Annotated in this window: 58 protein-coding genes and 1 pseudogene (1 of these 59 only partly in view); 7 read left to right on the top strand and 52 right to left on the bottom strand. The window is 35.7% G+C overall.

Annotated features, from left to right (window positions below):
• Window positions 1-59: 59 nt before the first annotated feature.
• The 29 genes and pseudogenes from ACI3ES_RS05060 to ACI3ES_RS04920 all read right to left on the bottom strand — a co-directional run bounded on the left by ACI3ES_RS05060 (window position 60) and on the right by ACI3ES_RS04920 (window position 26,311).
• Window positions 60-734 carry an ABC transporter ATP-binding protein gene (locus ACI3ES_RS05060; protein ID WP_114667675.1) on the bottom strand — a complete coding sequence of 225 codons (675 nt, stop codon included), beginning with the start codon at window positions 732-734 and terminating at the stop codon, window positions 60-62.
• Between the two features lie 6 nt (window positions 735-740).
• Entirely contained in the window at window positions 741-1,805 is a 1,065-nt protein-coding gene (locus tag ACI3ES_RS05055; RefSeq protein WP_242029763.1) for an ABC transporter permease, read from the bottom strand.
• Window positions 1,802-2,329, bottom strand: a complete 528-nt coding sequence (locus ACI3ES_RS05050) for a TetR/AcrR family transcriptional regulator (RefSeq protein WP_114667677.1) — start codon at window positions 2,327-2,329, stop codon at window positions 1,802-1,804. The genes ACI3ES_RS05055 and ACI3ES_RS05050 overlap by 4 nt, the downstream gene beginning before the upstream one ends.
• Before the next feature lie 207 nt (window positions 2,330-2,536).
• Entirely contained in the window at window positions 2,537-4,018 is a 1,482-nt protein-coding gene (locus ACI3ES_RS05045) for an MFS transporter (RefSeq protein WP_114667678.1), read from the bottom strand.
• Window positions 4,019-4,060: 42 nt separating this feature from the next.
• Entirely contained in the window at window positions 4,061-4,480 is a 420-nt protein-coding gene (locus ACI3ES_RS05040; RefSeq protein ID WP_114667679.1) for a MarR family winged helix-turn-helix transcriptional regulator, read from the bottom strand.
• 56 nt (window positions 4,481-4,536) lie between these two features.
• On the bottom strand, window positions 4,537-4,860 hold the full coding sequence (locus ACI3ES_RS05035; protein WP_375792900.1) for a GNAT family N-acetyltransferase: 324 nt from the start codon (window positions 4,858-4,860) through the stop codon (window positions 4,537-4,539).
• Window positions 4,799-4,999 (bottom strand): hypothetical protein, encoded by a 201-nt coding sequence (locus ACI3ES_RS05030; RefSeq protein WP_371866814.1) that lies wholly within the window; start codon window positions 4,997-4,999, stop codon window positions 4,799-4,801. Before ACI3ES_RS05030 ends, ACI3ES_RS05035 begins: the two co-directional genes overlap by 62 nt.
• Before the next feature lie 231 nt (window positions 5,000-5,230).
• Window positions 5,231-6,046 (bottom strand): HAD family hydrolase, encoded by an 816-nt coding sequence (locus ACI3ES_RS05025; RefSeq protein ID WP_114667680.1) that lies wholly within the window; start codon window positions 6,044-6,046, stop codon window positions 5,231-5,233.
• 179 nt (window positions 6,047-6,225) lie between these two features.
• On the bottom strand, window positions 6,226-6,786 hold the full coding sequence (locus ACI3ES_RS05020) for a GNAT family N-acetyltransferase (protein ID WP_114667607.1): 561 nt from the start codon (window positions 6,784-6,786) through the stop codon (window positions 6,226-6,228).
• A 5-nt stretch (window positions 6,787-6,791) separates the two neighbouring features.
• The gene (locus ACI3ES_RS05015) at window positions 6,792-7,331 is read right to left on the bottom strand and encodes a GNAT family N-acetyltransferase (protein ID WP_114667608.1); all 540 of its coding nucleotides are present in this window, start codon (window positions 7,329-7,331) and stop codon (window positions 6,792-6,794) included.
• Between the two features lie 32 nt (window positions 7,332-7,363).
• Complete coding sequence (locus ACI3ES_RS05010) at window positions 7,364-7,768, bottom strand: hypothetical protein (protein WP_114667609.1); 405 nt, start codon at window positions 7,766-7,768, stop codon at window positions 7,364-7,366.
• A 36-nt stretch (window positions 7,769-7,804) separates the two neighbouring features.
• Complete coding sequence (locus ACI3ES_RS05005) at window positions 7,805-8,161, bottom strand: hypothetical protein (RefSeq protein WP_147272497.1); 357 nt, start codon at window positions 8,159-8,161, stop codon at window positions 7,805-7,807.
• Between the two features lie 246 nt (window positions 8,162-8,407).
• Complete coding sequence (locus ACI3ES_RS05000; RefSeq protein WP_114667611.1) at window positions 8,408-8,797, bottom strand: ester cyclase; 390 nt, start codon at window positions 8,795-8,797, stop codon at window positions 8,408-8,410.
• Window positions 8,798-8,808: 11 nt separating this feature from the next.
• Entirely contained in the window at window positions 8,809-10,053 is a 1,245-nt protein-coding gene (locus ACI3ES_RS04995) for a M20/M25/M40 family metallo-hydrolase (RefSeq protein WP_114667612.1), read from the bottom strand.
• Between the two features lie 77 nt (window positions 10,054-10,130).
• Window positions 10,131-11,828: an alpha-glucosidase gene (locus tag ACI3ES_RS04990; RefSeq protein ID WP_375792899.1), complete on the bottom strand. Its 1,698-nt coding sequence runs from the start codon at window positions 11,826-11,828 to the stop codon at window positions 10,131-10,133.
• The gene (locus tag ACI3ES_RS04985) at window positions 11,812-12,231 is read right to left on the bottom strand and encodes a PTS sugar transporter subunit IIA (protein ID WP_114667613.1); all 420 of its coding nucleotides are present in this window, start codon (window positions 12,229-12,231) and stop codon (window positions 11,812-11,814) included. Before ACI3ES_RS04985 ends, ACI3ES_RS04990 begins: the two co-directional genes overlap by 17 nt.
• Window positions 12,232-12,247: 16 nt before the next feature.
• Window positions 12,248-13,068 (bottom strand): annotated as a pseudogene (locus tag ACI3ES_RS04980) (PTS system mannose/fructose/sorbose family transporter subunit IID).
• Complete coding sequence (locus ACI3ES_RS04975) at window positions 13,058-13,867, bottom strand: PTS sugar transporter subunit IIC (protein ID WP_114667614.1); 810 nt, start codon at window positions 13,865-13,867, stop codon at window positions 13,058-13,060. The pseudogene ACI3ES_RS04980 and the gene ACI3ES_RS04975 overlap by 11 nt, the downstream one beginning before the upstream one ends.
• Before the next feature lie 9 nt (window positions 13,868-13,876).
• A complete protein-coding gene (locus ACI3ES_RS04970) occupies window positions 13,877-14,347 on the bottom strand; it encodes a PTS sugar transporter subunit IIB (protein ID WP_114667615.1) in 471 nt (156 codons plus the stop codon).
• Window positions 14,348-14,488: 141 nt separating this feature from the next.
• Window positions 14,489-15,982: an SIS domain-containing protein gene (locus ACI3ES_RS04965; protein ID WP_114667616.1), complete on the bottom strand. Its 1,494-nt coding sequence runs from the start codon at window positions 15,980-15,982 to the stop codon at window positions 14,489-14,491.
• 93 nt (window positions 15,983-16,075) lie between these two features.
• Window positions 16,076-17,281, bottom strand: coding sequence for an MFS transporter (locus ACI3ES_RS04960; RefSeq protein ID WP_142511836.1), 1,206 nt, complete (start codon window positions 17,279-17,281; stop codon window positions 16,076-16,078).
• Between the two features lie 410 nt (window positions 17,282-17,691).
• Window positions 17,692-19,017 carry a 2-hydroxycarboxylate transporter family protein gene (locus ACI3ES_RS04955; protein WP_317211426.1) on the bottom strand — a complete coding sequence of 442 codons (1,326 nt, stop codon included), beginning with the start codon at window positions 19,015-19,017 and terminating at the stop codon, window positions 17,692-17,694.
• Window positions 19,018-19,098: 81 nt separating this feature from the next.
• Window positions 19,099-19,890, bottom strand: a complete 792-nt coding sequence (locus ACI3ES_RS04950) for an alpha/beta fold hydrolase (RefSeq protein ID WP_242029765.1) — start codon at window positions 19,888-19,890, stop codon at window positions 19,099-19,101.
• On the bottom strand, window positions 19,887-21,290 hold the full coding sequence (gene citG / locus ACI3ES_RS04945) for a triphosphoribosyl-dephospho-CoA synthase CitG (protein ID WP_114667619.1): 1,404 nt from the start codon (window positions 21,288-21,290) through the stop codon (window positions 19,887-19,889). Before citG ends, ACI3ES_RS04950 begins: the two co-directional genes overlap by 4 nt.
• Window positions 21,291-21,369: 79 nt before the next feature.
• Entirely contained in the window at window positions 21,370-22,908 is a 1,539-nt protein-coding gene (citF, locus tag ACI3ES_RS04940; protein ID WP_407632035.1) for a citrate lyase subunit alpha, read from the bottom strand.
• Window positions 22,898-23,806 (bottom strand): citrate (pro-3S)-lyase subunit beta, encoded by a 909-nt coding sequence (gene citE / locus ACI3ES_RS04935; RefSeq protein ID WP_142511835.1) that lies wholly within the window; start codon window positions 23,804-23,806, stop codon window positions 22,898-22,900. Before citE ends, citF begins: the two co-directional genes overlap by 11 nt.
• On the bottom strand, window positions 23,806-24,099 hold the full coding sequence (gene citD, locus ACI3ES_RS04930) for a citrate lyase acyl carrier protein (protein WP_114667622.1): 294 nt from the start codon (window positions 24,097-24,099) through the stop codon (window positions 23,806-23,808). The genes citE and citD overlap by 1 nt, the downstream gene beginning before the upstream one ends.
• Window positions 24,089-25,150, bottom strand: coding sequence for a [citrate (pro-3S)-lyase] ligase (citC, locus tag ACI3ES_RS04925; protein ID WP_114667626.1), 1,062 nt, complete (start codon window positions 25,148-25,150; stop codon window positions 24,089-24,091). The genes citD and citC overlap by 11 nt, the downstream gene beginning before the upstream one ends.
• Before the next feature lie 9 nt (window positions 25,151-25,159).
• Window positions 25,160-26,311 (bottom strand): NADP-dependent malic enzyme, encoded by a 1,152-nt coding sequence (locus tag ACI3ES_RS04920; RefSeq protein WP_114667623.1) that lies wholly within the window; start codon window positions 26,309-26,311, stop codon window positions 25,160-25,162.
• A 263-nt stretch (window positions 26,312-26,574) separates the two neighbouring features.
• Here ACI3ES_RS04920 and ACI3ES_RS04915 point away from each other — a divergent pair, with 263 nt between their 5' ends.
• Entirely contained in the window at window positions 26,575-27,513 is a 939-nt protein-coding gene (locus ACI3ES_RS04915) for a sugar-binding transcriptional regulator (RefSeq protein WP_114667624.1), read from the top strand.
• Between the two features lie 518 nt (window positions 27,514-28,031).
• Here the strand turns inward: ACI3ES_RS04915 and ACI3ES_RS04910 are convergent.
• From ACI3ES_RS04910 to ACI3ES_RS04865, 10 genes are all read right to left on the bottom strand, one after another.
• Entirely contained in the window at window positions 28,032-29,621 is a 1,590-nt protein-coding gene (locus ACI3ES_RS04910) for a LysM peptidoglycan-binding domain-containing protein (RefSeq protein WP_114667625.1), read from the bottom strand.
• Window positions 29,622-29,810: 189 nt separating this feature from the next.
• Window positions 29,811-32,252 (bottom strand): phosphoketolase family protein, encoded by a 2,442-nt coding sequence (locus ACI3ES_RS04905; protein ID WP_407632034.1) that lies wholly within the window; start codon window positions 32,250-32,252, stop codon window positions 29,811-29,813.
• Window positions 32,253-32,584: 332 nt separating this feature from the next.
• A complete protein-coding gene (locus ACI3ES_RS04900; protein WP_260377986.1) occupies window positions 32,585-33,262 on the bottom strand; it encodes a histidine phosphatase family protein in 678 nt (225 codons plus the stop codon).
• Between the two features lie 5 nt (window positions 33,263-33,267).
• The gene (locus ACI3ES_RS04895; RefSeq protein WP_114667585.1) at window positions 33,268-33,981 is read right to left on the bottom strand and encodes a glycerophosphodiester phosphodiesterase family protein; all 714 of its coding nucleotides are present in this window, start codon (window positions 33,979-33,981) and stop codon (window positions 33,268-33,270) included.
• A 3-nt stretch (window positions 33,982-33,984) separates the two neighbouring features.
• Window positions 33,985-35,313, bottom strand: coding sequence for an ABC transporter substrate-binding protein (locus tag ACI3ES_RS04890; protein WP_114667584.1), 1,329 nt, complete (start codon window positions 35,311-35,313; stop codon window positions 33,985-33,987).
• 49 nt (window positions 35,314-35,362) lie between these two features.
• The gene (locus ACI3ES_RS04885) at window positions 35,363-36,181 is read right to left on the bottom strand and encodes a carbohydrate ABC transporter permease (RefSeq protein WP_114667583.1); all 819 of its coding nucleotides are present in this window, start codon (window positions 36,179-36,181) and stop codon (window positions 35,363-35,365) included.
• Window positions 36,168-37,070 carry a carbohydrate ABC transporter permease gene (locus ACI3ES_RS04880; RefSeq protein WP_114667582.1) on the bottom strand — a complete coding sequence of 301 codons (903 nt, stop codon included), beginning with the start codon at window positions 37,068-37,070 and terminating at the stop codon, window positions 36,168-36,170. Before ACI3ES_RS04880 ends, ACI3ES_RS04885 begins: the two co-directional genes overlap by 14 nt.
• Before the next feature lie 33 nt (window positions 37,071-37,103).
• Window positions 37,104-38,180: an ABC transporter ATP-binding protein gene (locus ACI3ES_RS04875; RefSeq protein ID WP_114667587.1), complete on the bottom strand. Its 1,077-nt coding sequence runs from the start codon at window positions 38,178-38,180 to the stop codon at window positions 37,104-37,106.
• Window positions 38,181-38,611: 431 nt separating this feature from the next.
• Window positions 38,612-38,968, bottom strand: coding sequence for a DUF1304 domain-containing protein (locus ACI3ES_RS04870; RefSeq protein ID WP_114667581.1), 357 nt, complete (start codon window positions 38,966-38,968; stop codon window positions 38,612-38,614).
• Window positions 38,969-39,010: 42 nt separating this feature from the next.
• Window positions 39,011-39,472 carry a MarR family winged helix-turn-helix transcriptional regulator gene (locus ACI3ES_RS04865; protein ID WP_114667580.1) on the bottom strand — a complete coding sequence of 154 codons (462 nt, stop codon included), beginning with the start codon at window positions 39,470-39,472 and terminating at the stop codon, window positions 39,011-39,013.
• A gap of 149 nt (window positions 39,473-39,621) precedes the next feature.
• Between ACI3ES_RS04865 and budA the strand changes: the two genes are divergently transcribed.
• Window positions 39,622-40,329 (top strand): acetolactate decarboxylase, encoded by a 708-nt coding sequence (gene budA / locus ACI3ES_RS04860; RefSeq protein WP_114667579.1) that lies wholly within the window; start codon window positions 39,622-39,624, stop codon window positions 40,327-40,329.
• 144 nt (window positions 40,330-40,473) lie between these two features.
• Here budA and ACI3ES_RS04855 read toward each other — a convergent pair whose 3' ends face one another.
• The 6 genes from ACI3ES_RS04855 to ACI3ES_RS04830 all read right to left on the bottom strand — a co-directional run bounded on the left by ACI3ES_RS04855 (window position 40,474) and on the right by ACI3ES_RS04830 (window position 46,878).
• Window positions 40,474-41,469: a zinc-binding dehydrogenase gene (locus ACI3ES_RS04855; RefSeq protein WP_317211134.1), complete on the bottom strand. Its 996-nt coding sequence runs from the start codon at window positions 41,467-41,469 to the stop codon at window positions 40,474-40,476.
• A 27-nt stretch (window positions 41,470-41,496) separates the two neighbouring features.
• Window positions 41,497-41,688 (bottom strand): hypothetical protein, encoded by a 192-nt coding sequence (locus tag ACI3ES_RS04850; RefSeq protein WP_260377983.1) that lies wholly within the window; start codon window positions 41,686-41,688, stop codon window positions 41,497-41,499.
• A gap of 357 nt (window positions 41,689-42,045) precedes the next feature.
• Window positions 42,046-42,870, bottom strand: coding sequence for a YdcF family protein (locus tag ACI3ES_RS04845; RefSeq protein ID WP_181809875.1), 825 nt, complete (start codon window positions 42,868-42,870; stop codon window positions 42,046-42,048).
• Between the two features lie 335 nt (window positions 42,871-43,205).
• A complete protein-coding gene (locus ACI3ES_RS04840; RefSeq protein WP_142511451.1) occupies window positions 43,206-43,916 on the bottom strand; it encodes a gamma-glutamyl-gamma-aminobutyrate hydrolase family protein in 711 nt (236 codons plus the stop codon).
• A gap of 7 nt (window positions 43,917-43,923) precedes the next feature.
• A complete protein-coding gene (locus ACI3ES_RS04835) occupies window positions 43,924-45,519 on the bottom strand; it encodes a peptide ABC transporter substrate-binding protein (protein WP_142511452.1) in 1,596 nt (531 codons plus the stop codon).
• A gap of 66 nt (window positions 45,520-45,585) precedes the next feature.
• Entirely contained in the window at window positions 45,586-46,878 is a 1,293-nt protein-coding gene (locus ACI3ES_RS04830; RefSeq protein ID WP_142511453.1) for an O-acetylhomoserine aminocarboxypropyltransferase/cysteine synthase family protein, read from the bottom strand.
• Between the two features lie 644 nt (window positions 46,879-47,522).
• On the opposite strand from ACI3ES_RS04830, the gene ACI3ES_RS04825 reads away from it, so the two are divergent.
• Together ACI3ES_RS04825 and ACI3ES_RS04820 are read left to right on the top strand one after the other, a co-directional pair.
• Window positions 47,523-47,912: an MmcQ/YjbR family DNA-binding protein gene (locus ACI3ES_RS04825; protein ID WP_142511454.1), complete on the top strand. Its 390-nt coding sequence runs from the start codon at window positions 47,523-47,525 to the stop codon at window positions 47,910-47,912.
• Between the two features lie 104 nt (window positions 47,913-48,016).
• Entirely contained in the window at window positions 48,017-49,243 is a 1,227-nt protein-coding gene (locus ACI3ES_RS04820; protein ID WP_142511455.1) for an MFS transporter, read from the top strand.
• Window positions 49,244-49,378: 135 nt separating this feature from the next.
• Here ACI3ES_RS04820 and ACI3ES_RS04815 read toward each other — a convergent pair whose 3' ends face one another.
• On the bottom strand, window positions 49,379-49,921 hold the full coding sequence (locus ACI3ES_RS04815) for a TetR/AcrR family transcriptional regulator (RefSeq protein ID WP_114667571.1): 543 nt from the start codon (window positions 49,919-49,921) through the stop codon (window positions 49,379-49,381).
• Between the two features lie 144 nt (window positions 49,922-50,065).
• Here ACI3ES_RS04815 and ACI3ES_RS04810 point away from each other — a divergent pair, with 144 nt between their 5' ends.
• Window positions 50,066-51,199 (top strand): alpha/beta hydrolase, encoded by a 1,134-nt coding sequence (locus ACI3ES_RS04810; RefSeq protein ID WP_317211135.1) that lies wholly within the window; start codon window positions 50,066-50,068, stop codon window positions 51,197-51,199.
• 77 nt (window positions 51,200-51,276) lie between these two features.
• Here ACI3ES_RS04810 and ACI3ES_RS04805 read toward each other — a convergent pair whose 3' ends face one another.
• Window positions 51,277-51,753, bottom strand: a complete 477-nt coding sequence (locus ACI3ES_RS04805) for a PASTA domain-containing protein (RefSeq protein ID WP_317211136.1) — start codon at window positions 51,751-51,753, stop codon at window positions 51,277-51,279.
• Between the two features lie 47 nt (window positions 51,754-51,800).
• Window positions 51,801-52,403: a sugar O-acetyltransferase gene (locus ACI3ES_RS04800; RefSeq protein WP_114667568.1), complete on the bottom strand. Its 603-nt coding sequence runs from the start codon at window positions 52,401-52,403 to the stop codon at window positions 51,801-51,803.
• A gap of 485 nt (window positions 52,404-52,888) precedes the next feature.
• On the opposite strand from ACI3ES_RS04800, the gene rarD reads away from it, so the two are divergent.
• Entirely contained in the window at window positions 52,889-53,773 is an 885-nt protein-coding gene (gene rarD / locus ACI3ES_RS04795; protein ID WP_142511458.1) for an EamA family transporter RarD, read from the top strand.
• Window positions 53,774-53,801: 28 nt separating this feature from the next.
• Window positions 53,802-54,197, top strand: coding sequence for a hypothetical protein (locus tag ACI3ES_RS04790; RefSeq protein ID WP_114667566.1), 396 nt, complete (start codon window positions 53,802-53,804; stop codon window positions 54,195-54,197).
• Between the two features lie 316 nt (window positions 54,198-54,513).
• Here the strand turns inward: ACI3ES_RS04790 and msrA are convergent, their stop codons facing one another.
• The 4 genes from msrA to ACI3ES_RS04770 all read right to left on the bottom strand — a co-directional run.
• Entirely contained in the window at window positions 54,514-55,344 is an 831-nt protein-coding gene (gene msrA, locus ACI3ES_RS04785; RefSeq protein WP_142511459.1) for a peptide-methionine (S)-S-oxide reductase MsrA, read from the bottom strand.
• 59 nt (window positions 55,345-55,403) lie between these two features.
• Window positions 55,404-56,735, bottom strand: a complete 1,332-nt coding sequence (locus ACI3ES_RS04780; RefSeq protein WP_317211137.1) for an NAD(P)/FAD-dependent oxidoreductase — start codon at window positions 56,733-56,735, stop codon at window positions 55,404-55,406.
• A 142-nt stretch (window positions 56,736-56,877) separates the two neighbouring features.
• The gene (locus ACI3ES_RS04775) at window positions 56,878-57,663 is read right to left on the bottom strand and encodes a hypothetical protein (RefSeq protein WP_260377978.1); all 786 of its coding nucleotides are present in this window, start codon (window positions 57,661-57,663) and stop codon (window positions 56,878-56,880) included.
• Window positions 57,653-57,671, bottom strand: the end of a protein-coding gene (locus ACI3ES_RS04770) for an ABC transporter ATP-binding protein (protein ID WP_114667562.1). 614 nt of this gene lie beyond the right edge of the window; only the last 19 of its 633 coding nucleotides appear in the window; its start codon lies beyond the right edge, outside the window; the stop codon is at window positions 57,653-57,655. Before ACI3ES_RS04770 ends, ACI3ES_RS04775 begins: the two co-directional genes overlap by 11 nt.

Genomic DNA, 57,671 nt, shown 5'->3' with positions numbered 1-57,671 from the left:
AACTTGCCTACTTTCTTCATCTTTTGTATGTTCATGAATGAATCAATGTGACACAACATTTAATAAGATTTACTCAATCGACCGTCCACCAATTCATATACATGATCAGCAAATTTCTTCAAACGCACATCATGTGTCACTGTGACAATTGCTTTCTTTTGTTCATGGGCGATCGTTTGCAATAATTCACCTACTACTTCTACGCGATCAGTATCTAAAGCTGCCGTCGGCTCATCAGCTAAAATGATCTTCGGATTGGTATACAAAGCTCTGGCGATTGCCACTCTTTGTGATTGACCACCTGATAGCTCAACGGGGTATTGATTTAATAATTTTTCGATTCCGAGTTGCTTCAGTAGTTCATTAAATTCGATTTGACTTAAATTGCCATTTGGTTTGACTTTGTTTACAAGTTCAAATTGTTCACAAACATTTAAAAAAGGAACCAAACTATAACGTTGTAAGATAAAACCAATCTGATTTAACCGAATTCGCTCTTGATCTTGCTGCTTTAATTGGTTGATTGAAGAACCATTCAACAAGATTTCGCCATCTGTTGGCGTTTGAATACCACCAAGAATAGTTAACAGCGTACTTTTTCCAGAACCTGATGGCCCGAGAATTAAAGTTAATTCATTCTCATTAGATTCAAAATCTATTGCTGTTAAGGCTTGCACAGCATTTGGGCCTTTACCAAAAACTTTGTTCACTTTTTTTAATTCTAATGTCGCCATATCCTCTTATCCTCCAATTGCAGTGACTGGATCAATTTTTGAAATGATTCTCATTGGAATGATTGCACCAATCAGCCCTGTCAGTAATACGCCAATGGCGACTAAAATAATGAAACGTGTATCAAAGGACATAGGCACCGTATTTGGAATCATGATTGAAGTCAAAACCGTAACGAGTAAGCCAACAACTATGGCAATAGACAAAATGAGGAATGCTTCACCAAATGTATTTTTGAGAAGATAGCTACTAGGGATTCCCTGTGCTCTTAATACTGATAAATTAGGTAACTTTTGTATCGTTAAAATGTACAGGAATATCGTGATGATCACTAGAGATATGATGATTAGGAAAACTATCATGAAAGCGAAGGTTGTATTTTGTGCTGAATATCCAGGTAGTTTGTTTAAATATGCTTGTTTACTATAAGTAACCAAGTTATTATCTTTGACTTTGAGATTATCATTCTTTTTAGAAATAAAGCCACTGGCCGAATACTTTGTCCCAACGCCTTTTATGGTAAACCAGTCAGCGATGTCGCCATAAACGACAGGTGCCATATTATATTGTGCATCTTTCACTTTGCCAACAACTGTATAGAGATGTTTGTCCAACCCAATTTTGATTTTATTCCCTATTTTTAAGTTTGCAAATTTATCAGAAACCACAACTTCATATTGGGCCATTGGTTTTTTGCCAGAAATTAATTTTAAATTCTGAAAAATATACTGCGTAGATTCAAGTCCAATAAATTGAGCTGACTGTGTTTGCGAGGTCCCTCTTTTCTTGATGTTAGCAGGCGTTATCCCAACTGTCGCTACATTTTTGTCGTCATGAAAAATGTCAGATTGTTTTTTAGTCAATAATGACTGACCCATGTTACCATTAGCGTCTTTTGTCATCAGCGCACTTTGAGTTTGCCACGAAGTAATTGCCGCTGTATTTTCGTTTGCCAATCCCAGCGATAAAGCACTCAGAATAAAAATTAGGAAACTGATTAAACTGATAACTGCGACAATGAGACTGTATCTCAATTTTTCATGACGAATTTCTTTAATGGCTAAAAACATCATTGCCCTTCTTTCTGATTCAACAAGTCTTGTACAGTGGTAAGTCTGTTAATGATTTGATCCGTGTTATCCGGTTGCAAAAAAGCCTCCTTGATTGACTCATGACTGACCAGCATCTCAAGCCACAGTTTAGTATCCAAATTTTGCTTCGTGTGAGTAGCAAAATTTGTTGTAGCCTTATGGCTTAGATAGGTATTGAATAAACTTTCATTGACTTGATAATATTTTTTTAGAAAATCATAGTATGGGTTAACTTCAATACCAGCAATAAAACGAATTGTTGCCTCAAACGGATTTACGACTTGATCATGGTGAATCTCAGTCATGACTAATTCAAGTACCCATTCGTAGGCATCATATAAATCCTCAAAATAAGTATAAAAAGAACCTCTCGAAATATTAGCTTGTGCTACAATTCGCGCAACCTGAGCATCTGCTATACTATAAACGGAAAATTCATCAATTAAAGCTGCTTTTAAATTCTGTTTTTTTTCTGTTTTAATTCGGGTTAATATATCTTTTGCCATTTTCATCTCTTTTTGACACGGTGTCATTTATTGCTTTTATAATATATTATTTTTGACACGGTGTCAATTTATTTGAATTAAGATATTCGATGAACAATTTAAAAGCTAAAAAAAAGCAGACCTACGAAATCTGCTTTTTTCAAAATCATACACAGTACGGAACATTCAGTGATTCAAATTTTTTGGCACGAAAAGTGTTCAATCTTATCAGCTTAAGTCGGACTGCTTTACTACACCAATACTTCGTGGTTGTATCATAGCTTCTATGATTGGCACAATAATAAATATTTCCAATAAAATGTATGTTAATCGATACGCATTTAAGTCTGTCAGATATTGATTCAGAACTGAATAACTAATTGTTACTAATGAAATACCAATACCTTGTGATAAATTTTGACTCACCGCAGCTAATGTATTAGCACTATTTCGTTCATCATAAGGAATCTCTACTAAGCTCATACCATTGTATGCTGTTAAAGCTAAAGATCTACCAACACCTGACAATGTTAGGATAGCTATGATATAAAATTGATTTATTTGGCTTGTCAACGTACCAATCATAATCGTTGTAATAAATATCAGAAACAAAGAAACTATTATGGTATTTTTAAAACCGAGTTTTTGTATGATATTATTTGCAAATGGTTTGATTGCAATATTTCCAACGAAAATAAACAGCACAAACGAACCTGTTTTAATGGCGGACCAGTGGAAAGCATTTTGGAAAAATATGGTGCTGAGGTACGGAATGGCACCCACAGTTAACCACATGATACTACCCCCAAATTGACTTACTTTATATGATGGAAATCTGAGTGCTCGTATGCTAAATAGTGGCGAAGTCGCCTTAATGAGATGTTTAACAGTACCGATGGTGCTAGATATAAAAATCAGTAACAACACTATGGATAACATATTAAGCACTTTTTTTGATGAAATGATGTCCAAAGCAATTAAGAGTGAAGCACTAGCTAAACTAATTAAGGCAAAACCAATCCAATCAAAAGACGTACTTTTGTCTGTACGTTTGATATCGTGTTGTAAAACATTATTACCAATGATAAATAAAGCCATACCGATTGGTACATTAATCATAAAAATCAAACGCCATGACCAATATGTCGACAGTACACCACCAATAAATGGCGCAATAGCTGGTGCTATTAATGCTGGCCAAATCACAAAACTAATCATTTTAAGCAGGTTTTGAGGTGGTGTGTTTTCTAGAACAATCAATCGAGCTATTGGAACTAGTAATGCACCCGAAAAGCCTTGCAGTAATCTCATACTTAGCATGAGTGTTAAATTTGATGCAAGACCACTACCTACTGAGCTCACCGTAAACATGATGATAGCCAAAAGCCATATTGTTTTATTACCATACTTTTTAGCAAGCCAACCACTCAATGGTATGAAAATAGCTACCGCTATCATATATACACTAATGATTAACGAAGCATTAGCAGCAGTAATCTGCAAACTGTTTTGAATTTGTGGTAAAGCTGTCGTCACAATGGTACTATCTAACATTTCCATAAATAAGCTTAATCCCATTAACAACGCAATTGGTTTTTCGTTATTTTTCATTTGATCTTGTCCTTTTATTCGAAGCGCTACTACATCAGTTTCGCTTAGTTTATGAATAAAATCATAACATATAGTGTTTACACTGTAAACACTATTGATAAAAAAAGAGCCATCACAAATTATTGTAACGTCTCATTTGGTCTACCTATCCCAGTTACTAATGATGGTATCTAATGCTTCATTGAGCTGTTCGTATTGTTCTATTGAGCAATGACTAGCTATCTTCTGATTAAGATCAAGAATTTTATTTCGAATTTGTTGGGTTGTTTCTTCCCCACTTTTGGTTAAGTATAGTGCATAAGCACTTTTATTGTGTTCACTACTTCTGCGTTCGATTAGACCTAAAGCAACGTACTTTTTAATAATGCGCGTCAATAGGCTACGTTGTACATGACGTTTATCAGCTAAAAACTGCTGACTACACCCCGGATTTTCTTGAATTGATAAAAAAACATTATAATCGGTCACATTGACAGATATTGTTTCTCCAAAATTGGCGTACTCTTGCATAAATAACTGATATAAATGACTTATTTTACGACCGGTTTCTTGTAGTGCCATGTTTAGTAATACCTTTTCAATTAGTTTTATTCATCATAACACGATGTGTTTACAATTCATACACAATGATGATTGCAATAAAATTTTAAAAATAGCCGTGATAAAAAGAGCAAACATTGTTTAACAAGTTTACCCTTTTTGTTAGATGATTCAATTGATTTGATGAGATTTATGCAATCTACGCCATCCTCTTGGTAAATGTTACCATTTCTAATGTATCCCAGCGTTTCATAGAATGTGGCTGCTGTTAATTCTGAATGAACTAGTATTTTTTTGAATTTTTGCTTTTGTGCTATTTTTTCTAGAGAACGAATAACCTCAGTTCCGAGTTTTTGCCCTATACTCCTTAAGTGTTGCAACGCGTGTAATCCGCACGACATCATCGTTTAATAGTAATAGTCTAGCTGTTGAAACTGGTTCTTTACCATTAAAAGCAACACCATATATTGTTTTGTCATGATCATGACTATCAAATTCGTCTTCTAACTCTAAATTACGTTCTAAAACAAATACAGTCATTCTGACATAACAACTGGCGGCGCGTAAATAATTAAAATTGCCAACTTTGATTGCTAAGCTGGCAATTTTTTCTCCATTTGATAATCCTGATATACTACGCAAATGATTGGTTGTAGTTATCTGAAAAATAAACTTAATATCTATTGATTAAGCTACCATAATGCATAAAATCTGTTTTGAAAAGTAGCAATCCTCTTGATAAAAAAATTTACACTGCTGTTACCACCGCTTTTAACTAGGATTATTTTTTAATAATTTCAAAATAAATTTACCAACACCAGAATTATCGTTCGTATCTGTTAAATAGTCCGCATATTGTTTAACTTCAAGTGCGCTATTTGCCATTGCAACAGCATGTCCGACGATATTGAACATTGGAATATCGTTATGACCATCTCCAAAAGCATATGTGTTTTCCAAATTAATATTTTTGTTTTGTAAAATACACTTTATGCCATTTTCTTTTATAGCGTCCTCGTGTGTAATTTCAAGATAATTTTTGCCAGACCTTTGGACACTAATTGACTCAAATTTAGCTTCAGTAAAATAATTAATCGCTTTTGTCATTACAGATTCATCAAAAATAATAATCATAATCTTATAAATATCAATATTTTTCTCAAATAATTGCGATAGTGGTTTCACTATTGGTGATTGTTTTGTTAGGGATGATTCATACGCAATACCCTTGTTTATTTCATTGGTATACCAAAAATTTTCGTCATAAAAGCTAGTTGAAACATCTGGAAATCTAGCAACAATACTTTCGACAATCAATTTTGCCAATTGAAAATTAATAATTTTTTTCTCAATGACGTTACGTGTATTTCCTGTGCCCTGGAAAACAATACCGCCATTAAAACCAACTTGCGGTCCTTTTAAATCGAGCAAATCAAGTGCAAAATCCATTTCTATTGGCGCTCTTGCGGACACTAATGAAAAAGGCGTGTCTATTTTTTTGATGATTTCAATATTTTCTTGGGTGATAGAGCCATTTGAAGTCAACAAGGTGTTATCCATATCTGAAAAAAAGTATTCTACAGCCATAATTATGTTACCTCTCATTTTGAATTTTATTTATTTTTGACAATTAATCTTGATCTTTGATTTCCTTGTGCGTCAAAGTTGGCGTCTTGTAGCCATCTTTCTATACTTTGTTTAACTGCTATCCAATCATAATCTGTCATAGAAAACCACGCTGTATCTCGATTTCTCCCTTTATAAACTCACATATTTCTGAAAATACCCTCAAATGAAAATCCTAATCTTTTAGCTGCTTTTTTAGAATCTTCATTAAGACTATCACTCATCCACACATACCTACGGTAACCTAATTCGTCAAAGACATATTTCATTAAGAGAAATTGTGCTTCAGTAGCCATTCTTGTTTTTTTCAATTTATCAGAATAGATGACATAACCCACTTCCACACTACCATTTTCTTGGTCAATTTCTACCAGCGCAAAGCTACCTAATACTTTTTTCTCTTTTTTATCAAGAATGGCATAGTGAGTTTCTTGATTATTATTTTCTATTTTTACCAAATAGTTCCAAAATTCTTCACGATTCTGAAAGGCATTCAATGATAAGTATGTCCATGTACGAGGATTGCTTGTGGGACCGAATAATTCATACAAATCATTAAAATGTTTATTTTTATCAACTTTTTCCAATACACAAAATTCGCCAACTATTTTCTCCTTATTTGGGAAATCTCTAGGGAACCAGTCAAATATTGCATGTCCTACTAATTGGTTCAATTTATTGACATTTTTTTTAGTATTCATAGGATTTATTTTTCTTTATAAAGTTGAAATTGATAAAACACACAATCATCAGTACCTTTGTTATCAAAACTCGATAAATATCGACGCCCAATATACGAAAATCCATTTTTTTCATATAATTTTCTGGCTGGAACATTGTTCGCTAGTGTGTCTAATTTAATCGATGCCATATTATTTTCAATCGCCCATTGTTTTATGAAGCTTATCATTTTACTCGCAATACCATTTTTCAACCGTTTTGGATGTGAAATTAATGTATGAACAATCAAATGATTTGCCTTATTTGTGCCATAAACCCATGGCACTGTTTTATATTCATCATCTGACTGTTGATTAAGAATCATAGAACCAACAACTTTTTCTTGATTATCAATACAGATAAAAAATTCCTCATGTAATATTGCCTCTAAGGCGTCCACAACATTTGGATATATATCAGGTATCCAACTAGTCTGTTCTGAATTGATAAGAGGTAGCGCTTCTTTGTAAAACAATTTGACATTTGAAATATCATTCAAATTAGCACGCCTGACCCGAAATAACATAAAATGGTTAGCCTCTCTTTATTTGTTTATATTTACCATACTGAAGATTTTTTATTCACCAAAATACGTGACTCATCGTGAAGACCTTGAAATTTCAAAACGATTTTTTGATTGGGATGGTTTTTGATGTTCTTCCAAATGGCAGTCGTCTCAACAATGTTGCCCTTTTTACCCGTTTTTCGCGATACTGGTTTGCCGTGATCATGAACAATTTTCAAATACATACTAATCTGATTATTCGTATAGGGCTTGTTTGGCGATAGGCTCTCAGCGCTCATTAAATTCTGGTAGTCATTCTTCGACCATTGTTGCCGCTTGAGCTGTTTTAAACGCAGCTGTTCTTGTCGATTTTCTTTTTGTTTAAAATCATTCACAAAATAGCAGGTTCCAATAACCATAGCAAAAAACATGACTGATACAATAATTTTTTTCTTCATCAAGTACTCCTCCGCTAATGAACTGACTGCATAGCATCATTGAATATTTTTTGAATCTGCATTTTTATCATTTTTTTCAATAAAATCGGAAACCGTATCAAAATAAAACCAATGCTCTTGAACAAACGTATCAAAGGCCAAGCTCGCATCATTTTGATTATCATTAATTTTTAGATTTTCAAAAGTATATGATGTGCCAAAAGTACTCGTACTTTGTGCTTTATCTGAATAGCTCATTTTTTTGTAATTTGCAATCCATGACTCAAAATCAGCCAGTGTCCATGTTGTAAAGAAAACGTTGGAAGAGTTGTTACCATGCATCATGTCATTACCTCGCGGAACAGAAAAAACATGACGCATATCAGTCGAATGCTTTGTGCTATTCTCGGACATACTTGACTCTGCGGAACTAATACTGACAAACGAGGAAGTGATATCCTTTTTAGTCTCTCTAGTGCTTGTGCTCGATTTAATCAACAAAACGCTTGCTATTATTACTAATACTGCTAAAAAAACGAAGTAAATGTGTGTGTGTTTATTTTTCATAAATTTACAAAATTGTATAACATATTAAATTCTTTAGTGAGACAGTTCATAGTCATCTGCTGAAGTTATAAAAATAGTAGATACTAATTACTATCAATTATTCATTTGTTCTTCGATGCCTTTTCTATCCAATTGTATCCAATATTCAGCAATTTTCCCATCTTTAAGTAAATAAACAGCACTACCAATTTCTGTGACATCTTTTTTATCCACTGTTCCGACTTGGCGCCATCGAACATAAACTTTATCCCCATCAGACAAAATTTCTTCAATCGCTAAGCTGAAGTCGCCATACATTGCTTTCATTTCTTGAACATGATTGGCATAATCTTCAGGAGACCGTTCGATCACTTCATCAGTGTGCGATTCAGCCAAAACTTGATGAGCGTGTACGATGTTATGCATATACTGAGGAGCAGAATTGACATTTTGCCCGGAACGGACATTTTCAAAAAACGATTGGATTATTTTTTTGTTGGTCATAAGTCATACCTCTATTTTAGATAATCACGAATAATTTCTTCATATATATCAATAAATGAGTGGTAAATATTCGTATACACAAATTCATCCACTTGATGAGCAGATATATTTCCTGGACCAAAGACTAGAAAGTCCAAATTGGGATTTACTTTCACAAATTGTGAGGCATCTGTTCCACCAGAAACACCAATGAAAGGTAATGATTGCTGCAACACACGCTCACCGATTAATTTAGCAAGTCTATTTAATTTTGATTCTTTTTGAGAGTAAACGGCTTCTAATGAAATGTCAGTTTCTAGTGTCAGTTTTGCATGGCTGTTAGCATTTATATCATCAATAATTCGTGATATTTGGCTAAGAATTTCTTCATGTGTTACTTCGGGAATTGTACGAATGAAAACACTCACTTCAGCACTACCGGGAACTGTATTAGGTTGTTCACCGCCAGATATCTCCGTAACAACTGGTGTAGTAGCACCTAAAATATCATTTTTAATTCTTTCAATTTTTTGAAATACTTGACTTTGTTGATTAATAAAGTTAACTAATGTGTCGATTGCATTTACACCTAATTCAGGCATAGAACTATGAGCTGTGATACCTTGACTTTTGACTTTATAGGTTAAAGCGCCTTTATGTGCAATCGTAAGAAAATGCTGCTCATTGATACTATTCTTTGCTACAACTTCATGAATATTTTCCGATAACATTATTCCTGGAAGAGATGCTTCTTTAGGTAGCTTGGAAACAAATTCGACCGGTACCCCACTGGGTTCACCAACTAATAAAGCATCAATATCATTGGCTAGACCTAATCTAACCATTTGTTCAGCGCCTAATTCACCTAATTCTTCACCAACTGTTGCAAATAATTTAAATGTACCATTTAAGGATGCTTCATGCTGTTTCAATCGTAACATAGCTACAACACCAGCCGCTAACCCTGATTTCATATCTGTGATACCGCGGCCAAAAAATTTGTCATTGATAATGGTTCCAGCTAATGGATCGACTTGCCAGCGAGAAGTGTCACCAAGTGCGACAGTATCTTCATGACCATCAAATGCAATTGTTGGACCATTACCATTTCCAATGGATGCTATTAAACCAGATCGGCCATCGTCGAATTCAACTAGTTGATTCTGAATATTATTTTCATCAAATATTTTCTTTAGATAGGTGGCGACGGCGGATTCGTTTTTTCCAGCAGTATTTATTTGGACTAAATTTCTTAGTAATTCATCTTCACTATTAATAATATTTTCCTCCTGTAAGTGTATTTCATAAGTTATTTTAAGACTAAAAAGATTAATCGACTTTTAAATATGATTTATTAACGATTAATTAAGATCACGGATTGATAAGGCTCTAATGAAATGACGTCTTGAATAATAAAAGCATTATCATAAGAGTTTAGTAGTACTCGCCAATTATCATTTGTAATGACTTTTGGTAATTGATAAGTCAATTTTTCTTCAGAAAAAGAAGCGATAACAAATATTTTGATCCCATCAGTTGATTCCCTAGAAAATGCATAAATATTATTGTCATTTGGATCATACAAATGATATTTACCGTTAATAACAACAGGATATTCGTGACGTAGTGCGATGAGTCGCTGATAATGATAAAAAACAGAATCCGTATCCATTAATGCTTGTGCCACATTGATTGTATCGTAATTCGGATTCATTTTAATCCAAGGCTTGCTTTCACTGAATCCAGCATAAGGTTTTTCATTTTGCCATGGCATTGGTGTTCTGGCGTTATCGCGAGATCGTAAATAAGCAACTCGTTTGATAAATGACTCGTCTAGTCCCTCTTCCTTATACAGATTAATGATGTTTTTGGTTTCGATATCTTGATAATCTGTTAATGAATCAAATTTAGCATTGGTCATCCCTATTTCTTCCCCTTGAAAAATATAGGGCGTTCCTTTTAACATGTGCAAAACAGTCGCTAAACTTTTAGCACTTTCAACACGGTACTTCTCAGAACCAAATCTTGTAACAGCACGAGGTTGATCATGGTTAGACCAATACAATGAATTCCAGCCATGATCACTTAATTTATTTTGCCATTGAGTAAATACACGTTTTAAATCAGTTAATTGGAAACGTGTAACATCAAACTTGCCTCTTTCACTATAATCAATATGCATATGGTCAAAATTAAAAACCATATTTAGTTCATGACGATTACTATCTGTGTACAAAATGGCCTGATCAGCATTCGTATTTGGTGTTTCACCCACAGTCAGTGTGTCGAAATTGCTTAACACTTCACGATTCATTTCTTGTAAGAATTCGTGTACTCGAGGCCCATTTGATGCACCGGCATAGTAGCTCTTGCTGTATGGGAATCTGCCATTGGCATTCGGAAAATCTTGTCGTTTTGATATTAGAGAAATAACATCCATCCGAAATCCATCAACGCCAAAATCCAGCCAATATCGCATCATTTTATAGATGTCTTGTCGTAATGCAGGATTTTCCCAATTCAATTCTGGTTGTTGCGGCGCGAAAGAGTGAAGATAATATTGTTTTCTTTCTGGCACATAGGTCCATGCTGGGCCACCAAATGTGGCTCCCCAATCATTAGGTAAGCTGCCATCATGACTTGGATCTTTCCAAATATAGTAATCTGAGTATTTGTTATCGCGACTTTTTTTTGATGCTTTAAACCACTCATGTTGATCACTGGTATGATTGACTACCAAATCTAAAATTATTTTTAAATTCAAACTGTGCGCCTGCTGTATAAGCTGCTCAAAATCACTCAGCGTACCATAGTCTGGATTAATTTGATAATAGTCTGCAATATCATAACCATTGTCAACTTGAGGACTAACATAAATTGGATTTAACCATATAACATCAATGCCAAGCTTTTTAAGGTAAGGCAATTTTTCAATAATACCATTTAAATCACCTATGCCATCATTATTACTGTCTTTAAAACTTTGGGGATAGACTTGATAAACAACCGCTTTTTGCCACCATAAGCTGTTTTTATCATTCATCATCGTCATCAACCTCCATATCTGCTAATACAGTATTCATATAAATGATTTCATTTTTAGATTCATCTATATAATGCTGAATGGTTTGATCATCTAAATATTGATTCGTAGGTGCGAGCGCTATTGATAAAGCAAGTGGCAAGTTCATCCCTGATAATAAATGAACATGTTGTTGACCAAGATACTTAATAAAGCCTTGATTCACACTACCAGCCTTCAAATCCGTTAGCACAACTATCTCGTCATCATCGTTTTTTTCTTGAAATATTGTTTTTAATGTATCATCCAACGGAATATTATCTAGATAAGCATCGATTGCCATGACGTTTTGTTGCTCGCCAGCAATAAATTCTAATGTATCCTTGATACCAGAAGCCATTTTATGGTGTGATGCAATAATTATTTTTCTCATTTTTAATATTCTCCAGTTAGGGCTTTAAGATGCCAAAATACGATAGTACCAATGAAAAGCCAATTAATATCCAAATTATTTTTGAAATAGATAACTTATTAGTTAATACGATTCGATACACTAAATATGTCAAAATTGCTGGCAATAAGGCGGGCATAATAGCGTCTAGAATGTCTTTTTGAACAGACATTGTCACTTTTCCTGTTGCAAAGGTTGTGGCAAGATTCATTTTGATAACACTAGGAATCAACGCACCTATAACAGTTAGTCCCATAATTGAAGCAGCTTCCGTGAATGCATTCAACTTACTACCTAAGTCTGTTACTAACCTTGTACCTGTTGCATATCCCCATTCAAATATTTTAATTCGAAATAAGAAAACTAGAATATTCGCCAAAAACCAAATAATTGCCCCTGTCGGATTACCTTGCAAACCCATATAAGCCGCAATTGACCCAAATACGGTTGGAATCAAGACCCAAAAGATTGTATCGCCAACGCCTGCAAGCGGACCCATCAATCCCGTTTTTAAACTTTGGACAGCCGGCTGAGATTTCTTGCCCTCGCGATCCTCATTGCCAATGTCGCTCCTAATATCAATGAAGCTGCTGGACCAGTTGTATTAAAGAATTTAAAATGATTGTCTAACGAAGATTTGTAGCCCTCCTCATCATTTTGATATATTTTTCTCAAGGCCTTACTCAATGAGAATACAACACCAGCGGCTTGTTGTGATTCATAGTTATAGGCATTGGATGTCATAAATTGCCAACGCAATGCTGTACGACGAATATCCTTTTTACTCAAATGTGTTTCAGTTTTTACTTCACTCATCAAAATCACCATCCTCAATGTCTGCATCACTTGCAGTATTATTGTTAAGCGCTACATTTTTATCTGAAGCTACTTTTTGTACAAAAAAGTTGTAAGCGGCTGCAGCACCAACTAAAGCAACTCCCATCATTGGCATTTTCAAATATGCAGCAGCAACAAAACCAATGATCAAATACATTAAATGTTTTTTTATCGGCATCATGGAAATTAAAATGCCAATACCCACTACTGGTAAAATACCACCCGCGATTGACAAACCGTTAGTAAACCATTTTGGCAACACTTCTAAAATGAAGGAAACAATTGGTTTTCCAAAAATTACAAAAAGTGCAGTTGGCAGAGCCGTTGTTAATCCAAAAATGACTGGGGCGAATAAAATTGTCTGATTCATTTTTTTATATTGACCATTATGCGCATATTTTTCTGCTTTATGGACAAGTGGATTCGTTAAAATTTTCCCCAACACATCTAGTTGAATTCCCAACATACCAACGGGCACACCGACAGCTAAGGCGGCCGCTTTAGCGTCCACAATGTTACCGGTTGTCCGTATGGCAACGTACACACCCACCAATGCCGCTAAACCATAGTTGGGTACTGACGATCCACCAATGTTAGCAACACCCAAAGCCATTAATTGGAATGTTCCACCAATCACCATGGCTGTTTGTATATCTCCCAATATAAACCCAACAAACATTGCAATTATGACAGGAAACCACGTTGTTATGACTGGCCCTTGTTGATCAATAACCATCCAGAACGCTAATAATATGATTAAAATATCTTGTAAAATTGACATTACTTACTCCTAAAGGATTTCGACCTTTTTCTCATCTTCGTTGGGGACATAGTGAAATGTTACAGGGACATCTAGTGACTGTATTTTTTTGACATCTGCCTGCTCTTGCTCATCCATGGCAACCATCTTAGTAAATTGTTTCTTTCCACTTTGATTAAAAATGATTCCTAAATTAACTTTGGGTATTTTCACGCCATTTTCGATTAGTTTAACTAGCGTTTTTGGTTCTTTGACTAATAGGAACACAGTGTGATTGTCATATTTTCCCATTTTGAAATTATTAATAGCCGTTTCTGTATTAATAATTGACATGCTTGTCCCAGCTGGTTTACTTAGTTTCATACCTGCTTTCATTGTTTCATCTTGGCTAACTTCATCATCTACTACCATTAGGCGCTTAGCTTTTGTATAAGCCGCCCATTGTGTGACGACAATTCCATGAATTAAACGTTGATCTACACGTGCTAAAATTACTGACATTATAACTACCTCTTTTTTTTGATACTTGTATTGTAAGTCGTATGTGTAACCGCTTTCAACAGATTATGCTGATTTCGTGAGTATGTACAAAAAGGGAACGGATTTACTCAAATTGTAAATCCGTTCCTTAAAAAAAATAAGCTAATAAAAATAACTAATAAAGAAAAACTCAAGCAACCACATGTCAGAGAAATAATGAGTGGAAGCAGTTGCGCTTTTAAAAAATACTTTTCCTGAAACTTTATATCCCAATATATTGGTATCTTTGTTAGCAAATGCTACTATCTCATTGTTGGCATAATTAATTTTGCTTGCTGTTTGAACAAAATCCGTTTCGCCATTTTGGCTTGTAATTAAGAAGATAAAAAGTGTATCTTTTCTCTCACTAATAAACTTAGAATCATGTTGACCATTAATTTTTTGCATTAACTTATCAGTATGAAAAAACATTCGAATCAACTCATCGGCTAATATTTCACTATATTGATCATGATAAATAATACAAATACGATTATATTTTGAAATTAATTTATGTGCTATCGAAAAATCAGTCGACATAATATCATTTACAGATTGATTGAAATTTTTAATCAATGTTTGGTAGCTATCATATTGATTACTATTCGGTAAAAAATCCCTTATTTCTAATCCAATAGATGACCGAAATTCTTTGAATCCCTTAAATCCTAATGCTTTTGACAGCCGGAATAAAGTTGTCGTAGAAACATTTAATTTCTGACTAATATTAGATATACTAGTGAAAACTAAGTCAGGAGATTGAATGAAATTTAATAATAACTCTTTGTCATTTATGCTAAGATGATCATTTGTAGATACCATATAATTTGATAACAAGTTCTGAACCAGCTCTTGTTTGTCCTTCGTTTGTTTGGTAATTGAATCGTCGGTTAAATAGAAGTCGATTAATTCAAATAAGCCGTAGAACAGTGAATTTAGTTCGTAAACATTACCATCAATTTTTTGTGTATTGACAAAGACCGTAAAATTGGACCAATTACTGATTGGATTTGATCGTAAACTTGTTACCGTGATGATCCTTGCATTCGTTTGATTGATTGAACGAACAGCATTTAATAAATCATTTGACGTTCCAGTACGAGTCAGCACTATTACTAAATCAGTATTGTGCATATTGTTCTTGATTTCTTCAACTTCAAATAAATCATAAATCTGCACAACAAAATATCCATGCTTTATCAAAATTTTGGATAAAATATTTGCTTGATTTCTTTGCGCTTTACCAGTTGCTATTAAGAAAATTCGTTCACTTTTTTCAACAGAATCAATAATTTTTTTAATTTGCGACGTATCGAAATGATTAATAATATGGTGAATGTTTTGTTCTAATACGCTAGGCTGCACCATTGCCGTGGTAGTAATATCTGCAAATACAGTTTGACGATTCAGGTCTAAAAGAAATTCGTTAGAATCTTTGTAACCCAACTTCTTAGCAATTCTCAGAAAAGATTGACGTGATATGTGCATTGCATCAGTCATTTCAGTCAATGTTTTCCCTTGTAAATTTGCGAGATTGGTCCAGATTTGTTCAAAAATGCTTAATTCTGAATTTGACAATAATATTTTACTTTTTTCAAAACGATTTAAAATACTCACTATAATCAACCTCCTTATTTTGAATAATACCCTATCTTCACGGCAAAATATAGTATTATTCCTAATTTTCGGAATGATACCCATCAATCACAATTAATTTTGATTGATCAAGCGTTTATTGAAGAACAGTAAAACAGAAACAATCACTAAGAGAAATGATGATATGACAAACACAAATCGCACACCAAATTGTTCTGACAAAGCACTAACAAATACGGAAGCCATTGAAAATGTCCCTGTATAAAGAATGGTAAGACTACTAAAAACGTTTGGTAATAACTTGTTATCAGTACGAGATTGGATCAATGAAGTTTGTGGAATATCTTTTAATTCACCAAATATGCCAACAAGTCCAGATAAGCACAATAAAATCCACATATTGGAATTGATAGAAACAATAAAGGTAACTAAAGCAACTATTGTCGTACCAGTAATCATCACAGAAAAAGGATTTTTAGCTATGCGTTGGCTTAACCTATAACATAGAATACCGCCTAAAACGCCACCAAACATATAGGCTGCATTGATATATCCCCACCAATATTGAGAGGCATTTAGCGTTTTTTGAACAAAGACAAGAATAATTGACGAAATCCAGACACTGTTTGCGAAGGTATCAAGAATCGAAATGACAGCAGTCAATTTTAAAAGAGGCACGGTATCAATTGTTCGCCAGCCCCTCAACAAATTATGCCAAATACTATTATTCCCTGAGGCTTGTTGATCAATACTGACTGATTGCAACTGTAAAAGTAAAATAACAGATAGACTGGCAAGTGCCAAGCTGAGAACAAGGATGCTAGGAACAGAAAGCCAAGCTAACAAAATACTGCCACCTGCCCAGCCACCAATACCAAGTATTTGAAATGAAGTATTTAATATGCTATTAGATTTGACTAAATCATTATCCGCTGCGTAATGTGGCAATATTGATTGACTGATAGGTTGTGCAAATCCATCTGAAAAAGCAATAATACTAATAATGACGAACAGACCAAAGATATTTTGTTTAACAAAACCGTTTTTGATATAAAATAATAAACCCACTAAAAAAAATGCCTTGATAAGCTGGGTACTGACTAAAATATGATTTAGTTTTAACTTATTGGTAAAAAGTGGCGCCATGAAACTTGCAATTACCATAGCACAGGTGATAACAGTCGGTACTAATGATGAAGCAATTACCGAATGAGTTAAGTTATAAATGGCACTGATGACGGAAATAATGTATAACGTATCACCAATATTTGCTGCTGATTGACCGAACAATAAGAATAAAAAGTTTTTATTTTTGAGCATGAACATATACCTTTTAAATTAATATGAATTATTAAGTTGTAATAGATATATGATGACTACACGCCAGTGGTCTCCTTTATTTTTATTGTTAACAATATCCATGCTCAAAAATACTTTTTTTAATCTATCACATTAATGATTGAAATGCAATTACCCTCCATAGCGTCTTTTATGCATACAAGTCGTTTCACTTTTACACCGCACGCTCCAAGCAGACTAAACGATTTAATCACAAATCGTATTGATAAAGGAGAATAGTTCAAAATAGTAAATTATGATTAGCTTCATTTTCTTAATTAAATATAAAAAACAATAGGTCTCAAAGCAGAATAACCATCTGTTTTGAGACCTATTGGATTAATTGACGACGCTGTGTTTTTCTTACTATTCCTTTGCAACCGTCAAAACTTTTAATGCATAAACGACACAAGTATGCCAGCTATAACCAGAACTAGCGCACCACCAATACGGTTTCCCATTTGAGCAAAAGCAATCAAATTCAACCTATCAGAAGCAGCCAAAACAGCCACATTTCCAGTACCGCCCATACTATTATTAGCTAAACCAGCAGTAATGACTGACTCGACTGGATATAAGCCAAACAATTTACCGAGGAAATAACTTGCCAATGAAATCACAATAATACTCGTTAAGCAAAGTACCACAAACTGCCATGATAATGCACTCAATAGAAGTTTGATATTAACTAACGACATTCCCACTCCTGCCAACAAGGCATGTGTCATGTTCTTAGTAATCACTTGTCCGGACATAATCACAGACTGTTCATAATACTCAGGCAACAAGCCCAAAGCTTTTGTTAATACAATTGACAAAATGATGAAAGCGTATGCATTGATTGATGGAAATAGTGCACTTAAGAGTGTGCCAAATACAAAGAAAGAAACGGATATGATCAAGCCAACACCTATTTGAGTGTAGTCTGGTTTGGGATCTGCTACGACTTGCGCATCAGCATTTTCAGTCTTCAATAACACGCCGTGCCCATTTGACTTGCTGTGTAAGAACAGTTTAGAAACAAGGCCGGCACTAATAATAGCCAGTAAATTACCTAAAATAACTGCGGGGAATAATTTTGATAAAATAACTGCGGCAGAACTACCAAAGGCGTGCGCATAAATACCTGAAAGTGGTACAATACCAGCGCCAACTCCGCCGGCCATAATAGGCAAACTAGTATACAATACTGCGTGACTAAACCCAACACCAATCAACATACCAACTAAGCCCACTCCGAAGAAAGTAACTGACATTGACAAAAATGCCACTGGTAAAAATCGTACCGCTGCACTGAGTAGCATTTTACGATTCATTTTAAAAATTGATGATCCTATAAGGGAAACAATGTACAGGCCAAGAAAATCCATGCCGTTGATAAATCCTGATGCTGTTTTGACAGTGTCACTAGGAACTATATTGAGATAAACCAACACAGCCATCACTAATATTGTAAAGACTGAACCACCACCCAAATAAGATCTAAAAATTGGTAAATGAGCCCCAATATAATAGAATACATGTCCCATAATAACCAAAGCTAGGATGGCCCCAATCATTGTATTGGGTAACTTATGCGTACTAATGGCTACAATCAAAAGAATAGCCATTACAATATAAGCAACCAATCCAATCCCACTAATTTTAATTTTGTCCACAGCACCTAAAGCACTTTTGAGCTTTGACTTATTGCCGTTTGTTTCTTTTTTGTTTATCATGATTAACTTCTTTCGTTTGTTATTTTATTCACATAGAATGTTAAAAATTTTCAAAAAAATAGACACCATACTTTTAATCATTTAAGTATTTTTAAGAAAAAAATTTATTTCACTGTTAAAGCGCTCTGCGTCTTCAATTTGCGGAAAGTGCCCTGTATTTTTAATTAAAGTTTTAAAAATATTGATATTGTTCTTTTTTTCACAATAATTACTATAATCACCTGCCCATAATGGCGATTTGTCACCGACAACAAATAATTGAGGAACTGTTATGTTAATAACGGTTGTCCGCCAATCCTGTTTCATATGATCTAATAGTAGTCCGTATCCCAAATCAGCATCAAACGGATGATCTGTTTTAAGTCTATTACGAATATTTTTTAATGTTGCTGGCATCTGCTGTTCAGTCAATGGTTGCTGCAAAATTAACGGTGCCAATTCAATAAAATTATCCCAATTAAGATTTTTTATGCCTGCTTGCCAACCGACATCATTAATTAGTTTTGGTGATTCGTCGACTGTGATTATTTTGCTAACATTCGTTTGTCCAAATATTGTCACATACGCCCAAATCACACTAGCACCCATTGAATGACCAATCAAAATGACATTTTCTAACTTTAAGGTTGTAATCAGTTCGTGCAAATCGCCAGCTAAACGCATGATTTTCATATTTTTGGCTGTATGCGATGAACACCCATGGCTTCTCCAGTCCAAACAAATAATACGATACCCATTTTCGGAAAAGTATTTGGATTGAAAATACCACGTTTCTTTGATATCAGAGTAGCCCGGTAAAAATATCATGGTTGGACCATCTCCAACATCACTGTAAGAGAGTCTGACGTGATCGTTTGTCACAATGTAGCTCATAAAGATCCCACCAATCTTGCCAAGAATATGGTTAAAATTAAGTTATCTGCCGCGCCGCCCATACTAAGGTTTCGTTTAATAAACATTTGATCTAAATCATTGAGAAACTTTAGCCCCTCTGGTGTGTAACTACCACCAATTTGGAAAAACGTCATTGACCAGTGCTGCATGTCTTTTGAAATCGTAGCATTACCAGCTCTTTTGATTAGATTAGTATCATCAATATTGCCCGCAATCTTCATCAACGTGTTTAATAGCCGTTGATTTAAGTTACCCTGTTGCTCACAGAGAAATGGCAACGCAAGATTCATCACAATTGGAAATCCTTTTTCAGCCTCACCACGAACACCCGGAATTTTATATTTAATGAATTGACGTTCTCCTGCTGTTTGTTGATTTTGGCTATTGCGTAAGTTGTTTTTACCTAAATCGTTTTTTACGAGATCTTGAGTCATGTCGCTAATTACTTTTTGAATCGTCAGTAAGTTAGTAATACCTTTCTGTGTCGCATACGCAACCGCCGTTACCATAATTCCTAACGAGAATACAGCACCTTTATGGGTATTGACACCATTCGTCGCTGCAAACATATCCTTTTCAGCCCTTATGCCAGCATTCCTTAATAATGAAAACATCCTAGGTAAATCTGTCCCTTTAAATTGATTACCAATACGATATGCTTCATTTAAATAAGGTTGTAATGACAATGAGCTATCTATGAATGTAAAAACCGTCATATCTTTGTGCGCGCCATTACTGATTGGATCTACAAGGCCCGGTTTTGGTCCTAACGATACTTCATAAAGCATGCCAGTAAGTGCTGCATCAACAACTTGACTTTGAGTCATTTGTGGCACAATCATTTTTGATTTTTCAAAATTATGAAGCATCTTATTAATCTGACTGTATCCCTCTGCAAGGGAATGATTACCTTCTTTTATGCAAGTTTTGGCATCTTTTCCACACAACAAACACTTTCTTGGGGCAAATCCCAGTTCTTCGCGAGATAATTGCTTATCAGCGTTTTGACACATGACATCTAAATCCAGCAAACGTCCCAGTAGGTGGCTTTCCTCAAAAGTAATCATAATTTGCTTTACTAGTTTCAAACAACCGCTCGTGACAAAAAATATTTCAGGACCAGTGATTTGATCTACAAATGATGCTTCTTTAATAATTTGAAGATCTTTGAAAACTGGGTTCAAGTCATTAATTATGTTTTGGAATACTGACTGTAATTTTGGTGACGTTTTGATAGGTCCCGGCAAGTTAAGCTTGACACTAGTGATGACAGCTGTTGGGAAACTTGCCATTAACTGTTTTTGGTATTTCTCGCGCCATTCTCTATTATCAAGAACTTGCATTAAGTTAAGGCGCTCTCCACCTTCAAAATAGTCCATTCGTTTTTCCTTCTGCTTTTATTTGCTATGTACGCGAATCAAATATGATTCGCTTTTCGCCAATAAAATATTCGATCACTTAATCTGCGACTTCTTTAATAACATCAATGACTGAACCATCACGATATTCTGCCACAGCTACTACACGATCTGTAAATTTGAGGGGTGCTGGTTTGCCAACAATTTTTTCAGCCTTTTGTTGCAACTCTTCAATACTGTAAATTGGCAATCCTGGCACTTGCTTTAGCTGTTCTACCAAATCCGTTCTTTTAGGATTAATCGCAATACCAACCTCTGTGACCACAACATCAATTGAATCTCCGGGGGTGATAACAGTATTAACTTTAGGAACAATCGTCGCAATTCTGCCTCGAACTAAGGGTGCAGAAATAATAGTCAATTTGGCAGTTGCAGCGTCTTGATGTCCACCAATTGCACCTCGGATAACGCCGTCAGAACCTGACATGACATTGACATTAAAGTTAGTATCAACTTCTAAGGCCGACAAAATAGCAACATCTAATTTATCAACCATTGCGCCTTTGTTAGCAGGATCGGCATACCAAGAAGCATCAATTTCTTGCTGATTAGGACTTAGCTTCATAGAGCTTGCGGCACCTTTATCAAAGTCTTGTACGTCCATTACACGATTAACTAGGCCTTCATTTAAAAGATCAACAGTAGGTTTAGTGATACCACCCAATGCAAATGAAGCCTTGATGTTTTGGGCCACCATTGCCTCTCTCAAGAATCTAGTTACAGCAAGTGCAGCACCACCTGATCCTGTTTGAAATGAGAAATCATTCTTGAAATACTTAGAATTAACAATAACGTCATTAACCGTTTTTGCTATCTTTATTTCCTTTGGATCTTTTGTAAATCTTGTCGCACCTGATCCAATTTTGTCGGGATCACCTACTTTATCTACCTTAACGACATAGTCAACTTGAGTCTGCTTAATTGAAGCAGGTGTGTTGGGGTAAGGCATAATCGTATCTGTAATCAAAACTAGTTTATCCGCATACTGTGCATCAATCAGTGCATATCCTAGTGACCCAAAAGCAGCGTCACCATTCATACCGTTAGCATTACCCATTTCGTCTGAATTAGGTACACCTAGAAATGCAACATCAATTTTGATTTCACCTGATTCAATTGCACGTGCACGTGCGCCGTGAGAACGGAAGATAACTGGATTTTTGAGAATACCATGTGATACCGCATCACCAAGTGTGCCACGCATACCAGAAGAAGTGATATTATTGACAACACCCTTTTTAATTGCTTCAATCACAATATCATTCATAACATTTGTTAAAGAAGAAGGCGCTAACGTAAGATTTTGATAGCCCATGTCAATAATTTTTCTCATGACTTTGTTAAAGACAAAGTCACCTTCTCGAAAGTGATGATGAAATGAAATTGTCATGCCATCTTTTAAAGTATTTGACAAGACATCATCAATTGAACTTTGAACTTTACTTTCTCCAGTAGTTGCTCGCACCTTAGGACCAACTCTTTGAATCTCAGGATTGCCATAATTTGTGCTTTCAAACACACTATCATCTAATTGTTCCAAAATAGCATCAGGAACGTCGATATTTACTTTATTTTTCAATGTAATTTCCCTCCGAATCTACTAAGTGATTGGCGTTAGCTAGTTTCATCACACGTTGTGCACGCAAGACAACTGGTCTATCAACCATCTGCCCGTTCATTGATATAACACCAGAACCCTTTTGTTTGGCTTCTTCAATAGCAGCAATAACATTTTGCGCGTTGTTAATTTCTTTTTCTGTTGGCGCATAAACTTTATTGACCATCTCAATTTGGCGGGGGTTAATCAATGATTTACCGTCAAATCCCAATTGATGAATTAACTGAGTTTCTCGATAAAATCCTTCTTCATCATTCAAATTGGTAAACACAGTGTCAAATGCTGCGATACCGGCGGCACGTGCGGCATGTAAGATAACATTACGTGCATACAAGAGTTCTTGGCCATCAGGATAACGATGTGTTTTCATATCAGTTGTATAGTCTTCGGCAGATAAAGCGATACCAATCATACGGTCAGAAGCATTAGCAATTTCAACCGCATTAACGACACCAAGCGCCGATTCAATGGCTGCCATCATATGTGTTGTGCCAACTGGACGACCAAACTCTTTTTCCGCTTCGGCAATTAGACTTTCTAATTCATGCATCATTGCTGCCGTTTCAACTTTAGGCAATCTAATAACGTCAATACCAGCTTTCACCATTGCTTTAATATCATTTTTATAAAACGGTGTATCTAGTCCATTGATACGCACGACTAGTTCTGAAGAACCATAGTCTACTGTTTGAAGCGCTTCATAAACCAGATAACGTGCTGAATCTTTCTCAGCCAAAGAAACTGCATCTTCCAAATCAAACATGATAGAGTCAGCTCCAAAAATTCCTGCATCCTTAACCATAGCTGGGTTATTACCAGGAACAAACATCATTGTGCGACGTAATCGTTCGTTATTCATTACAAAACCTCCCAATTTGGTTGATCAACAGAATCTAAAGCTCTTTGAATCGCCGTAAGGGTGCGTGCCTTGATAACCATGTCTAATGCCCCTTTATCAACAACTTTCACCACAGCATTTTCTATGCCATACAATCCCAATGTTTCTTTAATTGTTGATTTAATATCATCGGCAAATTGTTTTGCCACATCAGAAACCAAATCAAATTCCACTCCAACTGTCCCTTTGCTCAACATGATTTGAACATCGGAAGATTCTAATGTTCCCGCAATGGCTGTTTTTTTAATTTCCATTAATCTTTTGTCCCTTTCTAATACGTTGTTGCAATTCTAGTAAGTTATTTGAAATAAAATGCTGTGTCGTTTCAGGCACCATTTTTTGCCATACTGCTTCATCTCCTTTATCAATTGCTTCACGGACGGTGCGTGCCGATATAACACCCAGATCACCCGTCGCTAGTTTTCTCTGAATAACATGAACTTCAATTTGCGGATTTAATTCAGAAATTAACTTTTGATTGTACAAGTTAGTGGTGTGTGATAACGGTTCACTGCCAACATATCGACTAGTTATGCCTAAAACTGAAGCAATTTTGTATTTAAACAATCTGACATCTATTGTTGTTTGATAATCAATGGCAGAATCGTTATGTTTTAGAAAATACGCAGGAAAAGTCAGATAACTAATGATATAAGCACCACCATTAACCACAATGACATTGGATAAGTCTTGAACACCTGCCTTGACGAGCGCAATACGCTCATCGGTATGAAATAACGAAGCTTCTTGATTTAATACAAACACATAGACCAGTTCATTATTTCGGGATGCCTCTTCAATTAGGAAACGATGACCGTTTGTAAATGGATTAGCATTTATAACAACACTGGCTACCTTATCAATAGGTGTTTTGGGACGGGGAATTGTTGACAAGTATTCCTTAATATCTGGTAATCCTTTTTCCAGCAAAATTCCTTGTTCACATTCAGCCAACGTTTTGAAGCCAATGTACTCAAAACTTTTTTGGTAAATTGGTTTGGTGAAAACAAATTGATGAAAACGTCCCTCAACGGCCATAAAGTTTTCTAGTTTTGTCATGAGTTGATTGAAGAGTGTACTGTGACCCGATATTGTTGTTTCTTGCACTGCAACGTACTTAATCACATCCCCAGCAATCGAACCAGTACCAACAATTTCCTCGTTTTCATACACCGCGATTGTGATATCTAAAGGATTTAACTCACTATCATCAAAATTTTTGATGCCACGAGCCATTAAAAAATTTTGCCAATCACGTCGTACGGACTTATCCTTTAAATCTATTGTTTTAATTCCATTTGACATCATATCGTTTTAAGCGTGCTGCTTAGCATAATCAACTACTGCTGTTTCTACCGCGTTGACAACGTTATTATCAAAGACAGCTGGTACAATATGGGTGGCATCTGGCTCACTAATCATATTTGCCAAAGCATGTGCAACATTAAGTTGAAGTGCCATGTCAACGTGTTTAATGCCACTTTCTAGCAAACCTTTAAACAAACCAGGAAATACAAGTACATTGTTGACTTGATTTGGCCATTGTGACGAACCAGTAGCAATAACTGCTGCACCAGCTTTTTTAGCATCATCAGGTGAAATTTCTGGTACAGGATTTGCTAATGCAAAAATGATAGGATTCTCGTTCATTCGAGCTACTTGCTTTCCGTTCAAAACATTGGCATCTGACAAACCAATAAATACATCTTGATTTGCAATAACATCGTCTAATGTTTTGCCATCTACTTGAGTAACCTCGCGTACAAGCTCTTGCTGGTAACTGTTTGAATTTGCGTCGCCCAAATTAATAACGCCGTTAATGTCTACCAATGTAATATTAGAGATACCAGCCGCAATCAAAATTTTTGTCGTGGCTACACCTGCAGCACCAATACCGTTAACAACAATTTTCAAATCATGAACATTTTTACCAACAACTTTTGCTGCATTAATAATACCCGCTAATACAACAATTGCAGTTCCTGTCTGATCATCGTGATAAACCGGTATGTCAAGTTCATTGCTTAAGCGTCGTTCAATTTCGAACACCTTAGGTGCCGAAATGTCTTCCAAATGAATACCAGCAAAAGATGGTGCAATAGCTTTAACTGTATCAACGAATTGATCAACACTCACTTGATTCAACGCCATGGGCAGAGCATCAACATTTGCAAAATTTTTGTAGATTAATGCTTTACCTTCCACAATTGGCAAACCAGCAGCTGGTCCAATATTGCCTAAACCAAGAACAGCAGATCCATCTGTAATAACCGGAATTAGTTTTCCACTCATTGTGTAATCACGTTTTTTTGACGTATCTTTAGCAATGAGTTTCGCTAGTCCAGCAACTCCTGGTGTGTATGCTTCACTTAAATCAGTTGGTGTAGTGATATCAAAACAAGATTCAATATCGAGTACACCCGTATGTGCTTGATGAACTGAAAGCACTTCATCCATATTTACCATAAATTACTCCTTTTTCTTTTTCAGTTATTACAAAACGCATAACTGATAACAAACTCATTCTATGGTTGTCATTCTAAAAAGTCAACTGTTTTTTAAAATATTTGAAATAAATTTTGTTTATATTTTTTATTTTTTAAATATTTAAAATAGTTTTAGTTTTTTTAAATTAATATTTTTAAAATCATTTATTTTTTTTGAAATAATTTGATATTTTTATAAATTATTTGTACAATTTGTAAAGATAACAAATGGAGGCATTCGTCATGCTCGAAAGAACAATACTTTCCCAAATTGCTGAGGATTATTATTTAAACAAATTGCCGTTCGGTGATATTTCAAAAAAATACAATATTAGTCGTTATTTAGTTAATAAATACCTCAATGAAGCGGTTAAAGTTGGAATTGTTAAGATCGAAATCACTGAAAATTCTAATCGTAATCCGCAGATTGAGCATATTTTGCGCGACAAGTTCAAAGACATCAATTTTTATGTGGTTCAAGATGACATTAACAATATAACAACATCAGAGCACCTTGCTAATTTTGCCGCTACCTACGTTGATGAGGTTCTACAAGATAATAATAAAATTGTTGGTTTAACATGGGGCGAAACCATCTACACCATGATTGATAGTTTAAAAAACAGACCGCTTGAGCGTGTTAAATTCACACAATTCTTGGGAGAAAACATGAAGTATAATTCAACCGCCGGCTCAATGAGAATGGTTGAAAGAGCCGCAAAAAAGGTTTCTGGTGAATTTTTAACCTTACCAGCACCGTTGTACATTTTAAACGACAGTGTTCGAAATGGTTTGTACTCAGAGCCTTCTTTACAAAATACCATTGCGGTTGCCGATAATATGGATGCGTTGATTACCGGTGTTGGCACAATATTATCGCTTGATTCTATTCCAATTTGGAAGCAAAATTTGAATGCAATTTTTTCTACTGTTAATACTCAAGAAATTGCTGGCTTGATTTATGGTCGCCCTTACGATATTAATGGTCGTTTTTTAAATCTTGAAGCCGATAAAGTGTTGGGTCTTAGCATTGACCAAATATTGAAGGTCCCAAAAAGAATTTGCTTGGTGAGAGGAAAATCAAAATATAAGCCAGTTATTGGTGCAATCAAAGGCAAATTAATTACCGACGTCATCATGACAGAAGGTATGGCGTATAAAATTTTGAATGAAACATCCTAAATACAAGTTGCAAACTCAATTGCTACGATTCATGATTAAAACTTCGCGCCGGTATTATATTTCGATGGCAATGCGCTTAGTTGTTATAGCTAAGTAGGCTGAACAATGTCTTGGATTAACGGTTGCTTTTTTGTGGTATAGTTGACAACTGTCATTTCTACATTCTCATGAAAGTCCTTTAATTGGCATCAAAAAAGCAATCTTCAATGTTTAAGAAACAAAGAAGATTGCTTTTCATGTGCTATCCGCTAATTACAAATCGTCACTAAATTACTAACAAATTGTACATAAAAAAAGAAGTTAAATTGCTTAAAAAAGTAATTCTTGGAAGAATCAGCTGCTACTTAATGTTAGTTCATAGCGTCATTTTTAAGGGCCCAAATCCACAACTGATTACATCCTTAAATCAATTGCAACAATTTGTATTTGAGTTCTTAAAATCAGATTAGAATGTTGCCACCAATAGAAAGCAAAAAAATCGTAGTAAAAACTACGATTTTTTCAATTATATAACACAACTAATCTAATGTTTGCAAGTTGTACCGCTTAACTAAGTTAATCAATGTACTAGCGTAAGTTGGGGCAGTTGCATATCCTGCTGCTTGTAACCCATTTGCCATCGCCACATAATTTTTGGCATTAATCACCCCATTGGCTGCATAGCGACTATTCGACAATAAGAACGTCGTGTGGTCCTGAAATGAAGCCATCTGTGAATTATAAGATCTGAATGGCGCCAAAACCGTCACCCACTTGCCGTTCACATATTCAGACGTTTTCATATTAACAATGGTCCCTTGCCAACCAGTACCCCGCTTAATACCAAATAAGTTATGATATGGTGCTGAAGCTAATGCTGATTGTCCCCAACCACTCTCAAGAATTGCTTGCGCCACGGTAATGGATGCTAAAACACCTGTTCCAGCCGTTGCAGCTTTTGCATCAGTCACAGCCGTATTTAACCAGGCAGCTTGCGTAGCACTCAAACCAGTGGTCGAGATAGTTCCTCCTGTTGTCGTTGATACTTCAGTGGTAACAGCAGCTGATGTTGTTGAAGTTTTTAACACCTGACCAACATAGATCGTACTTGACAACTTCAAACCGTTTAGGGACAACAACGTATTAATATTCATCTTTAGTTTCGCAGCAATGGCATACAGTGTATCACCAGAATTAACCTTATAACTACCATTTGCTGTCGTTGTTGTACTCGTATTAGTCGTTGTCTTAGAGGTAGTAGATGCCGATTGATTAGTAGTAGCAGTTGTTGTTTTAGAAACTTTTAAAACTTGCCCAACACGAATGGCATTGACATTAGTGATTGCATTTAAAGCAGCAATTTGTGCAAGACTCATGTTATGGTTTGCAGCTATTTTGGACAGCGTGTCGCCTGACTTAACTGTATATGATGATGTATTAGTATTGGTGTTAGTCTTAGACGTTGTCGTCGTATTAGAAGCCGTCGGTTGTGTTGAGCTGGTTGTTTTTGTCACCTTTAACACTTGACCAACATGAATCATATTCACATTTGTTATTTTATTTAACGAAGCCAACTGCGCAATTGTCATTTTGTTTGAACTGGCAATTTTTGACAACGTATCACCAGATTTCACTGTGTAGGTCACTGTGCTAGTTGACACCTTACTGGTAGTAATTTTCGCATTACTTGCCTTAGCATTGTTTTGATCTGTAGTAGCATTTGCCCCAGCTATTTTTAGCACTTGTCCAATACGTAGCAAATTGGCATTGCTGATTTGATTTAAAGTAACAATTTGAGAAAGACTCATATGATGATTCGCAGCAATTTTTGATAATGTATCACCAGATTTAACGGTATAGGTATTATTAGATTTCGTCGTAATTTTTGTTGATGAGGCCTTACCAGATGCTTCTGATTTTGCTAACACAAGTTTTTGACCAGAGTAAATCGTGTTCGAATTCAAGTGGTTTGTTGATTTAATCTCACTAACGGTTAAATTATTTTTTAATGCAATGGCATATAATGTGTCACCAGTCTTGACATTATATGTTGTACTCGCAGAAACTTCAATTACTTGGCCACCTACAACTGATGCTGCAACCGCACTAGCTATCAAACTTTTTTTCATACATTCTCTCTCACTTTCAAAATCAATAGATAGTTAAATTATAACATATTTATTAAGTTTGTTAAGAAATACTTAAGAAAATAGAAAGTGAAATTATCTCTGACAGCATTTGATTGACGTAACAAAAAAAGCGAACCAGAATTAACTGATTCGCTTAATCTCTCACTCATGATGAAGTCGCACTTTGTCTTACTTAAGTGCTGACCACTTCCAGTCAGTGAATTCTTCGATATCACGTCCTTCGTTACGAGTGACTTCGAAATGCTTTGCCAATGTTTCATCCATCTTAGCGATAAATGTATCAGCAGCTGCTTGATCAATCTTACCATTTGCTGACAAGATTTCTGCTGCTTCCTTAGCTTGGTGGAAACGATCCAAGTGTGAGTAAACACGCATGTCATATGTCGTTGTGATGTCACCATCTTCACGATAACCATGAACGTATACATCACCTTCAAACTTACGCTCGAAGAAGAATGATTCAATCAAATCTTCATACGCGTGGAAGCCAAAGATAACTGGTGTTTCAGGTTGGAAGAACTTGTTAAATTCTTCGTCTGACAACTCACGTTCGTCGTTCATGTTAGGTTCTGACTTCTTCTGCAAACGTAGCAATTCAACAACGTTAACATAGCGGAACTTAACTTCTGGGAACGCTTGGTTAATCAACCACAAAGCTGCCAAAGTTTCGACTGTTGGTTCTGTTCCAGCAGATGCAAATGTAATATCAACATCGCCAGAAGGTGCAGTAGAAGCCCAATCAATAATCTTCAGACCTTCGTTAGCCAATACATCGGCTTCGTCAGTAGTAAACCACTGTTGACGTGGTTGTTTTGAAGCAATCAACAAGTTAACCTTCTGACGTTCTGAAAATGCGCGTGCTTGAACGGCCAACAATGTGTTGCCATCGGCTGGCAAGTATTCACGGATGAAGTTTGACTTCTTTTCAGCCAAATGAGTCAATAGACCTGGATCTTGGTGAGTGTAACCATTGTGATCTTGTTGGAACGCCGTTGACGTTGCGATTAGGTTCAATGATGGGTAATCATTACGCCATGTTTGTTCTGCAGCCTGACGTAACCACTTGAAGTGTTGTGTAATCATTGTGTCGACAACACGTAGGAATGATTCGTATGAAGCAAAGATACCGACACGACCTGTCAATGTGTAACCTTCCAACCAACCTTCTGCTTGGTGTTCTGACAATTGCGAGTCAATAATACGACCTGCAGGGCTTAGTAGTTCATCTTGCGGCTCTTTGATCTTTTTCATCCATTGACGTGGTGTTTCCTCGAACAATCCCCACAAACGATTTGACATCGTTTCATCGGGACCAAAGAATCGGAAGCGAGTTGGATTCAATTTTGAAACAGCACCAAGATAGTTTGACAGCGTCGACATATCCATGTTCCGCTTACTGTCACTAAATTCTTTACCACGTGTTTGATCGTTGATATCATTAGCAAAATCGCGCCAATTAGGTAACTTCAAATTCGAACGATCAGCGCCGCCATTTGTAATTGTGTTAGCTGACATGCGCTTGTCACCCTTAGGTGCAATAGCTTTAATTTCGTCTTTCAGTGAACCATCAGTATTGAATAGTTCTTCTGGCTTGTAAGAGGTCATCCACGATTCAAATTCTGGTAATGTTTTCAAGTCGTTTTGTGCCAAAGGCAATGGCACTTGGTGAGCTCGGAATGAGTTTTCGATTGGATCACCGTTCTCATCATGTGTTGGACCACCCCAACCTTTTGGCAAACGAGCAATGATAACTGGCCATGCAGGAATTGTACCGTCTTGGTACTTACCATTTTCACGCGCATCCTTTTGGATAGCTTGGATATCTTCAATTGCTTGATCCAAGACCTTAGCTGCTAATTCGTGATAAGCAGTGTAGTCATGAATATCATCGTTTTCGATGAAGCGTGGTGAATAACCCAAACCTTCAAAGAACTTTGTGATTTCTTCATCAGACATGCGTGAGAAGATTGTTGGGTTAGAAATCTTAAAGCCGTTCAAATCCAAAATTGGCAATACGGCACCATCATTCTTGGCGTTCAAGAACTTTGTTGAGTGCCATGATGTCATTGATGGACCAGTTTCGGCTTCACCATCACCAACAACTGCAAAAGCAATTTGGTCTGGGTTGTCCAAAACGGCACCAAAGGCGTGTGATAATGAATAACCTAATTCACCACCTTCATGCAATGAACCTGGTGTTTGAGCTGTCATGTGCGATCCGATTCCACCTGGGAATGAGAAGCGCTTGAACAAACGGCTCATACCTGCCAAATCTTGTGTGATTTCTGGGTAATCTTTTGTATATTCGCCATCCAAATAAGCGTTCGTGACCATAACTTGACCACCGTGACCTGGGCCACCAACATAGAACATGTTCAAATCATACTTGTTAATCAAGCGGTTTGCATGTGCATACAAGAATGTTTGACCTGAAATAGTTCCCCAGTGACCGATTGGCTTTACTTTAACGTCTTCGGCTTGGATTGGTGTGTTTGTTACTGAGAACAATGGGTTACTCTTCAAGAAGATCATCCCAGCTGACAAGTAGTTGGTTGCACGCCACCACTTATCAACGAGTTCTAAGTACTCTTTTGAATCGAAATCTGCCATGAGATTAAGTACTCCTTCAATAAGTTATATTATAAATAGCGAATCCTACTCCGTTGTTTACACATATTATTATAAACGCGATAATAAAATTAATCAATCCCAATTTATTTATTGGGACGTTTATTATACATATTGGTACGTTCCAATTTTATGATGATACGCCAACCAAAATAGCCTATTTAAAACATAGTAACAATGAGTGGCTCATGGCAAAAGATAAGTGACAGTTCTAACTCATTCAATTAGAATAAAAAATTCTGATAAAAAACAGAAAATTAATGCATACTTCTGGTTATTATCAGAGAAAGTTAAATAAATTAAGAAACGTGTCATTAGGATTGTGTATCTATTAATTGATCGTATGAAACCAGTTTCATGCGCTTCGTTTCATCCATTTCAAAAATTGATAAAGAAGCATTATCAGGATTTTGATGATAGGTGCCCGTCACGCGTGTTGCCAATTTTCTAATGAGGGCCCCGTGAGTAATTATCAAAATTTGGTCACCATCTTGTGCCTTTGAATAAACATAATTAAATCCCTGCTCAACTCTTTTCCAAAATTCTGAAGCATTCTCTGCTTCATGAGTTGGATCAACTAATTTAAATTGATTCATGATGGCATCTTCAGATTTAAATTTAGCTAGTTCACTATCATTGACAACCGATGACAGCAGATTATTATCATCCTTAAAAAGATGTGATAGTATATTGAGACGATTGCCTTCAAATGAACCAAAGAATTGTTCTCTAAAGTTAGGTACTATTTCAAGCTCATTCATCATCTTATCGTGCCTAACAGATAATACTATATCTGCGGTTCCCTTGGCGCGACCTAAATCACTGGTATAAACTTTTGAAAATGGTAAATTTTTTAAACCATTGCCTAAGATAGCCGCTTGATTGACACCAGTTTTAGTTAGTAACGAGTCAGACCAACCTTGAATTTTTTGACAGGTATTAAAATAAGTTTCGCCATGTCGAACTAAGTATAATTTAATGTTTTGTGTCATGATTACTAACCACGGCAATTTCTAGTCTTTATGGCATGCACAAAATTATCGGTAAATATGCCGGCCACGCCAAAATCAAGTAATTTGTCAAGTACATTATCGTCATTTACGGTCCAAATCCGCTGGACAACATTACCACCTTGCAAACTTTCAACACTTGGATGTAAAGCATTTAAATGATGATCTTGCATGAAATGAGGAAAATCATTTACTGGCTGTTCACTCAAATAGGCTAAGTTTAATGATTGATCAATAGCATATAATCGATCTAAAGTATTAATGTTAAAGGAAGAAAAAATGACTGGTCGATTAAAGTGGAAATGCTGTACAGTGTTCAAAACAATCTGTTCAATGCCTAAGTAATCAAAATTATCCGTTTTCAATTCAATATTTAACTGTATTTGTGTGTCGTTAAAAACTGATAAAACGTCATCAAGTTTGGGGATGCTTTCGATTTTTCCCACCTGCTGTTCACGATTCACATCATTGATTAGGTGAAAACTTTTTAATGCCTCATAGTTAAAATCTTTAATGTATCCTGACCCATTTGTCGTCCGATCTATTTTTTCATCGTGCATAATAACAGGTATGAGATCCTTGGTTAAATGCACATCAAACTCCACTGCTTCACCATGTTCTGCCAAATATTTGAATCCAGAAATACTGTTTTCAATATATTTTTCAGGAATACCGCGATGCCCAAAAACTGTTGTCGCCATTATTTATTCACCTGCTTGCTCATTAGCTTGTTTGATATCAGATGTTGTTTGTTTCTCTGCTTTGCTGAGTTCTGAATCAACATCCTTACCGTTAATCACATTTTCCATTGCATTTTGCGTATTAACACGTTCTTTAGGCATTGCTGTAATTAATGCGCCTTTACTTGCGGCGTTAATTTTTGTGGCTTTCAATTGGTTGACCGGTGCAGCTAAAATAGGTGTCTCTTTGAACGCATCTTTCAATTGTTTTGTATCATATGATTTAGTATTAACAGCAAAGTAACCTGTATCAATAGACCATTGCGCCTGTTCTTTAGCTGATGTCGCAAACTTCAAAAATTCAAAAGCACCTTTCTGAACCTTAGTAGATTTTCCTTTTGACATCCAGATACTTGCTCCACCAATTACAACACCATTAGCTTTTGTACCTTCTGGTCTTGGTAAATAGGTCACACCAACATTGAACTTTGCATCTTTTTTGATGTTGCCAAGAGATGCTGATGAATTCATAAACATATCAATTTGCCCGGATGTAAAGGCTGATAACTCAGTATCACCTGCGTTTGCACCTGTACCGTAATCAACTAATGTGCCTGCACTCGCGTTAGTCTTGATCCAGTTCATAATATTTTTTCCGGCTTTATTATTGAAAGTCGCTTTAGTAGCAGTCTTTTTACGGCCATTGCCATTATTAACAAGTGTCTGGTTTTGGTTGGCTAGTAACTCTTCAAAGGTCCAGCCATAAGGCAGAATAGACAACTTCGCACTACCAGTCTTCTCTTTCAACTTTTTAGCAGCTGCAGTAACTTGTTCATACGTCGGACTAGTTGGTAAATCATCAATTCCAGCGGCTTTGAAAGCATCTTTATTGTAATACAATACTGGCGCACTTGAGTTGAAAGGCATTGAATATAATTTGCCATTGATTGTATAGTAATTCAAAATATTTTTTCTAAGATTTTTTGTACTATACTTGTATTTTTTAATGAGCGTCTGCATGGGTTCAATCATGCCCGAAGTGGAGAGTTGCTTTGTAGATATTTCGTTCGATTGAAACAAATCTGGTGCTTTACTAGTACCGCCAACGGACAAGAACTTTGGCAGCGCTTCAACATACTGTCCTTGAAATTCTGGTGTCACCTTGTATTTGGTCTGTGAAGCGTTAAAATCATTCACAATGCGCTCAATGGCTTGTTGGTTCTGACCCGTCATAGAATGCCAAAAGACAATATTTTGACGCTTTGAATCAGCAGCATGAACCTGAACCATTGGGACAACAGCACTCAAACCAATTGTGGTCAACGCAACGTATTTGGCTACATTTTTAAACATTATTTTTCTCCTATTCTCGTTCTCGTTCAAATAAAACCTAAAACAAACTTTATTTAATAACACCATTTGTCAAACCTTTTTTAAAGTATTTTTGCCCTAAAAAGATGATTAACAATGTTGGCACAACGGACACTATTGTTGCTGCCATAATTAATCCCCAATTGCTGGCAGTATCTTGTGATCGCAATTGTCTTAAGCCAATTTGCACAGTTCTCACATTGTCATTAGTTGTGGCGATCAATGGCCACAAATACATGTTCCAATTGGTCAAAAAACTATATAAAGCAAAGGTAATAATGCTAACTTTTGTATAAGGCATGACTACCCGTGTTGCGAATTGAAAATGGTTTAGCCCCTCAATATCACTTAATTGCTTTAATGCTGTTGGAATTTGTTCAAAGCTTGTCTTCATCATAAAAGTTCCAAACGCTGATGCTAAAAATGGTAATCCAATCGCAGCGTAAGTATTTAATAAATTCAAATCACGCATTGTTGCAAAATTAGGAATAATTTGAGCCTCAAAGGGTAACATCATTGTGCTTAAAAACAAAATAAACGCGAACTTTTTAAATCTAAATTCCAAAAACACAAACGCGTAAGCCGCCATGATCGACAATATAACTTGACCAATCATCACCGAACCTGAAACGATAAAACTGTGCCATAAAAACTTTGCCATTGATGTGCTTGTAAACACTTTGACATAGTTAGAAAATTCTAAGTGATCAGGCAACAAATGTCCTTGTGCAATTGACTGACTAGATGACAAACTCAGAGAAATACCCACAAATAATGGCAATAATAATAATAGTGTTAGCACAATAAGTGTTGCTAAATGAAACCCCTTTTTAAAGTTACTCGTTTGCATAATTTGCTCCTTTTCTGTTTTTCACGTAAAACTGAATCATAGTAAAGAGCATGATAATAATTGTCAAAATAACTGACTGTGCGCTGGCGCGACCAACGCTATGATTAACAAACGCATCTTGATAAATAGCATATACCAACAAGTTGGTATGATAATCAGGACCGCCAGATGTCAAAATATCAACCTGACCAAACGTTTGAAAAGCGTTAATTAAAGTAACTACCGTAACGAAAAAGATAGTTGGGCTGGTTGCCGGAAGTGTAATTTTCCGTAATCTCATCAACCATGAAGCACCGTCTAAGTCAGCCACTTGATACAAATCTTGAGGTATAGCTTGGATTGCACCGAGCAAAATCAGGAATGCAAATCCAAGATTCATCCAAACGGTCGTACCAATAATGGCCACTAATGACCATGTTGGATCAGATAAAAAATTAATCTGTGCTAAGTGTAAAAATGTCAATATTTTACTGAACATACCAATTTGTGGGTTGAACATAAATAACCAAAGTATTGATGCTACTGTTACCGAAACGCCCATAGTTGACGAAAACATTGTTCTAAACACAGCAATACCCGTCATTTTTTGACTCGCACTCATTGCCATCAAATACGCCAGTACTAGCGTCAATAGGGTTGAAAAGAAAACAAAAATAAGTGTAATCGTAAAAGATGTCATAAAACTATCGGATGTAAACAAATTTGAAAAATTTTTAAATCCAATAAATTTAATTGGATTACCCATTAAATCTGTTAATTGTGTACTTAAGAAAAATGTTTTTAACATCGGATAAAAAACAAAAATACCCAGAATGATAAACGATGGCAGTAACAATAACCATCCTAATGCTGATTGGTTACGAAATTTCAAATTGCTTGTTTTTTTCATAATATATTAATCCAACTTTGTAAAACGAAATATCTAAATTACTGTTGATACTGATTTTTCAGTATTAAGTAGTTGACCACTCGGCGTGAATATCAGTGCTCTATCTAACAAAAAATCAAAAGCCACTACATCCCCCAAAGTCAAGTCCAGTTGTTCGCTAACTTTGATTCTCACGGATTGATTTTGTCCAATGTTTACTTCAATGTTGGTCCCATCACCTAGCGGTTCTATATGAGTCAGCTCTCCTCGCAACGCACCATTTTCACTTATGACAATATTTTCAGGCCGAACGCCCAGTATATATTGACCCTCATCAATGTCAACATTGGTTAGCATCTCAAACTCGTCGTTTAAGTGAAATCTATTGTGTCCCAAGTTCACGTTTATTAAATTAATAGATGGCGATCCGAAAAAATCAGCAACAAAAGTATTAGCTGGTTCATTGTACAGCTCTAATGGCGAACCAATTTGTTCGATTTTACCTTTGTTCAAAACCATTACTTGATCGCCCATTGTCATTGCTTCAGTCTGATCATGCGTAACGTAAATAACAGTGATACCAAGTTGTTGCTGTAAAGCACGTATTTCTTTTCTCATTTCTGCGCGAAGTTTTGCATCCAAATTCGACAATGGTTCATCCATTAAAATGATTTGTGCATCTGAAACCAGTGCACGGGCTAAAGAAACACGTTGCCGTTGACCACCAGATAAGTTGCCCGGTTTTTTATTTTTATATTCTTCTAAATGAACTAAGTTTAAAACATCATTTAATTTCTTTTGTTGAATATCCTTTGGAGTGTGTCTAGCAGCCAAGCCAAATACGATATTCTCAGCCACCGTAAGATTAGGCATTAGCGCATAGTTTTGAAAAACCATGGACAAATTACGGTCTTTTGGCGGTAACTGTGTGACATCCTTTTCATTAATCACAACAGCGCCATCATTAATTGGAATAAAACCTGCAATAGCATTCAAAATCGTGCTTTTTCCTGAACCTGATGCACCCACCAATATGTAAAACTGTCCATTTTCGATTGTTGCATTAATATCAGTTAAAACTTCTTCGCCGTTATCGTACTTCTTTTTCAAATGTCTCAATTCAATCGTCATGTATAGCTGTACTCTTTCAAATGTCATCGATGTCATTATTATTATTGTTGTTAACAAAATCATTGTAACAATCTCATGTAAACTCATCATAACGATGACGTAAAGATTAAAAAAAGCGTTATATGAGCGATAATCACCGTCATATAACACTTTTTTATTTATACATCAATCTATTAATTAAAAATGATGAATTCACCTTGACATTTTTTACAGTAACAATATATAAAACGTAATAATTCACCTTAAAAGATCTGGACCTGATTGCTACTTTATTAATATCAAAAAATCGTATCTTTCCAAATTAATTTTTCAACATTGCCCCAACATTTGTTGCTATGCATTGAAAACCTAATCCTCGATATAAACTAAATGCTGAAGCAGCTGATTTGTTCTTAATTGCTAATAGGTTTCGCTTACCGTGCCAACTCACCTCATAAAAATAATGCAACCAGCGCAAGAAAAGCGGGTAATCCTTGCATCACAATAATTTTTCTCGCTGCTGTCAAACTACCGTAGACGGCAGCCAATAGCACAAAAATCATTTCTAATTTCAACATCAGTAGCTGTTGTGGCCCAGTCAAAAGCAATAATGTGGTAATAATTAATGCGCCAAACAAACCATTGTATATGCCTTGATTAGCTAATAATGTTTTAACTTCTGGTATTTTGACAAACGATTCATCTAGTTCAAAAGCATTCGCTTGCTGATGCGCTGACCCAAACATTTCTAACAACATAATGCCGATTGCCTCAATACTCACAAGTGCTACTAAAATATGTCCAATCATAATTTCCCCTCTATTCAATATAAAGCATCATCACCAGTAATCTCAATCGTCCCTATGATTTCGCGTTGCAATCATTTTCTGAAGTGTTGCATTTAATGCTTGGTTTTCAGCAATAATGGCAGTCACTGATCTTGTGCTATTAGCAATCAGTTCATCTCGAATAACAGCAACATCGGATAAGATTTCTTCAAAAACAGCTCTCTTTGAATCTGCCATCTTTAAAGAGTTTACTCGCCGATCCAACTCACTGGGTATTTTGATTAACCATTGTTTTTGGACTAATTTGTCAATAACTGGTGTTAGCGTATTACTCGATAACTCTAATTTATTACCAATGTCCATCAACTTAGTCGATCCGTTTTTGTAGATGATCAGCAATGACATATACTGCAAATAGGATAAGTCATAATCTGCTAAAACATCCCCATAAAGCCGATGAAAATAGCGATTCGTATTATATATCGACAAACATAATTCATCATACAATTCGTTTTGATCAACCATACCAGACATCCTCTTCAACTATTATATCGTGCACGATATAAATTAGCAATTATATTTTGATACTTTGACAACTTGATGTTGTGGTTATTAAAGTTTATTTAATCTGGTTATTGTTTACTTATAGTAAGTAAACAATAAAAGGAGTTATTATGGCAACAATATTTCAACATGGTACATTAGAACTCATTATGGCCGGTCTTTATGATGGTACAACCACTCTGACCTCTATTTTAAAAAATGGTGATTTTGGAATAGGAACTTTAGATCAACTAGATGGGGAAATGACAATAATGAACGGAAAAGTTTACCAAACTGACGCCAATGGCATAACACGAGAAATACATCAATTGAATCATACCACCCCTTTCACATCAGCTCATTTTGAATCTAAGAACAAGCATTTGTTCAATGAAACCGCACTATCCTTCTCAAATCTTGAAAATGCGAACCACTATATATCCAAAAATGTGCCAAACAGCGTGCGAGTGAACGGCTTCTTTAAATCATTAAAGGTCAGAGTAGCGCCAAAACAAGCAAAGCCTTATCCAGACTTCCTATCAGTAAGTGCCGATCAGCCTACTTTTGAATATCAAAATATTGAAGGCACTTTAATTGGCGATTTTGGTCCAGACATTTATACAGGTGTCATGGCAAACGGATGGCATTTACATTTTTTGAGTAACGACTTCACCATAGGTGGTCATGTACTAGACTTCTCCGCTGAGCATTTGAGTGGTACCATTGATACTTTTGATACAGTTAAAATATCAATGCCGATTCATAATGAGTCGTTTGTATCTCACAAATCAAATATTTCCGACATTCGACAAGCAATTGCAAAGGCTGAGGGCGAGTAAAAAACCTTGCACTTTACAGCAACAAGGTTTTCCAAAAGTTTCCTGCCATGTGTCAGTTAAATTGTCTTTTCAAATCCGAATAATTGTAAAATCACAATTATCTCACGACTTTGCATAGGTCATAAAAACCTTTTGATATGAAATCTACGACAATTTAACAACTATTTTACCGGTTACTTGAGATGCTTTCAAAGCGCTTAACCCATCAACCAAATTGTCAAATGATATTATTTTTCCAATCATAGGGTCAAGCTCGTTGTTCGCTATCATTTGAACAAGTTCTTGGGCCATCGTAGCTAAATCCGCTTTTTCAGACAACGTATGAAATCTATGAGCGCCACCCAAATTCAACGCAGAAATAGTTAAGCCTTTCTCCGCAAGATCCAGCATATTAACATTAAAAGGCGAATTTGTTAAAGAAATAACCTGCCCATCGTAAGCTAACCGGTTAAGAATATCTTGCATAATTTCTTCCTTAGAAATTGAATTAATACTAATATCAACCCCTTGCCCATTTGTTAATTTTAAGACGTGCTCAGTCACGTTTTCAGTTTGATAGTCAATAATATGGTCTGCCCCAGCCATTTTAACGAATTCAATTTTTTTACTTGAAACCGTTGTTATCACTGTTAAACCTAGTCTCTTGGCCAATTGAATAGCCACAGAACCCACGCCGCCCGCACCACCGTGGATTAAGATGGTGCTTTTACCCGTCAAATTTGCTTTTCTATATAGGGCTTGAAACGCAGACATACCACCACATAAAATACTTGCAGCCTGTTCAAAAGTTACTGTTTCAGGTATTAAAGCAAGTGAATAATCATGCATTAATACATATTCACCGAAAGTGCCATTCTCTTCAAGGTTTGCATGACCGCAAACTCTATCACCTACACGAAGGCTAGTTTTAGCATTTTTGCCACATGCCACAATTGTTCCAGCTACATCTACACCTAATACATGAGGATAATGCCAGTTTCGATTGCCATCATCTGCTAGTTTGTAATCGACGGGATTTAATCCTACTGCTTCAGTTTGAATTAATACCAAGTCATCTGTTGCTTTAGGAGTTGGGATGTCCATCAATGTCAAATTATCCACCCCTAAATTTTGTGGCCCAGAAATAATATATGCTTTCACTTAGATATCTCCTCTATCGTCAAATCTTTACGCTCTTCCACTGTCAACGAGCAACGGTGTGGCAGCTTTAATATTGTTTCTAACCAAATACATACCAAAATACACAAAAAAAACGACAGCAAAAGATTTGATAAATTGCTTAAACCAAAGCTTCCGTTCCTCGTTGACAGAAATATTTATTTTATTTGGATGGTGCAACGCAAAAAATTGACTTAACATTTCATACTCCCCTAATTCTTTTCTGAAGGGATTGAAGCAGAACCTTCACTTGCGTTGTATGTAAACGTTTACAATGATATTATACACGTTTTTAGATTATTTGTGTTATTTTTGTGTCTTTTAATGATATTAATTCACATGTTAACATTATCAACCATAATTATATTAAAATATCATGATTTCACCCAATTTTGAAATAAGAATATCATAGCGTACAAGCCGCATAACTCAGTTCATCTAGATGTAGCGTGTGCACACACCATATACGAACCAAAGTTTACGACCAGCATGTCAATCACTATTAATGATGATATCCACACCATAACCAATAAAAAAACTTTCATTATGAAAGTTTTTTCAATAGAATATCAAAAAGATAATAACAAACAAATTTATCGTGCCTAAAGTAATGGCATGTCTTTTACGATTCATGACTAACACAGCCACAAACTCGCGTACTAGCGCATTAGGAATGAAATAAAGTGGTGTCTTACCACCCAATCCTTGGTATTCGAAGCCAAAATATCTTGCTAACATAACAGCCCTAAAAATATGATAAGTGTTTGATACAATTAAAACATGTTGTACTTGGCTTGGCATTAACTGACTAGAAAATAGCAAATTCTGATAAGTATTACGCGATTGTGTTTCAATCAAAGTCTCGGAGGTGTCATATCCATTATTTTGCGCCCACTTTTGCATAGCCAAGCCTTCAGAAAGACTTTCATTATTTCCTTGTCCACCCGAAAATATAATCAATGGTCGTCTGCCAGTTAAATGAAGTTGCTTATCTGAAAATTTTATAGCAGCCAAAATACGATTGGTAAGCAATCTACCAACTTTATCACCATTGATTAATCCAGAGCCCAATACAATCAATACATCTTGATCATATTTAATTGGTTTAAAATAATATAACATGCTGGCTGTCAAAAAGTTAGCAAATGCAACAAACAGATAAGCAATGCTGATTGGAACAATTGTCAGGATGGACTGTATCAATTTTGGCGCTTTCACAACAGCAGGTTGATACGCAAAAGCATATATTATAAAAGCCAAAGCTAACAAAAACATTAATGAATTAGCTAAGTTATGCGATTCTCGTTTATACACCAATAAATTATTAGTAATCATACCCGGCAAGATAGTAATAGCTAACAATAAAATCATGACTATTGCCATTAATATCATCACTGATACGATTCCCGCCACATTAGGGACAGATGCGCCAACAGTCAAAATATCTATTGCCAGAATACAAATTAATGCATTACTTAGTGTCCCCACAATTAAGCGACGAGAATCATTTTTTAGAAACCAAATCAAAAGGAAAAAAATGAAAGACGTGATGACAATTAGTATATAAGAATAAACCGGTATTATAAATTTTCTCCATGTCCTTTTATAATCAAGTTTAACATGAATATTACCGTTATTTATCTAGTATACTATCCTAAAAACAGAACATTTCAAAAATTTTTTCATTGTGATGCTAGTGAAATTTAATGGCGTATTTTTTATTTTTGAACAAACGCATCAAATAATTTTTGAGCTTCGGGATACTTCATTAATAGCATTTCAGGATGCCATTGAACAGCATAAATGTGACGTGCCTCATCTGAAAAGGCTTCCACAACATTGTCGGTACTAACTGCATCAAGTTGTAAACCGTCACCTAGCTTTTTAACAGCCTGATGGTGAAATGAGTTAACAAGTGATTGATCATCTAAAAAGCTTTGTAACCAACTTACACGTTTCAATATTAAACGATGTGTTGGTGTATACCATTTGGTAGGATATTGATTGTGTCTAACTTTCAAGTCTTGATATTGACTGTTTAGATCCTGAAAAAGCGTGCCGCCAAGTGCAACATTAATAATTTGTAAACCACGACAAATGCCCAAAATCGGCTTTTCTTGTTTAATTGCTTCCAAAACCAAAGCTACTTCAAAGGCGTCGCGATCGGTATCAGTTTCGTGAAGATTGATTTGAGGATCTTCGCCAAAATAGAAAGGTGAAACATCTTGACCACCTGCTAACACCAACGCATCGACACTATCAATATAATTTTTAGCCAACTTTGGGTCCCCAATTGGTAAAACAATCGGGAGTGCGTGAGCATTTGTGATACCATCAATATAATTTTTTTGAATGTAATCGACATAATTAGTACCAAAATGCGAATTTGGATGAAGAAGATTATTACTTGGAATGCCGATTTTTTTCATGGTTGCCTCACTTTGCATATTTATAATTTTGATAGCCAATCAACGGATAGTTCAGATTTTTAATCGACGACTTTAATAGGTGAACATTAGCGACTTGATAAAGTGGCGTCACACCGTTTAACTCATTATTGCGTTTTGCTGCTAACTTTTCCAATTGATAACGGGCATCATTTGCTTCATGCTGATTGGATATTTTGCTGATTAACTTTTCATATTCTGGATTTGACCAATTCGTAAAATTAATAGCGCCCTTAGAGTAAGCAATATCTAAAAAGTCAATAGGATCATTATAATCAGTTGACCAAGTTAACGTTCCTGCTTGAAAATTATGGCTCTCAAATGCTGAAATTTCAGCATTCAAAGGTAATTGTTTCAAATTAATTGTCACATCTGGCAAAGTAGCCTCAATACTTTGTTTTAAGTATACACCTAATGCTTTATAAGCATCGGTGTCAGCAGTATTTAAGGTAATACTTATCTTTTTTTGATTGAGCTCAGTTTGTGCCTTTTTGAGATATGATTGTGCTAGCTTTTTATCATAAGGCAACGAGAGACCATCGTTAAAATCTTTACCTTTAATGGTAACTTCACCACTCGGTACAATTGATTTAGCAGGGGTTGAGCCATCCCCTAATGCTGATTTTGTCAATTCTTGACGATTAATTGCCAAACTCAGAGCACGTTTAAGATTGGTATTGCTAACAGTTTTATCCGAAGCGTTCCAAACGATAAACGCAACACGACCTTTTTGAGTAGATTTAATATCTGAAGCGTGTGTTTTTTTCAAATCTGTGAGAATACTACCTGAAATTTCGGCTTCATCCACTTTTTTTGCTAAATATTGTTTTGCCGCTAAAGTGGCATCTGTCACCTGCGTTGCTTTGATCGTATCATAGTGAACTTTGTCGGCACCAGCATAATATTTATTCTTCACGAATTCCCATGTCGTTGAAGATTGGTTCCACTTCTTAATTGTGTAAGCACCATTAGAAACCGTTGTCTTGGCAGTTTGACCATATTTACTACCGTATAATTTTAATTTGTCGGCATTAATCGGATATAACTGATTTGCCAAAATAAAGTTAAAATAAGGTACTGGATGAGATAACTCAATTTTAACCGTGTATTTATCGGGTGCACTAATGCCTAATTTGCTAATATTGGCTTTGTGATTGTAAACTGCATCATACCCAGCAATATCTTTGAAATGGTTGGCGCGTGTTGATTTAGTAGTAGGATTGACTTGCCTTTTAACAGAATTAACAAAGTCAGCTGCCGTTACAATTGAGCCATCAGACCATTTCTGTTTTTTCTTCAATTTAATTGTGTACACTTTATTATCTTGGGTAGGTTGCACTACTTTTGTCGCAACACCGGGAATAATTTTACCTTTAGCTGATGTTGTGTACAAACCTTCCAACGTTTGTACTTCAGCCCAGTTAGCACCCACTTGATCAGCTAAATTAGGATCAAGCGTGGAAATATTATTTTGAACCGCCACTTTCAATGTATGCTCATCTGATGAATTGGATGGTTTCGTGACGATATAAATGCCCGCAACGACAACCACCACTACTGCGCCAATCATTATCTTTTTATTCATATTCTCTCACTTCTCATTTTTATAAATGACTATTTTTCTGTCAGTCGATGTGTTCAAGCTATTAATTTATTCAACATAAGTCAACGCTTCCTCTAGCGCTGCAATTAAATCGTCAACATTCTCGATACCAATAGAAATACGAATTAAGTCAGGTGTGATACCAGCTGCGGCCAGTTGATCATCAGATAGTTGCGCATGAGTGGTTGATTTTGGATGAATAATGAGTGATTTTGCATCACCAACATTAGCTAATAAAGAAAAAATGTCCAAATGGTTAATGAGATCCTCAGCCCCTTTTTCTCCAGCCTTCAATCCAAACGTAAAAATCGAGCCAACACCTTTTTCAAAGTATTGATTTGCTAATGCCTTGTACGGTGAATCTGCTAATTCTGGGTAACTCACCCAAGCGACTTTGTCATGCTGGTTTAAATATGACACGATTTGACGTGTGTTTTCAACATGCCGTGCCACACGAAGTGACAATGTTTCTAACCCTTGTAGCAAATAAAAAGCTGACTGAGGTGATAATGTTGCGCCTGTGTCACGTAAATGTTCGGCACGAATTTTTGTTACAAATGCAGCACCTTTCAAATCGGCCCAAACAATACCATTGTATGATGCTGTCGGCTTTGTAAAATCCGGATATCGACCGGAGGCATTATAATCAAAATCACCTTTTTCAATAATCAGCCCACCTAAGGTCGTACCGTGGCCACCAATGAATTTCGTTGCAGAATGAACGACAACATCAATACCATGTGTCAGAGGTTGTACCAAATAAGGCGTTGCAAAAGTAGAATCAACAATCGATATAATACCATGCCGTTTTGCAATTGCCGCGACAGCCTCAAAATCAGTTATATTGATTTTAGGATTACCTAAGCTTTCAAAGAAGATTGCTTTAGTATTAGGCTGAATTGCAGCTTCAAAATTTTTGGGATTATCAGGGTCAACAAATGTTGTCTCAATAGCTAATTTTTTCAAGGTTTCCGAGAACAACTCAATCGTGCCACCATACAATGTAGAAGCTGCGATAATATGGTCTCCCGCACCAGCAACATTGAGAATGGTGGCAGTAATCGCTGCAGCCCCAGAAGCAAGTGAAATAGCTGCCGTACCACCTTCTAATGCCGCAATTCTAGTCTCCAAAACTGAGTTTGTCGGGTTAGTCAAACGACCATAAATATTGCCAGCATCTGTTAAAGCAAAACGTCCAGCCGCTTCTTTGGCATCTTTAAAAACAAAAGAAGTTGTTTGATAAATAGGTACTGCGCGTGCACCTGTTGCCAAGTCTGGCTCTTCCTGACCTGCGTGAAGTTGTTGTGTTTCAAAAGCGTATTTCTTGTCTAATTTTGTCATATTTGTCTCCAATTTTGAGTTTCTATTCGTTTTTTCGTGACAAGTAAAATTTGCGAAGGACACATTCGGCTGTACACTAAACCACAGCCTAATATTTGACTCAAAATGCTAGTAATATAAACAAACGCCCAATTTATGCTATTAGCCATACTCAACTCCTCAAATAATTTAGTTAAATACGTGGCAATAAAAAACCGCAGTCCAAACTATTTGGACCACGGGACGACTCTAATCGTGTTACCACCCGACATTTATGTGTTTCAGATACTGAAATACAACTCATCTCCAATCATCAAGCACTATGAAGCTATCCATCATTTAGTAACACTGAGAATTGGTGACGCAATAACGGGCGCACCCGATTATAGCTCATTCTTGATTACAATATAATCAATACACTCACTATAACAGTAACTCCAAGACCATTTTCCAAACTGCAACAATACTAAATTTCACCAATCATTAGTTCTCTATCAAATGCATTCGTAAGTACTTATCTCTTCACTGTTTTATATTAGAATTATTATATGATAATGCAAATACAATGTCAATACTCTAATTTTTCAAAATAAAGTTTTGTGATGCTTACTTATTACAACAAGCATTTTTATATAATTGTCTTACAATCAGAAAGGTAACTCAAAATGACAAACAATCTACACAAAGACAGAATTAAGCACTTCACGACGTTTGGTCAAAAATTACCACACGCAAAAGTATATTACCGTGAAGACTGGCAAATAATCTATTTTGACTTGGCAGGTAAAATGTTTGGGTTGATGTCACCCACTCTCTCTGATGAAGCCATTATTACACTTAAAGGAGATCCAGATTCAAACCGTGAACTGCGAGACATGTATCCTGACATTAGTGCTGGTTACCATGTCAATAAAAGACACTGGATTTCGATAAAGCTTAACACCGAACAATTATCAGATCAAGAAATTGATGCCATGATTAAGCAATCGTATTTATTGGTTTTCAATAATTTACCCGCTCCTCTCAGAAGAGAATTCACCGAAAATAATTGGTGATTTTAAACGACGATCGCACTTCACAAAAATAACCATACTATCCTTGACATATTCTATACATGAATTAAAAAAGAGTTTGATAACCTTATTTTAAGAGGTATGATATGTCAAAGGTTATACAAAAATTTTCTTCAGCAGAAAAAGGTTGGATGCTTTACGATTGGGCTAATTCAGGTTTTAGTTTGATTGTGGTAACTGCCGTTCTACCATTATGGCTAGAAAGTGTTGGGCATAATGTCAATCTTTCAACTGCACAAACAACATCATGGTGGTCTTACGCCAATTCATTTTCAACGTTAATCGTGGCAATCTGTTCACCAATTCTAGGCGCATTAGCAGATTTTAAAGGCTGGAAAAAACCATCTTGGTTCATTGCTACAATGCTAGGTGTCGTGACAACACTTTCACTTGCGATGGTCCCTAATAACGGGTTCTGGTGGCTGCTTGTTTTGTTTTTGTTAGCCAATATAGGCTTCAGTGTAGCTAACATTTATTATGATTCTTTTCTGACAGATGTCACATCCCCAAATAAAATGCCCACTGTGTCTAGTTGGGGATTTGCTTTAGGTTACTTGGGCGGTGTCATTCCGTTTATTTTGTTTTATTTAGTTCGCGGCTTGATGACGACCCACCAATCAATTATGTTGGCATTTATCCTTTCAGGACTATGGTGGGCAATCTTTTCAATCCCTATGTTGCTGACTGTCAAACAAAAAAGCGCTCTTCCTGTCCCAAATAATCCATTGAAGCAAGTTTTTAAGCGTTTAACTAATACCTTACGACATTTAGCCCAATATCCAAAAATTGTCGGTTTCTTGGCGTCATATTTTTTCTACATAGATGGTGTTAACACCATTATCACCGAAGCTTCTTTATTTGCAGTATCTCTAGGCATTAAAATGACTGAATTATTAACAATTTTGTTATTTGTTCAACTGGTGGCATTTCCGGCATCTATTATTTTCGGTTATTTAACTAAATGTTTTAGTGAACGTACCATGATTTTGGCCGGTATTAGTATCTATTCAATCATTTGCCTGTTGTCACTTATTATCACACAAGCTTGGGGATTTTGGATAATGGCATTTCTAATTGGTTCAGCTCAAGGCGGGATTCAAGCCATCAGTCGTTCCTATTTTGGCAAAATTATTCCACAGGCTTATTCCGGTGAGTTCTTTGGATTTTATAATATTTTTGGTAAATTTTCTGCAGTCCTAGGTCCACTCGTGTTTGGCGGAGTTGCTGCACTAACAGGTAGCGTCCAATTAGGATCTGGCTCATTGCTAATTTTCTTTGTTTTAGGTGGCTGGATTTTTATTAAATATGCTTAAATTATGATGACGTATGTTGCTATACCTGATCCAACTTTGGCCATGAATTTTTAAACATGCTCTTAAATTTACTGACAATTATCCTAAATGTGTTTCATCACATTTGCTAACACACGATTCACCATTTTAGACTCATCACATAGTTAATATCTTCTTTCTAATGTCTTCCACAAAGCTTAAAGCTTCATGGTTAACGCCGTTGACAAACGACCAGTTCAACGTATCGAAAACAATACTTGCACCAATTTGTGCAGTTAGTTCTTTGTAGCTAACATCGGTTTTTTCATTAAGGTATGCCAACCAATGATCATATAAAATTGTCTCAAATTTTTGTTTCAAATTATATTCTGAGCCATCAAGTTTAAACAGTGCTTGAATAACCGGTTGCCTTGTTACTAATTCGTCGTAGAATTGTACAACAGTTTCTTCAAGCTGACCCAAAATTAAGCCATTAAATCTTTTCTCCACAATTGTCGAAAACAAAGATACCTGTTGATCAAATAATTGGGCCAATAAATCGTATTTATCTAGGTAATGTAGATAAAAGGTTGATCTGCTAGTTAAAGCGCGTTTACATATATCATTAACAGTAATTGATGTAAAATTTGTTTCATTGAGCAAAGACACAAAAGCATTTTCAATATTTTGTTTTGTTTTAATTATTCTGATATCTGTCATAGACATGTTCTCGACTTTCTGTCCATCAATAGACACAAAAAAGTAAGCTGTCCATTATTGGACATTACTATGCTGACTCGATAATTGTGGACACTTTTCTTATTTATTACAATAACTATATCAAATAAGAAAAGAGGTTGAAACATGTTTTACGAGTACATTAATGGTAATCCCCAATGGAATTTGCAGATAAATCGACAACTTGAGGGAATAAAAGAGAGTCAAAAAGTGAAAAAGGATCTCCAACTGGCCATTCCTCAACTGAAAAATACCAAGTCTTGGTTCAAAACTTGGTATGACTTGGGTATTATGCGTGAAAAAAAAGAAGATTTTCAGATTGCTTCTGCCTATTTTGGCCTTGCACAATTTTATCTCAGTACAGATGATCAAAACAAATCCTCAGTAGTTCATAAGTACCTAGACAATTTTTATCACGCACATACCGAAATCAATTATGAGAGTTATCGTGTTCCCTACCAAAACACCTTTTTACCAGCAATCAAAGTCTTAATTAATCCGAATGCCAAGAAAACATTACTTATAATCAACGGATTTGATAGTTTTATGGAGGAACTATTAATTGCAATTAATTTCTTCAAAGGAACAGACTACAATATCATACTGTTCGACGGGCCTGGACAAGGACGCGCGTTAATTGACAATGGTGTCAAATTCACGCCTTATTTTGAAAAGGCAGCAAGTGCGGTTATTGATTATTTCAACTTACAAGAAGTTGACGCAATGGGTGTTTCATGGGGTGGTTATTTTGTTGTTAGAGCTGCTGCATTTGAGAAAAGAATTAAAAATATTATCTGCTTTGATTTTTTCTACGACGGATTGAATACATTTTTAAGAGACTTTAATCACGGAGTACAAGCAGAAATTCGCCAGCTACTCAATAAAGAGGCAGCCGACCAACTCAATCAATTAGTGTCACCATTGGTGTATGAGAATGCTAATCTTAGCTTCTTGTTTACAAAAGGATACGAAAACACCGGCACCGATAATCCATATACACTACTGAAAGAAATTGAAAAACACACCATCAAAAATATAGGCCATTTTGTTAATCAAAATGTTTTACTACTAGCCGGTGAAGACGATCAATATGTTCCTTTTAGTGACCTTCCTTTAGAACAAAAAGAGTTATCTAATGCCAACACGTTGGAAACCATCGTATTCACAAAAGAGACAGGCGGCGAACAACACTGCCAAGCTGGTCGATATGACTTAGCTCTCCACGCTATTCAAACTTTCCTACTGTCACACGCTGACTAAGAATACAATTTGATATAATTGTGAATATCATATAAAATCAGATTTTAACCTGATTCAAATATCAATTCAGCTAAGCGTCATTTTCTAAAATGACGCTTTTTTGTCAGCTTATCAGTCATCTTTGATGTTTGTTGTACAACCTTTTGTAAATTTTTGTGATTTTTTTCTTTTCTAATTGCTTTCATCTCACTTATTTTATTTGCTAAGACAATACTTTCAGAAATAACTTCAGAATCAACATAATAAACTTTCACAAAAGTTGTAGCTGGTACATTGGATTTTACCCTAGGAATTAGCTTGATAACTTGATTATCAATACTATTTGAATATTTTGGACTTGCTGTTGCTTTTATTAACGCGTGTTGGAACCCGTACTGATCCAAAACTTTTGAAGCTTCTGCCACTGGCAACACCGTAACATCTGGAATTTTAACATAATCTTGTCTTTTTCCCAGTTCTCGATTCAATATTTTTACACCTTGATTTAAAGCTTCAGGTATCAGTGCACCAGCAGTTAGTTTTCCCAATGCTGTAAAAATTTTAGTTTTACCCATTTTAACCACCTCTCTTTAGCTAGGAGTCAACGATACAAAGAAAAATACTATTTCACCTGACTAATCTCTCTTGCCTGAGTTTGCCAATTGAGCTCATCTTGTTCCGTAATTTTTCTTATCACACGACAAGGATTACCAGCTGCGATGACATTATCTGGAATGTCTTTTGTCACAACAGACCCCGAACCAATCACAGTATTGCACCCAATTTTCACACCGGGATTAATAATAGTATTCCCACCAACCCATGCATTGTCGCCAATAGTAATACTCTTTCCGAACTCTAAGCCACTATTTCTAACCGCTGAGCTGAGGGGATGCCCTGCCGTATATAGGCTAACCCGCGGCCCTAGTAGCACATTATTGCCAATATAAATATGATTGACGTCCAACATGATACAATCATAATTGGCATAAAAATTGTTACCTAAATGAATGTGATCGCCATAGTCACAATGGAATGGTGCTTCGATGTGAATTGAATCCTCTGAATTAGGAATTATTGTTTGAATTAATCGGTTTTGTTCGTCATCGCTCGTCGCTTGATTAAACTGAGCAATTTTCTTTTTGTTATCACTCATTAAATTAGACAATTCTTGATCCACCCTATACAATTTTCCTGCTAACATATTTTCTTTTTGGCTACCCATCCCAGTTACTCCTTGTCAGTAATAATATTAAGAAAGACATGAATTTACGTAAACGCTTACACTGATTTTATCATATTATTACTATAATTTATGAAAATACTACTTATTTCGAATCAAAACTTCACTACACTATTTCACAATAGATAACACTGCAAAAGGGGAATAACCACTTCCTCCAAACGTGGGTGCTTTGATAGTCAAATATTAATTTTTGGAAATGATTGGCCAAGTGGAAAAAATTTATAAATGTTTATCCAAGTTGTCCGATATGTCGCTAAATAAATTACTCACATTCTTTGAGTAGCAAAATATTTATTCAAAACATAAATGACTATCAAATCATTCGTAAAATATTGTAGTGCTCATCAATCAATTAAGTACAATTAATAATGTGACTGAGACTATTTTTTAGACATCATGCGATAAATAGCCGTCGAACATGGTATTATATTTTTTAATACATCATAAAATTTTAGGAGTTAATAATGGAAAATAAGCGGGTTGGTATAATTTCAGCCATTTCAGCCTATGTGTTGTGGGGCACATTGAGTATTTTTTGGGAATTATTAAATTCAGTCCCAGCGATGGATACGCTAGCTTATCGTGTCGTTTTTTCAATCGTCACAATTGCTATTGTGCTCACTATTCAACGAAACTGGTCATTACTTTGGCAAGAAACTTTACAATTAATTCATCACCGTAAAATCTATTATATTATTTTGAGTTCCTTTTTAATTGCCATCAACTGGTTTATTTATATTTATATGGTCACGCATCATCAGGCTACTGAAGCAAGTTTAGGGTATTACATTATGCCACTTATGAATGTTGCCGTAGCCGTCATCATTCTGCATGAAAAGCTCTTCAGATTTCAAGTAGTGGCTTTGTTATTAGTCATCATTGGTGTGTTGTTGCTTACCTATCTGACAGGCAGTTTACCAGTCAACACATTATTAATGGCGGCTTCTTTTTGCTTTTATGGTTTAATTAAAAAACAAATTCCGCTCCCAGCAACGATTTCATTAGCACTTGAAACAATCTGTGTAGCACCAATAGCTATCATTTATTTATGGCTGTCACCATACACATTGACACAAAATGGTTCCTTTGTGACTACCTTACTTCTTAGCAGTGGTGTCATCACCGTAATACCTCTGATATTATTTGCTATTGCAAACAAAAATACTGACTTTATCACACTTGGTTTTATGCAATACCTCAACCCTACAATTCAACTTTTGATGGCCATTTTTGTTCTCCATGAACATTTTCAGATACATCAAGCCATTATATTTTTATTTATTTGGTCGGGAATTCTAGTATTTGTTATTGGTAGCATTCATCAATACAAGCATACTAAACTATACTGAGAACCCTAACAGTCTATGGAGTAAACTGATGTCAGAAACAATCAATAAAGAATTACTTATCAAAGTGATTGGTAAGAAACTTTTTTCATCAACATGGCATGATTATGCTCACCCATATCTGGCTTCAATACTCTTGGGTGGCATTTTTATCATGTTAATTGCTGACGCGTTAATTAGGTATTTTTGGATTAAGAACACTAGGCGTTATCCCTTTTTGAAAAATATGGTATTGTTAGCTGGTAATATATTAGTTGTCATTTTTCTGGGATTTGCAGGCAATAACATACCAAGAATTGGTGGAACTAGCTATCAGGGATACATTAAATACCTTAATACACGAACCCACGGCATGGGTGCTGAAGCTGCTAGAGAGCTTTGGAATGCACACGCTAACAATAACCAATTTATCGACCCCAATCAGTAACCATGGAACCAACTAATTAAAAAAATCGAATTTTTTAACCAATCATAATTGTTAGAATAACTTGATCTTAATTTAATTTCATATCTTATCGTAAACTAACTAACTTGACCGAGTATTTGTCAAGTTGGTTAAGATTACGAATTGTCTTTGTCTTACAAGTATTTTATGATATTAACCGATTTATCATGTAAATTATAATAACAGCATTCATTGTCCGAATCAATGTCACTAGCTACTTCATCAAAAATAAATTGGTTAAAATTATATCAATAAATTAAAGTTATGATAATATTCATCTCTATTCAAATAAAAAATGCTATACACGTGTTTTAAAAACACGACGTATAGCATTTTTCGTATGCTGAAGCGTCAAAAAAATCTGCCTTGATCGCTTAATAGCGCGATATCGATGAACATTCTTTTTATAAAAATCTTGATGGAAGTTTTCAGCCGGCCAAAATTTTATTACTTCACGAATTTCAACAACAATTGGTTTCTTGAATCGTTTAGATTTAATCAGCTCCATTTTTGAATTTTGTGCTAACGAAAGTTGACTATCATTTACTACAAAGATCACAGGCTTATAGTTCTCTCCACGATCGTCAAATTGCCCAAATTCATCAGTTGGGTCAATCAAAGACCAATATATTTGCAATAACTGCTGATAAGTTATTTGGCGCGAATCAAATATTATTTCAACTGATTCTATATAGCCGGTTGTTTGTGAAGAAACCTCATCATAAGAAGGGTGATCAATCGATCCACCAGCATAGCCTGAAATAACTGCAATAATACCTGGCAATTGGTCAAATGGCTCGACCATACACCAAAAACACCCACCTGCAAAAATGGCACGTTCTTGATATGAAAAATCATTTTGGTAATGACGTATCAGTTTATCATGCGTATCTATTTGTCTCTCACCGGTTATGGTTAAATAAAAATCCATCACATTTGGTGTCAAATTATGCCGTAAAGCTAGAGGTCTCAATTCAGATTTCAACTGATCTAATTGGTTTTTAGGTGATAAGCCGTTAGCATTATCTTTCGCCTCAACAAGAATTTGCCGTTCCCATTCTCTTGTGCTTGGATCAAGAATTAAATTATAAATTTGCTTCTGAACTTCATCATCTGTTTGTCTCGTCATACCATTATTCTCCATGAACAAATGAATTAACATCTAACAAAACAATCATTTTTAAGCTGCTAAATTTGTCCCCAACTTGCGGCACCAATTGAAGGAAAAATATGAACAAGCCGATTGACATCTGACGGAGACAACTTAAATTCAATTGCTGGCAATAAACTATTAACGGAATTTTCAGCTTGTTCACTAATTTCTGTCACGCCAACCAAATGGTGTCGTTGATCAAAGATAAGTCGGTTTTGAGCCAGCTTATCATTAGCAACTTGTCGATACCAATCATTCTTCAAATCATTCTCCCGAATTTCATAAACTTCAGACTCCTTTGAATCAATATCGACACCAACTTTTGCAATTCTGGGTGACGTAAACACAACAGATGGAATAACCGGATAGTGTATTTCTGAACTGATTTTGCCCGAAAAGAGATTAAAGAGATAGGTGGATTCAAAAATGGCGGTTGGTGTTAATTTAGGTTGGTTTTTGTCAATAACATCTCCAGACGCGTATATATTTTCAATAGTGGTTTGTAAAAATCCATTGACTTCAACACCGTTTTTATTATACTTCACGCCAATTTTGTCTAAGCCCAGGTTGTCAACATTGGGCACGCGGCCACTTGCATCAAGTATGAAATCCACCTCCAGCTCTTGACCATCAGCATAGTGAACTACTTTCGATTGATCGGTTTTAGTGAAAGAGGAAACGTTAGCATTTTGGATAAAAGAAACCCCTCTTTTTTCTAAATCATTGACTACTTGATTCACGTAGGGTGTATAAAATTGTCTCAGCGCTTGGTTACCATGCATAAAGACAGTTACTTTCGATCCTGCTGCATTAGCAATTGTTGCAAATTCCATACTAATGTAACCTGAACCAATAATAGCAATTTTTTCTGGAAGCTCCTCCAGAGACATGAAGTCACGACTGTCATGCGCCAGCTCTTTACCCAAAATTTCTAATCGATGCGGATGCAAACCTGTTGCGATAACAATTTTCTCAGCCGTTTTGACATCATCATTAACTGCTATCGTGTGATTATCAATAAATTTACCATACCCATTTATAACTTCCACTCCAGATTTGACTAATAAATTGCTTATCATGACTGGTAAAGGCTTAATAATACGTGACTTGTTGTTAACATTTTGTTGCCAGTCAATTTGTAAATTTGCTGTTGTAATTGAAGTTAAGCTCTCAACCGCTCTTTTTAACACCACAGGTTCATCAAGCGCTATCTTTGCATTACAACCATAATTTGGACAAGTACCACCAATCATATCAGTTTCAATAACACCAACCTTTTTACCAGTTTTTGCAAGTGGAATAGCACCATCGAAAGTCCCGTGACCGCTACCAATGTAGAGAACATCATAGTCATAAGTTTTTGTCATTTCAATCTCCTTCATGATAATTTATGTGAGATATCGACTGATAGATAAATCGATTGGCTTTAGTATATTCTTCTAACTGAACAAATACCAACAATTTGCTTATTCGTCCAGATCAAAACTCTGTTTTGAATCCAAAGTCTTATCAATTAGTGATACTTCTGGTAGTTGGTGTTAAAAAAATTGCGACATTTTTATCAGCAACATTCATCATTGATACAGTTACTAAACGATTCTTTTGCACCGACAGCCAGCCCTTATTATTACCAGAATCACGCCCCTGTGCTTCATATAGTGTTACATTAAAATTATCCTCCTGTGTGCTTTTCGGAATAACTGTTCCTTCATAGGTTGTCACTGACAGGGATAGTACTGACCCTGCCTTTGCAGTCGAACAGATTTCTTGGCTAATTAAGTCACCTTGGTAAGTAACTTGGTACTCACCAGCTGGTATCTGAATGTCTGGTAAATAATTGCCTGGATTTGTGATGATATAACTTTGTCCTTGTTTTTTCAATTTAGCAAATTTAGCAGGTGTAAATTCTACTTTAGTCCCCTTTTCTAAAGTCATTGGGTCAGTATTATTTAGCAAGCGACCATACTCGTCCTTTTGGTCAGATAAACCATTTGACGATAAAAATTCTGTGTTTTTACCAGTTAAATGTACATCATAAAATCCTGGCATATAACCTAGTTCTTTCAAACTTTTACCACCAGTTATTGGTCCAGTTAATGTAAATGGCCGAGCAGGATTTTTTGAATTATTGCGCTGACCCTTATTTTTGTTATGTTTTGATTGATACCCTTGAACATATTTTCTAGTTATATTTTTATTTTTTTTACCATACACGTAGTTAGCCAATATCGTACCGAACAATAAAATCAGTATAATCGCAAATATACAAGTGGTAGATTTCCTACTACTTCTCATTAACCACT

This window comes from Leuconostoc falkenbergense (assembly GCF_045801155.1).
GTDB classification, from domain to species: domain Bacteria; phylum Bacillota; class Bacilli; order Lactobacillales; family Lactobacillaceae; genus Leuconostoc; species Leuconostoc falkenbergense.
The sequence above is the reverse complement of the archived record's forward strand: the minus strand, read 5'-3'. Positions and strand labels throughout refer to the sequence as shown.

Bases quoted from the DNA above. Each gene is read 5' to 3' on its own strand.
- ACI3ES_RS05015 (WP_114667608.1), bottom strand. From the start codon at position 7,331: ATGTTATTTCGGGTCAGGCGTGCTAATTTGAATGATATTTCAAATGTC.
- citD (WP_114667622.1), bottom strand. From the start codon at position 24,099: ATGGAAATTAAAAAAACAGCCATTGCGGGAACATTAGAATCTTCCGAT.
- ACI3ES_RS04905 (WP_407632034.1), bottom strand. From the start codon at position 32,252: ATGGCAGATTTCGATTCAAAAGAGTACTTAGAACTCGTTGATAAGTGG.
- msrA (WP_142511459.1), bottom strand. From the start codon at position 55,344: ATGACGAGACAAACAGATGATGAAGTTCAGAAGCAAATTTATAATTTA.
- ACI3ES_RS04870 (WP_114667581.1), bottom strand. From the start codon at position 38,968: ATGATTGGACATATTTTAGTAGCACTTGTGAGTATTGAGGCAATCGGC.
- budA (WP_114667579.1), top strand. From the start codon at position 39,622: ATGGCAACAATATTTCAACATGGTACATTAGAACTCATTATGGCCGGT.
- ACI3ES_RS04875 (WP_114667587.1), bottom strand. From the start codon at position 38,180: ATGACGATTGAATTGAGACATTTGAAAAAGAAGTACGATAACGGCGAA.
- ACI3ES_RS05040 (WP_114667679.1), bottom strand. From the start codon at position 4,480: ATGGCACTACAAGAAACCGGTCGTAAAATAAGTCATTTATATCAGTTA.
- ACI3ES_RS04900 (WP_260377986.1), bottom strand. From the start codon at position 33,262: ATGACACAAAACATTAAATTATACTTAGTTCGACATGGCGAAACTTAT.
- ACI3ES_RS04830 (WP_142511453.1), bottom strand. From the start codon at position 46,878: ATGACAAAATTAGACAAGAAATACGCTTTTGAAACACAACAACTTCAC.
- ACI3ES_RS04820 (WP_142511455.1), top strand. From the start codon at position 48,017: ATGTCAAAGGTTATACAAAAATTTTCTTCAGCAGAAAAAGGTTGGATG.
- ACI3ES_RS04985 (WP_114667613.1), bottom strand. From the start codon at position 12,231: ATGAGAAAAATAATTATTGCATCACACCATAAAATGGCTTCTGGTATC.
- ACI3ES_RS04845 (WP_181809875.1), bottom strand. From the start codon at position 42,870: ATGGCAATAGTCATGATTTTATTGTTAGCTATTACTATCTTGCCGGGT.
- ACI3ES_RS04840 (WP_142511451.1), bottom strand. From the start codon at position 43,916: ATGAAAAAAATCGGCATTCCAAGTAATAATCTTCTTCATCCAAATTCG.
- ACI3ES_RS04960 (WP_142511836.1), bottom strand. From the start codon at position 17,281: ATGCTCAAAAATAAAAACTTTTTATTCTTATTGTTCGGTCAATCAGCA.
- ACI3ES_RS04880 (WP_114667582.1), bottom strand. From the start codon at position 37,070: ATGAAAAAAACAAGCAATTTGAAATTTCGTAACCAATCAGCATTAGGA.
- ACI3ES_RS04815 (WP_114667571.1), bottom strand. From the start codon at position 49,921: ATGACAGATATCAGAATAATTAAAACAAAACAAAATATTGAAAATGCT.
- ACI3ES_RS05000 (WP_114667611.1), bottom strand. From the start codon at position 8,797: ATGACCAACAAAAAAATAATCCAATCGTTTTTTGAAAATGTCCGTTCC.
- ACI3ES_RS04920 (WP_114667623.1), bottom strand. From the start codon at position 26,311: ATGGTAAATATGGATGAAGTGCTTTCAGTTCATCAAGCACATACGGGT.
- ACI3ES_RS04885 (WP_114667583.1), bottom strand. From the start codon at position 36,181: ATGCAAACGAGTAACTTTAAAAAGGGGTTTCATTTAGCAACACTTATT.
- ACI3ES_RS04865 (WP_114667580.1), bottom strand. From the start codon at position 39,472: ATGGTTGATCAAAACGAATTGTATGATGAATTATGTTTGTCGATATAT.
- ACI3ES_RS04955 (WP_317211426.1), bottom strand. From the start codon at position 19,017: ATGATAAACAAAAAAGAAACAAACGGCAATAAGTCAAAGCTCAAAAGT.
- ACI3ES_RS04805 (WP_317211136.1), bottom strand. From the start codon at position 51,753: ATGGGTAAAACTAAAATTTTTACAGCATTGGGAAAACTAACTGCTGGT.
- ACI3ES_RS04775 (WP_260377978.1), bottom strand. From the start codon at position 57,663: ATGAGAAGTAGTAGGAAATCTACCACTTGTATATTTGCGATTATACTG.
- ACI3ES_RS05060 (WP_114667675.1), bottom strand. From the start codon at position 734: ATGGCGACATTAGAATTAAAAAAAGTGAACAAAGTTTTTGGTAAAGGC.
- ACI3ES_RS04780 (WP_317211137.1), bottom strand. From the start codon at position 56,735: ATGACAAAAACTTATGACTATGATGTTCTCTACATTGGTAGCGGTCAC.
- ACI3ES_RS04950 (WP_242029765.1), bottom strand. From the start codon at position 19,890: ATGAGCTACATTGTGACAAACGATCACGTCAGACTCTCTTACAGTGAT.
- ACI3ES_RS04850 (WP_260377983.1), bottom strand. From the start codon at position 41,688: ATGTTAAGTCAATTTTTTGCGTTGCACCATCCAAATAAAATAAATATT.
- ACI3ES_RS04890 (WP_114667584.1), bottom strand. From the start codon at position 35,313: ATGTTTAAAAATGTAGCCAAATACGTTGCGTTGACCACAATTGGTTTG.
- ACI3ES_RS05020 (WP_114667607.1), bottom strand. From the start codon at position 6,786: ATGAATACTAAAAAAAATGTCAATAAATTGAACCAATTAGTAGGACAT.
- ACI3ES_RS05055 (WP_242029763.1), bottom strand. From the start codon at position 1,805: ATGATGTTTTTAGCCATTAAAGAAATTCGTCATGAAAAATTGAGATAC.
- ACI3ES_RS04800 (WP_114667568.1), bottom strand. From the start codon at position 52,403: ATGGGTAGCCAAAAAGAAAATATGTTAGCAGGAAAATTGTATAGGGTG.
- ACI3ES_RS04970 (WP_114667615.1), bottom strand. From the start codon at position 14,347: ATGTCAGTAATTTTAGCACGTGTAGATCAACGTTTAATTCATGGAATT.
- ACI3ES_RS05025 (WP_114667680.1), bottom strand. From the start codon at position 6,046: ATGGCTGTAGAATACTTTTTTTCAGATATGGATAACACCTTGTTGACT.
- citE (WP_142511835.1), bottom strand. From the start codon at position 23,806: ATGAATAACGAACGATTACGTCGCACAATGATGTTTGTTCCTGGTAAT.
- citG (WP_114667619.1), bottom strand. From the start codon at position 21,290: ATGGACTATTTTGAAGGTGGAGAGCGCCTTAACTTAATGCAAGTTCTT.
- ACI3ES_RS04990 (WP_375792899.1), bottom strand. From the start codon at position 11,828: ATGACGATGATGAATGATAAAAACAGCTTATGGTGGCAAAAAGCGGTT.
- ACI3ES_RS05035 (WP_375792900.1), bottom strand. From the start codon at position 4,860: ATGTCGTGCGGATTACACGCGTTGCAACACTTAAGGAGTATAGGGCAA.
- ACI3ES_RS05050 (WP_114667677.1), bottom strand. From the start codon at position 2,329: ATGGCAAAAGATATATTAACCCGAATTAAAACAGAAAAAAAACAGAAT.
- citC (WP_114667626.1), bottom strand. From the start codon at position 25,150: ATGTCAAATGGAATTAAAACAATAGATTTAAAGGATAAGTCCGTACGA.
- ACI3ES_RS05010 (WP_114667609.1), bottom strand. From the start codon at position 7,768: ATGAAGAAAAAAATTATTGTATCAGTCATGTTTTTTGCTATGGTTATT.
- ACI3ES_RS04915 (WP_114667624.1), top strand. From the start codon at position 26,575: ATGCTCGAAAGAACAATACTTTCCCAAATTGCTGAGGATTATTATTTA.
- ACI3ES_RS04910 (WP_114667625.1), bottom strand. From the start codon at position 29,621: ATGAAAAAAAGTTTGATAGCTAGTGCGGTTGCAGCATCAGTTGTAGGT.
- ACI3ES_RS04825 (WP_142511454.1), top strand. From the start codon at position 47,523: ATGACAAACAATCTACACAAAGACAGAATTAAGCACTTCACGACGTTT.
- ACI3ES_RS05030 (WP_371866814.1), bottom strand. From the start codon at position 4,999: ATGACTGTATTTGTTTTAGAACGTAATTTAGAGTTAGAAGACGAATTT.
- ACI3ES_RS04810 (WP_317211135.1), top strand. From the start codon at position 50,066: ATGTTTTACGAGTACATTAATGGTAATCCCCAATGGAATTTGCAGATA.
- ACI3ES_RS04975 (WP_114667614.1), bottom strand. From the start codon at position 13,867: ATGTCAATTTTACAAGATATTTTAATCATATTATTAGCGTTCTGGATG.
- ACI3ES_RS04790 (WP_114667566.1), top strand. From the start codon at position 53,802: ATGTCAGAAACAATCAATAAAGAATTACTTATCAAAGTGATTGGTAAG.
- rarD (WP_142511458.1), top strand. From the start codon at position 52,889: ATGGAAAATAAGCGGGTTGGTATAATTTCAGCCATTTCAGCCTATGTG.
- ACI3ES_RS05005 (WP_147272497.1), bottom strand. From the start codon at position 8,161: ATGTCCGAGAATAGCACAAAGCATTCGACTGATATGCGTCATGTTTTT.
- ACI3ES_RS04895 (WP_114667585.1), bottom strand. From the start codon at position 33,981: ATGGCGACAACAGTTTTTGGGCATCGCGGTATTCCTGAAAAATATATT.
- ACI3ES_RS04835 (WP_142511452.1), bottom strand. From the start codon at position 45,519: ATGAATAAAAAGATAATGATTGGCGCAGTAGTGGTGGTTGTCGTTGCG.